This window comes from Vibrio sp. 970, from assembly GCF_033339075.1.
Genome location: NZ_JAWOTW010000004.1, coordinates 1 through 57,671, shown reverse-complemented (window position 1 = coordinate 57,671; position 57,671 = coordinate 1). Strand labels below are relative to the sequence as shown.

The following is a 57,671-nucleotide window of genomic DNA, read 5'->3' as shown; positions in this document are numbered from 1 at the left end:
AATGACAATGCAGCTTCGTGAAGAGATCGCAGAGCAACACCGTGCTCTAGGTCAAATCAAAGAAATGGCTGCAAAATACGGTTGTGATATTTCTCGTCCTGCTGAAACTGCGCAAGAAGCTATTCAGTGGACTTACTTCGGTTACCTAGCTGCTGTTAAATCTCAAAACGGTGCGGCTATGTCTCTAGGTCGTACTTCTACGTTCCTAGACATCTTCATCGAACGTGATATCGCGGCTGGTAAGCTAACTGAAGAACAAGCTCAGGAAATGATCGACCACTTCGTAATGAAACTACGTATGGTTCGTTTCCTACGTACTCCTGAGTACGATGATCTATTCTCTGGCGACCCTATCTGGGCAACTGAGTCTATGGGTGGTATGGGTCTTGACGGTCGTACGCTAGTTACTCGTACAAACTTCCGTTTCCTAAACTCACTATACACTATGGGTCCTTCTCCAGAGCCAAACATCACTGTTCTTTGGTCTGAGCAACTACCTGAAGGCTTCAAGAAGTTCTGTGCGAAAGTATCTATCGATACTTCTTCTATTCAGTACGAAAATGACGACCTAATGCGTCCAGACATGAACTCTGACGACTACGCGATCGCATGTTGTGTATCTCCAATGGTTGTTGGTAAGCAAATGCAGTTCTTCGGTGCTCGTGCGAACCTTGCAAAAACAATGCTTTACACCATCAACGGTGGTGTGGATGAGAAGCTAAAAATCCAAGTTGGCCCGCAAATGCCTAAGATCGAAGGCGATGTTCTTAACTACGATGAACTGTGGGAGAAAATGGACCACTTCATGGATTGGCTAGCGAAACAATATGTGACTGCACTAAACGCTATCCACTTCATGCACGATAAGTACAGCTACGAAGCGGCACTAATGGCTCTACACGACCGTGACGTTAAACGTACTATGGCTTGTGGTATTGCTGGTCTATCTGTTGCAGCTGACTCACTATCTGCAATTAAATACGCAAAAGTTAAGCCAATTCGTGACGAAGACGGTCTAGCAATCGACTTCGAAATCGAAGGCGATTACCCTAAATTCGGTAACAACGACCCACGCGTTGATGACATTGCATGTGAACTTGTTTCTGTATTTATGGGCAAAATCCGTAAGCTTAAGACTTACCGTGACGCAATCCCTACTCAGTCAATTCTTACTATCACTTCAAACGTGGTTTACGGTAAGAAAACTGGTAACACGCCTGATGGTCGTCGTGCTGGTGCTCCATTTGCTCCAGGTGCAAACCCAATGCACGGTCGTGACGAGAAAGGTGCTGTAGCATCACTAACTTCAGTTGCTAAACTGCCGTTTGCTGACGCACAAGATGGTATCTCTTACACATTCTCTATCGTACCTAACGCACTAGGTAAAGATGAGGGTTCACAACGCGCTAACCTTGCTGGTCTGATGGATGGTTACTTCCACCACGAAGCGGGTATCGAAGGTGGCCAACACCTAAACGTGAACGTTCTTAACCGTGAAACTCTAGAAGACGCAGTTAAGCACCCAGAGAAATACCCTCAGCTAACAATCCGTGTATCTGGTTACGCTGTTCGCTTCAACTCTCTAACTGCAGAGCAACAAGCTGACGTAATCGCACGTACATTCACTGAGTCTCTATAAGACTATAGCGAAATAACGTTCTAGTAATACAACAAAGGCTGATGCTAAGTAGCATCAGCCTTTTTTTATTTCTTGAATGAAAGTTGTGATATCGCGAAAGACTTTTGCCCGCATTCTTACGTATGATGCGAAAAAAGTTAGCAAATAAAGTCTATGAGATTTAGTAAATTAATTATTCTTACCCTTCTTTCTCCAGTTGCAATAGCATCCACTAAGTCTACGGTTTCTTTTACCATCGACAACGATGGTATTTTTGGCGTCGATCAAGACTATACGAATGGTGTTTTCCTTTCGTACGCGACAGACCAACTGATACAAGAAAGCCAATGGAAATGGCTGAGTCTAGCTAACTCAGAGCACGCCAATATCGATAAAATAGAGTTGGTTCTTGGCCACAAAATGTGGACTCCAAGCGACATTGAAGCCGATTATCCACTAATCAATGATCGCCCATATGCCGGTTACCTACACACCGAAATCAACTACCTTTCCCTAACGAGTGACAAAGCTGTACGGTACAATTTCACCATAGGAGCTACGGGTGAAAGTTCGCTATCAGAAAAGGCGCAAGAAATCGTTCACGGCATAACAGGATCGACGGACCCTCAAGGTTGGGATTACCAGATTGAAGATAAAGTTGCGTTCAGCCTTGGTTACCGCGTATTTAACAAATTGATGCGCAGCGAAGAACAAAAAACACAATGGGAGATCACCAACATTAACGACATCAATGCGGGTAACTTCCGTAGTGATGTCTCTCAAGGCGTCATGTTTCGTTGGGGTACAAACCTAGCGAATAGCATCGGAGCCGCCAATATCAGTGTCGAAAGCCCTTTTTCAGCAAGTATGATCGCTCAGAACACGTCGAGTTGGTTCTTGTTCACCGGGTTTGAAGGTCGTTACCGCTTTAATGACATGACTATCGAAGGAGATCGTCCTGGCATTCCTGAACCGTCAGCGCCATACGACGTCACACTGCAAAATTGGCAAGCAAGTGCCGTCGCGGGAGTATCTTGGTACAACCAAAATTACGGTGCAAGCATCACCTTTACAATTAAAACACCGGATTATGAAGAAGCCCAAACCGATGTTTATGGGACAGGCTCGTTCTCCGTGTTCGCCTTTTTCTAAAAACTGGATTATCCCAGCATCGAAGTCAATCTAGATACACGGCAAGTTCTCGGGGTAGGTATTAACCACCTCGTGTTCAAGCGTTTATGCAGATTGGCTCCATCTATTTTCTTTCTTCAAATAACCTTGCCTTTAGTACCGACAAAGCTGTTTTAACCCTGCTTTTTGTAATAAAATAACAGCTAGAATTTACTAGTAATGAGAGCAAAAGATGTCAACAGCTGGTCGTATTCACTCATTTGAGTCATGTGGTACCGTAGACGGACCTGGTATTCGATTTATCGTCTTCTTGCAAGGTTGTTTAATGCGCTGTAAGTATTGCCATAACCGCGATACTTGGGACACGCATGATGGCAAAGAAGTCACGGTTGAAGAAATCATTTCCGAAGCGAAAAGTTACCGCCACTTCATGAATGCATCAGGTGGTGGCGTTACTTGTTCTGGCGGCGAAGCGATGCTTCAACCGGAATTCGTACGTGATTTTTTCCGCGCAGCTAAAACCGAAGGCATTCATACATGTCTAGATACTAACGGTTATGTTCGTAAGCACACTGATGTTATCGATGAAGTACTGGATGCAACAGACTTAGTCATGCTTGACATCAAACACATGAAAGACGAAGTGCACCAAGATCTCATCGGTGTATCCAACCGACGCACATTGGACTTTGCTCGTTACTTGCAAAAAATCGGAAAGAAAACATGGATTCGCTATGTCGTCGTGCCTGGTTACACAGATGACCCAGAAGCAGCACACATGCTTGGTGAATTTATTAAAGACATGGATAACATCGAAAAGGTCGAGTTACTTCCTTACCACAAATTAGGGGCTCATAAGTGGGAAGCGTTAGGCTTAGAATACCCACTCGAAGGCGTAAACCCGCCACCGAAAGAAACCATGGATGAAATTCAATCCATTCTTGCTCAATACAACGATAACGTAAAATACTAAGTGAACCGCAAGACTAACCTCTTTAAAATACCAGCTTATTGCTGGTATTTTTTTGATTATATCTAAGCCTTATCAGTGAGTTTCTCTGCGGTCATTTAGGTATAAAAAGAACGATAGAAATGATTGCGTCATGTTCGCATAGGAAGGAAGTAACATGGATTTGTTTAACTTAGGCTCTCTTGTTGTCTCAATTTGGATAGTAGTAGTCTACTGCCTACCAGATTGGAAAAAAGTCGTTTGGCCCAAACTGGAAAAAGAAAAAGGATTTCAGCACCTCGTTTTTGCAACGCTCTTCTTTTTCAGTATTTTATGGGCCGCTCAAGCAGGTGTAAAAGAAGGATTACAGATTCATTTTCTTGCACTAACAACGCTGACGATGATGTATGGTTGGCGCATGGCATTTATACTCAGCATTCCCGCTATGTTGGTCAACCACCTACTACATGATGTGTCCTTGCTACTCTTACCCACGTCGTTAGTTCTATCTGCCCTAATTCCGATTTTCATTAGTTACTTAGTGTTTCTTCTGAGTTACCACTACTTGCCACGAAACATTTTTGTTTTCATCTTCGTTGCTGGATTTTTCAATGGCGCGATAACAGGAAGTCTGCACCTCATCATTAACTCTTTTTATCACCTATCAGTTGGTCACTACGATTGGGAAACCATTCAACATAACTACTTTGTTTTTGTGCCGTTGCTCGCCTTTCCAGAAGGTCTATTAAATGGTATGGCACTGGCGGTTTTAACCGTATTCAAGCCAGAGTGGCTGAGAGTATTTTCAGACCGAGACTACATATACAATCATTACCATAAATAAGTGTTTTCAAACTGGTCAAAAGTGACAGTTCTTGCCATTTTTTAGTATTAAATATGTGTTGAGATCATGTTTCACTCATGTCTTAAGCGTTAACCTAAGCACATTAAAAATGTATTAGATATCTAGTGAGGTCACCATGGAAATGTCAAACGCTCAACGTTTGATTCTATCAAACCAATACAACCTTATGTCTCAACTTGATCCAAGTAATGCGGCCAAATACAAACGCTTACAAACGATCGTTGAACGTGGTTATGAACTACAAATGCGAGAGTTGAACAAAGATTTCGGCTGCCTCTCAGAAGCAGAATGTCGTGAGATCATCGACGTTATGGAGATGTATCATGCGATGCAAGAATCTTACAACATGCTAGACGATGAAGACCGCAGCAACGTAGATCAGCGCCGCTTGAAGTTCTTGGGATTTGATATCGCTTCAGAAGCGCAACAAGTATATTACGTACGTTTTCTCATCGATTCTGAAGGTTTGTACCCTCAGTTTGACAAGGCAGATCATCACTTTAACAGCCAAATGCCGATGCTAGATAAATACCGCCGTATGCTGCAAACTTGGCGTAACTGCCCTCGTCAGTATCATTTATGTGAAAACGAACTAGCGCAAATCTTCAGCGCATAAAATGGTCGTCTAAGAATGAGGAGAGCGCCCGCTCTCCTTGTTATTTACCCTGTCACAAACTTATCTAAGACTTTGCTCTCTTCCTACCTCTTTCACTTACCTTGCTCAATGTAGAACAACGAATCACTGAGACTCTTCTGTCTTTGCCAAATATTTGATTTCTATTGCACCTATTCACGACATAAATTCGTCCTTAATAAAAGAGTGATTCAAATGTCACTTTTACAATAAATTCATAATTGTTAAGCAAAATTGCAAATCCCCGACTAGGCTTAAGTAGAGAAAGGCTGTGATTGAAAAATTCATATCCACCGCTCACCGTTGTAACGAAAAAACCGTCCATAAAGCAAAGTCTTTGGTGTCGCCAATCTTACATTCTGTACGAACCAAATGTGATAACAGGACGTATATTCAAACAACAACGAGCATAACTGTTGGTGGAAAGCCTGAATCAACGTTCGTCGGTAGACTGACTATTAAAGGGGAAAGCGACATGAGTATTTTCGACCACTATCAATCAAGATATGAAGCTGCAAAAGATGAAGAGATGTCGTTACAGGAGTTTTTAGCCCTGTGTAAAGATGACAAAAGCGCTTATGCTAATGCAGCAGAACGCCTACTGATGGCGATTGGTGAACCAGAGATAATCGATACGGCAAAGGATCCGAGACTAAGCCGAATCTTCTCGAATCGTGTTATCTCTCGTTATGAAACCTTTAAAGACTTTTATGGCATGGAAGATGCCATAGAACAAATTGTGTCTTACCTAAAACATGCGGCGCAAGGCCTAGAAGAGCGTAAGCAGATTCTTTACTTACTCGGCCCTGTAGGTGGCGGTAAGTCTTCGCTTGCAGAAAAGCTTAAGGCTCTGATGGAACAGATGCCTATTTATGTTCTTACTGCTAACGGCGAACGCAGCCCAGTGAATGACCATCCATTCTGCCTATTCAAAGCCACAGAAGATGGCGATATTTTGAAAAAAGAATATGGCATCGAGCACCGTTATCTTCGCTCGATCATGTCTCCTTGGGCCGCTAAACGTCTTCACGAGTTTGGTGGTGATATCACCAAATTTAAAGTAGTGAAAGTACGCCCTTCTATCCTTGACCAAATCGGTATTGCCAAAACTGAACCAGGCGATGAAAACAACCAAGATATCTCATCATTGGTTGGTAAAGTCGATATTCGTAAGCTTGAACACTATTCGCAAGACGATCCAGACGCTTACAGCTACTCCGGTGCGCTGTGTAAAGCAAACCAAGGTTTAATGGAATTCGTTGAGATGTTCAAAGCACCAATCAAAGTGCTTCACCCGCTGTTAACAGCAACGCAAGAAGGCAACTTCAACGGTACAGAAGGCCTTTCTGCGATTCCATTCGACGGTATGATTCTGGCTCACTCAAACGAATCTGAGTGGCAGACCTTCCGTAACAACAAGAACAATGAAGCGTTCTTGGACCGTGTTTATATTGTGAAAGTACCTTACTGTCTACGTGTTTCAGAAGAAGTCAAAATCTACCAAAAACTTCTCGAAAACAGTGAGTTGTCTCAAGCCCCTTGTTCACCAAGCACGCTCGAGACTCTGGCACAATTCAGTATTCTTTCTCGACTTAAAGAGCCTGAAAACTCGTCCATCTTCTCTAAGATGCGCGTATACGACGGTGAAACGCTGAAAGATACGGATCCAAAGGCAAAAAGCTATCAAGAGTATCGTGATTATGCTGGTGTCGATGAAGGCATGAACGGTCTCTCAACACGTTTTGCCTTTAAGATTTTGTCACGCGTATTTAACTTCGACCAAACCGAAGTGGCAGCCAACCCTGTACATCTATTCTATGTGATTGAACAACAGGTTGAGCGCGAACAGTTCCCTGCTGAAACAGCAGAGAAATATCTCGAGTTCTTGAAAGGCTACCTAGTACCTCGATACGTTGAATTTATCGGTAAAGAGATTCAGACCGCTTATCTTGAGTCTTACTCTGAATACGGCCAAAACATCTTCGACCGATATGTCACCTATGCAGACTTCTGGATTCAAGACCAAGAGTACCGAGATCCAGAAACTGGTCAGCTATTTGATCGCTCTTCACTGAATGCTGAGCTAGAGAAGATCGAAAAAACAGCTGGTATTTCTAACCCGAAAGATTTCCGAAACGAAATCGTTAACTTTGTGCTTCGTGCGAAAGCGAATAACAATGGTCAAAACCCGGTTTGGACCAGCTACGAAAAACTGCGCACAGTAATCGAGAAGAAAATGTTCTCCAATACCGAAGAGCTACTTCCGGTTATCTCATTTAATGCGAAAACCTCTTCTGAAGATCAGAAGAAGCATGACGACTTTGTCGCTCGCATGATGGAAAAAGGCTATACCGAGAAACAGGTTCGCCTACTTTCTGAGTGGTACCTACGAGTACGTAAGTCATCCTAACCCAGTATTGAGTTAGGTCGCTTGTGAAACATGAAGAGGGCTATTTCATGGCGCAATTTATAGACCGAAGGCTCAATGGCAAGAACAAGAGCGCTGTTAATCGACAGCGCTTCTTGAAGCGCCACAAAGAGCAAATAAAAGAGTCGGTAGCAGACGCAGTGAATCGACGCTCGATTACGAATACGGAAACGGGCGAAGACGTCTCTATCCCTCACAAAGACATCAATGAGCCTATATTTCATCAAGGCAAAGGTGGTGTTCGCGAACGAGTTCATCCCGGTAACGATCAATTTATTACTGGTGATAAAATTGAGCGTCCCAAAGGTGGCGGTCAGGGTAGCGGCTCAGGAGAAGGGAACGCCAGTCCAGATGGAGAAGGCCAAGACGAATTTGTATTCCAAATATCAAAAGATGAGTACCTCGATATTTTGTTCGAAGATCTCGAGCTGCCTAATCTAGAAAAAAACCAAATTGCCAAAATCACTGAATGGAAAACACACCGTGCAGGCTTTCAAACTGCCGGTATCCCTTCCAATATCGCCGTAGTACGTTCTCTGCAACAATCTCTTGCGCGCCGTACTGCAATGACTGCCGGTAAAAAACGACTTCTTAAAGAGTTAGAAGACGAACTTGCTCGCATCAAAAATATTGAACCTGCTCAGCAGTTTGAAGAGAACCGCTTGAAGGCTGAAATTGAAGAACTGCGCAAGAAAATCGAAAGCGTGCCGTTCATCGATACCTTCGACTTACGCTTCAAGAACTATGAGAAACGCCCGGTACCATCGAGCCAAGCGGTCATGTTCTGTCTAATGGACGTATCCGGTTCGATGGATCAGGCAACGAAAGACATCGCAAAACGCTTCTATGTTCTTTTGTACTTGTTCTTAACTCGTACCTACGAGAATGTCGAAGTCGTCTTTATCCGCCACCATACCCAAGCGAAGGAAGTGGACGAGCACGAATTTTTCTACTCACAAGAAACCGGGGGCACCATTGTATCTAGCGCACTCAAGTTAATGGATGAAATAGTAAAAGAGCGATACCCGATTGGTCAGTGGAACATATATGCAGCTCAAGCATCCGACGGTGACAACTGGGCAGATGATTCGCCAAGGTGCCGGGATCTATTAGTGAACAAATTACTTCCAAACTGTCAGTACTACTCTTACATAGAGATCACACGGCGCTCGCACCAAACTCTATGGCATGAGTACGAAAAACTCACTGAAGAGTTTCCTAATTTCGCAATGAAAAACATTCGCTCTGTGGAGGATATTTTCCCAGTCTTTCGTGAACTATTCCAAAAAGAAACGGCGTAAGGAGGCTAGCGATGAATACCGCAACGAGAAACCTCTCAGGAGAGGCGCCTAAGAAGCGTAACAGTAAAGTGTTGCCAGATGGACCAGATTGGACATTTGAGCTGTTAGAGCGATACCACAAAGAAATTAAGCGTGTCGCGGAGCATTATCGCCTAGACACTTACCCTAACCAAATAGAAGTGATTACTTCAGAACAGATGATGGATGCCTACTCAAGTATCGGCATGCCAATCAATTACAATCACTGGTCATTTGGTAAAAAATTCATCCAAACAGAGCAGAACTATAAACATGGTCAAATGGGGCTAGCCTACGAGATTGTGATTAACTCCGACCCTTGTATTGCTTATTTGATGGAAGAAAATACGGTAACAATGCAAGCACTCGTTATAGCGCACGCGTGTTACGGCCATAACTCTTTTTTCAAAGGTAATTACCTATTCCAAACGTGGACTGACGCCAGTTCTATTATCGACTATCTGCTGTTCGCCAAAAAGTACTTAGCCGAATGTGAAGAACGATATGGCGTAAAAGAAGTGGAAAAGCTGCTCGACTCTTGTCACGCGTTAATGAACTTTGGTGTAGACCGCTACAAGCGTCCAGAGAAAATCTCAATTACAGAGGAAAAAGCAAGACAAGAAGAACGCGAAGCATACCTACAATCTCAAGTTAATGAGCTTTGGCGCACGGTACCGACAGCCAAGACGAAAGAGGAAGACATTAAAGAGCGATTCCCAAGCGAGCCTCAGGAAAACTTGCTCTACTTCTTCGAAAAACATGCGCCGTTGCTAGAGCCGTGGCAACGTGAAGTTGTTCGGATCGTCCGTAAGATCAGTCAGTATTTTTATCCGCAAAAACAAACGCAAGTTATGAATGAGGGCTGGGCAACGTTCTGGCACTACACCATACTCAACCATCTTTATGATGAGGGCTTGGTGTCTGAAAAATTCATTCTAGAGTTCTTACATAGCCACACCAGTGTCGTGGCTCAGCCGCCTTATAACAGTCCTTACTTTAATGGCATTAACCCCTACGCGTTAGGCTTTGCCATGTTCCGAGATATTAAGCGTATCTGTGAAGAACCAACTGATGAGGACAAAGAGTGGTTTCCAGACCTAGCAGGAACCGACTGGTTAGATGCAGTGCATTTCGCGATGCATAATTTCAAAGATGAAAGCTTTATTAGCCAATACCTTTCTCCGAAATTAATGCGTGATTTCAAGCTGTTTGCGATCAACGATGATGATCATAAGAACTTTATTGAAGTCGCTGCGATACACGATGAGATGGGTTATAAACGCATTAGAGAAACCTTAGCTGCTCAGTATAACTTATCTAATCTTGAGCCAAACATTCAGGTGTTTAATGTCGATGTCCGTGGTGATAGATCGCTTACGTTGCAGTACGTTCCTCACAACCGCATCCCACTTGATGATAGTTACGAAGAAGTTCTAAAGCACGTGTACCGATTATGGGGCTTTGATGTCATTCTCCAAGAAGTGAAAGACACCGGTCACCGAGAAGTGTTAGCAACCTGCCCTAAACGGAACCAATACGACACTAATATTTAACTAATACCGCGATACAAGTAAAACAAAAAGGCTCCTAATTCAGGAGCCTTGTTTATTCTTAAATCTATATGAGCATTTGTTACGCTTGCTTTGCAACAATCGCGCGCACGGCTTCTAGGTCTTCGGGCGTATCAACCCCTGCCGCTGGTGCCTCTTTCGCTACCGCCACATGAATTTTTTCACCGTACCAAAGCACTCGCAGTTGCTCAAGACACTCAATCTGCTCTAATGCACTTGGTGCCCAGTTGACATACGTATTAATGAAACCAGCTCGATAAGCATAAATACCAATATGACGCATTAATGGGTTGGCAATAGTTTTGTCTTGTTTAGCAAAGCTATCGCGATCCCAAGGGATGGTTGCTCGACTAAAGTACAACGCATAGCCTTGCTCATCTGCGACAACTTTAACAGCGTTCGGGTTGAACACTTCCTCTTCCGAGTCTATTTCTACAGCTAACGTCGCCATCGGGGCTTCACACCCAGATAAGTTATCAGCAACCTGACGAATGATGGACGGCGGAATCAAAGGCTCATCCCCTTGCACATTAACAATAATGTGGTCTGACGGAATAGCCATCTTTTCAACAACTTCGGCAAGACGCTCCGTACCTGATTCGTGGTGGGGAGAGGTCATACAAACTTTACCACCAAATGACGAAACCGCTTTCGCAACACGCTCGTCATCAGTTGCAACGATGACATCTTCCGCACCCGCTTGTAGCGCTTGTTCATAAACCCACTGAACCATAGGCTTACCACCAATATCCGCTAGCGGTTTACCAGGCAAACGGCTCGATGCGTAGCGCGAAGGGATGACAACCGTAAAAGACATTAGCGTCCCTCATCCATGCTCATAGTGCGAGCTTCAGGCTCTAGCAGAACTGGAATACCCTCTTTGATCGGGTAAGCAAGGCGATCCAATTTGCAGATCAACTCTTGATTATCTTTATCGTACGTCAGCTTACCTTTGCAAACAGGGCAAGCTACAATCTCAAGTAGACGGTGATCCATAAGCCGCTTTAACCTCTTTTATTCTATTTAAAATTTGCTCTGCATCGTTTGATTCAAACTGGGCAGATACAGGCAGATACCACCAATTATCTTGCGCATAATGGCTGCACTTGACGGCATCTTTCTCGGTCATAATCACATTGGTCCCTTGTTGAGCCAATGCTTCTAATTCTTGTTGATCAAAGTCTTGATGGTCAGCAAAACCTTTTGTGACTTTAACATCTGCGTCCATCGAGTTTAGTGTATGAAAAAAACGCGGAGGATGCCCAATGCCCGCAAATGCGACGAGATCTTTCAACTCCGAGACATCCACATGTTGCGTAGTCTTAAGATTAATAGCTTTAGAGGGTGCTAAAGCCATTGCGATTTCGCCCGTATGCGCTTGACCGCCATTGGTGATGATAAAGTCGACTTCTTTAAGTCGCTCAATACCTTCACGTAAAGGACCTAATGGAATCAGGCTTTCATTCCCAAACCGGCGATTCCCATCCACAATCACTAACTCAATATCACGGCCTAACGCATAATGTTGTAATCCATCATCCGTAATTATGATATCCACATCCAAATCTAGCAGTGCTTTCACTGCATTTGAACGCACAGGATCTACCGCAACAGGTGCTCCTGTACGGCGATGAATCAACTTAGGTTCATCGCCACAATGCTTCGCTGGCGTATCTTCTTTTAGCACTAACGGATAGGCAGGAGCCTTTGCCCCATAACCACGAGAAACAACCCCCGGCTTAAAGCCCATTTGCTGTAGTTGCTCAACAAGCCACACAACAACTGGTGTTTTACCATTGCCACCAGCAGTGATATTGCCAACCACAACAACAGGTATAGGCGCATTATAAGCTTGCTTGCGGCCAGTTTGGTATTGCTTTCGCTTTGACTTGCTTATCGCTCCAAATAATAAACTCAGTGGCCACAAAAGCGGCCACAAGAGGTATTTTATTGGATGGTTTTCAAACCAGATTTTTTCAATCACCGCGCTTATTCACCAAACTGAATACGGTGCAATTGTGCATACGCACCATTTTTCTCAATAAGCTCAGCGTGGTTGCCACGTTCAATGATGGCACCATCATCAACCACAAGAATTTCATCGGCTTTCTCGATTGTGGATAAGCGGTGCGCTATTACAAGTACCGTTTTGTCTTTTTGCAGCTCATCAAGTGCAGCTTGAATAGCTCGCTCGGATTCGGTATCCAAAGCCGAAGTTGCCTCATCAAGAATCAGCACTGGAGCATCACGCAATAGAGCTCGCGCAATCGCAACACGTTGGCGTTGACCACCAGACAAGCTAGCACCATTTTCACCAATCATGGTATCAAGTCCATCATCCATTTTGCCGATGAACTCCATCGCATGCGCGAGTGTTGCCGCTTTCTCGATATCACTGCGCTCGTATTGGCCATCCGTTGCGTACGCAATATTGTTTGCTATCGTGTCATTAAACAAATGAACATTTTGCGATACTAGTGCAAATTGCTGACGTAAATTCTTTAGCTCGTAATCACGAATATCATGCCCATCTAATGTGATAGATCCACTGTCAACATCATAGAAGCGGTTGAACAAGTTCGCGATGGTACTTTTACCTGAGCCAGAACGGCCAACTAGCGCCACCGTTTTTCCTCTTGGAATATCGAAGCTGACATTTTCCAATGCTGGTTTTTCTGCACCAGTGTAAGTAAAGCTTACGTTTTTAACTGAAACATCGCCATTTGCGCGTTCAACTGTCAACTTACCTTCGTTTTTCTCAGGCTCGAGGTCAATTAACGCGAAGAGCGTTTGGCTCGCGGCCATACCACGTTGGAACTGAGAAGTAACGTTAGTCAGCGCTTTAAGTGGGCGCATCAGACCAAACATTGCAGAGAACACAACAGTAAATGTACCTGGAGTCAGTTGCTCTTTAATCGAATCAATACTTGCTAAATAAAGAACGGCAACAATTGCAAGTGATGCAATCATTTGGATGATAGGGTTAGCCGCCGCTTGAGCCGTCACCAACTTCATGCTTTGTTGACGCATTTGGTTGCTGACTTTTTCAAATCGTTTACGTTCGATGTCTTGGCCGCCATAGCTCAACACAACTTTATGGCCTTTCAGCATCTGCTCTGCTGATGCAGTTACGTTACCCATCATGGTCTGCATATTTTTGGATATTTTTCTAAAACGTTTAGAAACAACACCAATACCCCATGCTACAACGGGAGCAACAGCAAACAGCACTAGCGACAATTGCCAGCTGTTGTAAAACATCAAAACTAACAGACCAATGATACTTGCGCCTTCACGCACAATGCTCACCAACGCTTGGCTAGTTGCCGCTGATACTTGCTCTGAGTCGTAGGTTATACGCGACAATAAGTTGCCCGTCTTTTCCTTATCAAAATAAGATACTGGCATATGCATAAAGTGATTGAACACCATGCGACGGACTTGCATAACTACGTTGCCAGATACCCAGCTCAAACAATAGGTGGAGACAAATCCACTTATGCCACGGATGAACATCATGGCAAAAATAATCAATGGAAGCGTGCGTAAAAAATCAGATTCAGCGTTCCCAAAACCTTCATCGAGTAGTGGTTTTAGCAGGGAAATCATATAGGTATCTGATATGGCATTAATAACTAATGCAATGACTGCAACGACAAGACCTGACTTATAAAGGCGAATAAATTGCCATAGACGCTTAAACGTCTGCCAAGTCGTTTCATCAGTATTTATCGACATAGAAGTGCTTTATTTTCTTACATTAAGACTCTCATTCTACTCCCTTACGCAGCATCTGCCTATACCAAGGCTCAAATGTATCGCTACGTTTGGTTTCTGAGCGCCAATTATCACGGTGAATAAAGAAGCTTACCTGACCACCCTCACCAGTATCAAGCCAAGTAATGCCAAGTTTTCGGTATGAAGCAACGACATTTTCCGCTGGCATTCCCCATCGATTGTTTTTTGCTAAAGAAGCAACCGCCACACTCGGGCTCACCGCCTCAATAAATCGAGGATTCGATGAACTTTTACTCCCGTGGTGAGGGACTAGCATCACATCACTTTGTAACTTTCCGGGTTCTCTAAGCAAAATCCACTCGCTAATGGCCTCAATATCACCAGTAAAAAGCATACTAAAGTTAGAAATAGGGTCAGTAAGTCGTAATACACAGGAGTGCGGATTATACGCACGTTGAACAAGTGCAGGAGGCCAGAGTACTTCCATCTTTAATCCTTGCCATTTCCATTGGTCGCCTCTAGTGCAAGGCTCATATCCGATAAAGAATTGACTACTAAGTTTACGCTGTGGAGAAAAGGCATCTTCAATGAAAAAGCGGCCGCCTGCGTGATCATTATCGGAATGGCTTAGAATCAGTGTATCTATGCTTTCATAACCTCGTTGATGCAAAACCGGAGTGACGACCTGCTCTGCGATACTGCCGCTTTGCCATGCTTTACCAGTGTCATACAGCAACACCTTGTCGTCTTTTTCTACAACCACTGCAAGGCCATGACCTACATCTAATACATCGATACGCCAATGCGGTTCATACTCCGATGCAAGCTTGATACTAATAACGATGCCGAGTAACAAATACCACGCGTACTGAGACATGAACCGTTGAAATATTAAGCAAACCACTATCGCCATAACCAGCATTGTCATTTCCATGCTAATAGGTTGCCAAGAACCTATTGCGTACTGTATTGACGTGCTCAATGGCTGTAATGACCAGTCCACCAAATGCCACAGAGGCTTCGCTATCATTTCAAGAAACAAAGATGAGAACAGGGCTAGAAACATCAAAGGTACAACGATAAATCCGAACCAAGGAATAAATACCAAGTTGTAGGCTATTGAGGACAAACTAAAACCGGAGAAGAAATGGCCACTAACAGGTACGATTAAAGCGCTCAACATCAATTGAGTAAGCAATAACGCTTTTAATCGCGCTTTCCAACCTCCCCTTTGATGTCGAATCAAATTAATTGCGAACAATACCGCACAAGCGGAGAGGTATGATAACCAAAAGCTCATACTGTAGGATGCAAAAGGTTGGACAAGCAGTTGTAGAGATACTGCAAGCAAAAGAACTCGCCAAGAAGTCCAGTGCACTAGAGTATACTTCAGGAGAACGTAAACAACGCATACCGACACTGCTCGCGTAGTAGGCAGAGAGAAATCCGCTAACCAAGCGTAGGCAACAGCGAAGATCAGCCCATATAAGCTAGGTAACAACTGGTATTGGGGTAATAGATAACGAACGGTACCGCCCACGACTAGCCCAAAAGTAAACGCCATACCAATATGTAAACCAGAAATGGAGACCAAATGCAGTAAACCACTGTCCCTGAGCGCTTGCCAATCTTCCTTAGACAACCAAGAACGGTCAGCAAAAACTAACGCACTTATTAACGAGAAATGATGAAGGGAAGACACATCATCAGCGACATCGGCAATAATGGATTGACGCAGAGATACATTAGAACGAACAATCCACTTAGCGTCTTTGTTAACAACCGCTCGGGCGATAGTATTTTTACCCATCGCGTGCTTTTCAGCATCAAAGCCAGCTTCGTTGCGTAGACCTGTAATCGGCTTTAACGAGATGGATGTCGTAAACTCACTGTTAACATCGAGTGGAAAAGGCGTAATAAGACGGATTTTAGGTTTAAGAAAAGGTAACAGAGTTTGAGAATTTACCGCTTCTATAGCGACAATACCTTCATAACCGTGACTTATTTGCGTAAAAGGGCTGTCAACTTTACCAATTATGGTAATATTCTCCCCTGCTTGAAAAAGGGCTTGTCTCTGAGACTCCAATACATTGCCGTGGACGATGACAACCATAAAGCCCGCAATTGCGCCTATGCTAATTAAGCCACGACGTAATTTGATTATTGAGCCAGTGGTTATTATTCCCAGCAGCAACCAACGCCAATCTGGTATTGTCGGCCACCAAGCCGACGAGATTACGCTCGCTACAAATAACGCCAAGGTCCAACTTTTTTCTGAGAGAGTCATGCTGTCCTATGCCTAGAAAGCTGATAAAACGCTTCATGCCAGATCATGAATTGATCAAACGCCAAAAAGCATTGAAGGTCTTCGGCAATGTGTTGTACAACCCGAACTTGTGGTGCTTAAACCGCCGCTCGGCATCAGGGGCTTTTGCTGTCGGGTTATTTATGGCTTTTGTTCCGCTGCCGAGCCAAATGATCATGGCCGCTGGCTTGGCCATTATGTTGGGTGTCAATCTGCCCCTCTCCGTCGCTTTAGTATGGATCAGCAACCCTATCACTATGCCTGTGCTATTTTACTTTGCGTACAAGCTAGGTGCTCTAGTGATGCGTCTTCCCCCGCAACCTTTTCACTTTGAACTATCGTGGGAATTCATCATGCAGCAAATGAGCACCATTGGACCTCCATTTCTATTGGGCTGCGCAATTTGTGGGGTTGTATCCGCGATTATTGGCTACTTCGGAATTCGAGGGCTTTGGCGCTACTCAGTGGTACGGAGCTGGCAAAAACGCAAAATAAGATAAGACCTTACTGCGTAAAAATCAGCATTTGAGCTATCAGTTGAGGGGCATCTAACAGTTAGAATGAAACGCGATGTTACTCAAGTCGGATAAATACAAAAAAGGACCGAATTCGGTCCTTTTTTTGTTTTTCGCATATTGTAAAACAATCAGCTATTTAGAACTCAGTACAGCCGCCGGATTCAACCTTGCGGCACGAGAAGCAGGATACCACGTCGCAAGTAAACTAAGCACTATCGCCGTCACTGACACCAATGCCACATCTGGCCAGTGTAGTTGTGATGGTAAGAAGTCGACGAAGTAAATATCGCCCGATAAAAACTGATGACCAATTAAGCTCTCTAACCCTTTAATTAACGGAGTCAGGTTTAACGCCACTAAGACACCGATAACACTGCCGACGAGACTGCCAAATACACCAGAGAATACACCTTGCCAAACAAAGATCCGTTTGATTAGGCTATCTTTTGCTCCCATTGTTCGCAAAATTGCGATTTCCGCCGCTCGGTCTTTCACTGCCATCATCAACGTAGACACAATATTAAAACATGCCACGCCAATCACCAGTACCATCACCAAGTACATAATGGTGCGCACGAGCTGAATATCGCGATACAAAAAACCAAACTTTTGCTGCCAGCTTTTCAAATACACATAAACATCAACCATGCTACCAACCTCGCGAACGATCGTAGGTGCATTGAGAACATCGTCCGTTTTTAGTGAAATGCCAGTGACCCCTTCCCCTAATCTCGCGTATTGCTGAGCATCCGCTAATGGTACTAACGCTAGAGAGTGGTCGATTTGGCCATTCAACGTTAAGAATCCTGACACCTTCACGCGCACACGCTTAGGAGCCTGCACTTTATTTGCGCCGCCTGCTTGCGGAATCATCAACGTAACGTAATCCCCCACGGCGACATTTAGCTCGTTTGCTACACCTCGGCCTAAGATCACTTGCTGCTGACCGGCATAAAAGTTTTGCCAAGCTTCTTGGTCAATAAAATTCGATAAGCTCGACACCGCTTGCTCGAAAGTAGGCTCTACGCCACGAACTTCTATCGCTTTTAGCTTACTACCTTTTTCTGCCAAACCCGTAAAACGAACGTACGGTGCTGCCGCAACAACATGTTCATGTTTTAGAGCTTGATTCATCGTTTTGGTGTAGTTATGAAGTGGTCCATTAACACCTTCTAACTCGCCGTGTGGAATCACAGACAACACACGCGACTGCAGCTCGCGCTCAAAGCCATTCATTGCAGACAAACCGATAATAATCACGGCAACGCCAACCGCAATACCAATAGTCGAAGAAAGCGATATAAAAGACACCATCTTGTTGCGCTTTTTCGCTCGACTGAAGCGACCACCAATCATCAAAGCTAAAGAGGTAAACAAAACTAGCCCTCCGCAGATGCTGTATCAGTCACAAAACGATCTACGAGCAAACCATCTTGCATGTGCATTTGACGATCCATTTTTGCTGCCAGCTCTTTGTCATGCGTGACAACCAAAAATGCAATGTTTGACTCTTTATTGAGCTCGCGCATCAAATCATAGATAGACAGTGCCGTATTGTGATCTAAGTTCCCCGTAGGTTCATCAGCCAAGACCAGATCAGGTTTATTCACCAATGCACGCGCAATCGCAACACGCTGACGCTCACCGCCCGATAACTCGGAGGGTCTATGTTGTATCCGATGACTCAAACCAACTTTATCTAACAGCGCTTTAGCCGCCTGTTTTGCATCCGCTACTTTAGCACCGCCAATCATCAGTGGCATCGCCACATTTTCAAGCGCAGTAAAGTCAGCCAACAAGTGATGAAACTGGTATACAAAACCAAGGTGCTTGTTGCGTAATGCCGCCTGTTTGTTCGAGCTCAAAGCTGATAGGTTTTGCCCTAGAAAATCAACTTCACCATGAGTTGCGTCATCTAACGCACCTAAAATATGCAATAAGGTACTTTTTCCCGAACCAGAAGAGCCAACAATAGAAACCAACTCCCCTTTGTCGATATCGAAACTTACGCCTTTCAACACTTCCGTATCTAACGAACCCTCTCGGTAGACTTTACGAATATCACGACATTCTAATAGCTTATTCATAGCGAAGTGCCTCAGCAGGTTTAACAGAAGATGCTCGATAAGAAGGATAAAGCGTAGCAGCAAGGCTAAGAGCAATCGCCAATACCACCACTAAAAGAATTTGCAGTGAATCAATCAAGATGGGTAGATGACCACCAAAGCTGAATAGCGCCACACCAGCAGATTCAAGAATCGCATTTAGATTAAGTGACAAGATCACGCCCGCAGCGCCACCAACAATCGCGCCAATTACACCACTGCTTGCACCTTGCACCATGAAAATGGTCATCACTTGAGATTGAGTCATGCCTTGAGTTTTCAATATTGCGACTTCTGATTGCTTCTCCATTACCACCATGATTAAAGCGGAGATAATATTGAATGCAGCGACACCCACAATTAGACCTAGCATAAGTCCCATCATGTTCTTTTCCATTTTCACCGCTTGGAAAAGCTCACCACGCTGTTCGCGCCAATCACTCCATTCCCATCCATCAGGCATGGGTTGGTCAGCAAAATCCGTCACCATAAATGGGTCAGAGAAAAAGACACGCCAACCAGAAACCGTGTCTTTAGGGAAACGCATCAGCTTAGATGCATCCGTCATGTTCACAATCATTAATTGACCATCAACGTCCGATCCCGTATTGAAAATGCCTGAGACAGTGAAGTTTCGCTGGCTAGGAATACGACCAAGTGGGGTAAACTGCGTCGCGTTGGTCACCATCAAGCGTACTTTATCCCCGATTGAGACCTTTAGTGAACGTGCCAAACTGTGACCCAAAAATACATTGTAGTCACCTGCTTGAAGTGACGATAATCGTCCGGCAATCAAATGGTTGCTAATCGGATCGCCTTTCTTAGGTTCAATACCGATGAGGTAACCAGCCGTCAGCTGTGCAGAACTCTGAATAACAGCCTCTCCTCTAACGATAGGCTCCGGCTGGGATTCACTCGACATCGCTTGAACAAATGGAGGAGCAGACTCGGTCATAGGCGTTTTTCCATCGTGTTGCGAAACAACGGCATGAGGTAGCACACCTAAAATGCGTTCTTTTAACTGCGATTCAAACCCGTTCATCACAGAAAGAACCGTCACCAACGCCATTACACCGATCGTAATACCCGCCGTCGACATATAAGAAACAAATCGGCTGAACCTATCTCCAGAGCGTCCCCGAAGATACCTTAAGCCAATAAACAATGAGATAGGATGATACATATAAGACAAACCAACTGGTTGTTTTGATATAAAGCTTTAGCGGATTATCTTACCTTACTCTTCTCATTAAGAAGACAAGAGAATCGCTAAATTTGTCAACGACATGCAATAAGTCTGTATTTAGGGCAAAAAGTTCAAGGACAAATCAGCTAAACTTGATAACTTCATTCAGTTAGCGATAATCAGTGCCCTATTTCTCTTTGTTTGTTGAGTGAACAGGGAGCGCTCACTGGCAAAAGGATCGACTATATGACAGAGCAAGAATACTTTACCGTCCATCATAACCTCACCATCAACGTCGAAACGTTGAGTGCGGACTTTGCTTTGCCAGATGAAGAAACATTTGCCTCCGAAATTCCAGCACCATTTATTGTCGCCAGTGAATTTAGTCACTTAGATATGTTGGCAGACAACGCGCGTCTAGAGCTGAAAAACAAAGAGTTAAAGCATGTGATCAACTTGCTTGATACGCAAAACGCGAAACTTAACCTCTTGTTGAGCTTTATGCTTTCACAACAAGATGACGCCTCCATTCGATATCAAACGACGCAGTTTGGTGCTAGTCAACTCAGTTTCCGCTCAGATACAGCGTTAACTACTCAACAACTCGTTCGTGTTAAACTGTTCCTCGATCACCCTGCTGCGGCGATTTACTGTTACGCTCAAGTAGAAGAATGTGATGCTTCAGAGCAAGATTTCATTATCACGCTTAGATACAAGATGCTCCGAGAATCTGATCAAGATTTACTGATAAAGGCGGCACTGTATCAACAACAAAAACTTTTACGTCAGCGCTCGATGGAGCGAGATAAAAAATAATTCCTATGACAAAAGCAACGATTCTTTCCGTCACCAACCCTTCAGAGCGTGGCGACAAAAAACAGCTAGGTAATTTGCCGGGCGCAGCTCTACCTCTAGCCATTGCAGAGCTAGCCAAGCAGCATTCGAGTCACTCGCTACTCGTTGTGCCTGACCCGCAAATCGCTTTAAAGCTTCAGGCAGAGATTGAGCAATTCACCGACCAAACGGTAAGCCTGTTCCCCGACTGGGAAACGCTGCCTTACGATAACTTTTCTCCGCATCAAGAAATCATCTCTGAACGTATCGCACGCCTATACCAACTGCCAAGTCAACGTGATGGCATAACCATCGTCCCGGTCAGTACAGTATTGCAACGCCAATCGCCACGTGATTTTCTGTTGCAACACACTTTAATGGTGAAAACTGGTGATCGGCTCTCGCTAGAGAAGTTACGTGTACAACTTGAAAATTCTGGCTACCGCCATGTAGATCAAGTATTTGGACCAGGTGAATATGCAAGTCGTGGGTCTATTCTGGATCTCTTTCCTATGGGCAGCAATGACCCGTACCGCATCGACTTCTTTGATGATGAAATAGATACCATTCGCACGTTTGATCCAGAGAACCAACGCTCTATCGACGATATTCAGCAAATCCAATTGCTGCCTGCACATGAGTTCCCAACCACTAAAGAAGCGATTGAAGATTTCCGTACACGTTGGCGCACCCAGTTCGACGCACGCCGCGAGCCTGAATCAATCTACATGCAAGTGACCAAAGGCACGTGGCCCGCTGGTATTGAGTATTGGCAGCCGTTGTTTTTTGACCATACCGAGACTTTATTTGAATATTTGCCAGAAGACTCTCAAGTCATCACATATGGTGATATCGAATCTGCGGTCGATACTTTCTTAACCGATGTCGAATATCGATACGACCAGAAAAAAGTTGATCCGTTGCGTCCTCTTTTGACTCCTGAACAGCTTTGGTTGAAAAAAGACGAACTTTTCAGTCAACTAAAACAGCTCCCTATCGCTCAATTGGGCCTAGATAAAGTGGTTAAGCGTGCCGGTCGTCAAAACCTACCCGTACAATCGTTAGCCGAGCTTGGCGTTCAGCAACAAAATAAAGAGCCGCTCTCGCGCCTTCGTCAGTTTAGTGAGCAATTCAGCGGAAAAATCGTTTTCTCGGTAGAGTCAGAAGGTCGTCGTGAAGCACTAACGGAGCTGTTGCAAGGCATCAAAGTTCGGCCAGTCGTACATGGCTCACTTTACCAAGCTCTAGACTCGGGTGATCGATTCAGCTTGATCTTAGGCGCAGCAGAGCATGGTTTCATTCACGAAGAGCTGAACTTCGCTCTGATCTGCGAAAGTGATCTACTCGGTGACCGTGTTATCCAGCGACGCCGCAAAGATAAAAAAGCTGTCAACAGTGACACCGTTATTCGCCATCTTGCGGAACTAAAACCCGGTCAACCTGTGGTTCATATTGATCACGGTATTGGCCGCTACATCGGTTTACAAACACTTGAAGCCGGTGGTATGAAAACGGAATACGTCACTCTTGAGTATCAAAACGATGCCAAGCTCTACGTGCCAGTTTCATCACTGAATCTTATCAGCCGTTATTCTGGCGGCGCTGAAGAGAGTGCGCCACTGCATAAATTAGGTGGTGAAGCGTGGGCAAAAGCACGTCGTAAAGCGGCAGAAAAAGTGCGTGATGTCGCGGCAGAATTGCTGGATGTGTATGCTAAACGAGAATTAAAACCTGGCTTCAAATTTGAGCTAGATCGTGGGCAATACGCAACATTTAAAGCAACATTCCCGTTTGAAGAAACAGATGACCAAGCGATGGCCATCAATGCCGTCTTGTCAGACATGTGCCAGGCAAAAGCGATGGATCGCTTAGTGTGTGGTGACGTGGGCTTTGGTAAAACGGAAGTCGCTATGCGCGCAGCATTTGTCGCAACGGATAACAGTAAACAGGTCGCCGTACTCGTACCAACAACCTTGCTTGCTCAGCAGCATTTCGAAAACTTCCGTGACCGTTTTGCCAACTTACCAATCCGAGTTGAAGTACTGTCTCGTTTTAAATCTGCCAAAGAACAAAAAGTCATTCTGCAAGACGTTGCCGATGGTAAAGTCGATATTGTCGTTGGTACGCATAAGCTGCTTTCGAGCGACATTAAATTCAAAGATTTAGGTTTGTTGATCGTTGATGAGGAACACCGCTTTGGGGTTCGTCAAAAAGAAAAAGTCAAAGCAATGCGTGCGGATGTGGACATTCTTACCCTCACCGCAACACCAATTCCACGCACACTGAATATGGCAATGAGTGGCATGCGAGACCTGTCGATCATCGCGACACCTCCTGCACGCCGTTTAGCCATTAAAACCTTTGTTCGACAAAAAGAAGAGCCAGTGGTCCGTGAAGCGGTACTGCGTGAAATTATGCGTGGTGGTCAGGTTTACTTCCTGCACAATCAGGTTGAAACCATTGAAAAAACGGCAGAAGACTTACAGAAACTCATCCCAGAGGCACGCATTACCGTGGCTCATGGTCAAATGCGCGAGCGCGAACTTGAGCGAATCATGAATGACTTCTACCATCAGCGCTTTAATGTGTTGGTGTGTACAACCATCATCGAAACCGGTATCGACGTACCAACGGCGAATACCATAATCATGGATCGTGCGGACAATCTTGGCTTGGCGCAGTTGCATCAATTACGTGGCCGTGTTGGACGTTCGCACCATCAAGCCTATGCTTACTTATTAACGCCACATCCAAAAGCCATGACCAAAGATGCCATCAAGCGTCTTGATGCGATTGCTTCACTGGAAGACTTAGGTGCTGGCTTTACGTTAGCAACCCACGATTTAGAAATCCGTGGTGCTGGTGAGCTGCTTGGTGATGAGCAAAGTGGGCAAATTCAATCCGTTGGTTTTACACTTTATATGGAAATGCTGGAACAAGCAGTGCAAGCATTAAAAGAAGGCAAGGAGCCATCTTTGGATGAGCTGCTTCGTGAGCAAACTGAAGTGGAAATGCGAATCCCAGCGCTCTTACCAGATGATTACATTCCGGATGTAAACACACGACTGTCGATGTACAAACGCATTGCGAGTGTCACAAGCAGTGATGAACTATCAGAGCTAAAAGTGGAACTGATTGATCGCTTTGGTCTGCTTCCAGACGCAACAAAGAACTTACTTGCCGTCTCAGAATTGAAAATTTCGGCTGGTAGTTTAAAAGCGAAAAAGATAGAAGCCCATGATAAAGGTGGATTTATCGAGTTTTACCCTGATGCTGACATAAATCCAGCGTATTTAGTTAAACTGCTGCAATCACAGCCGCAAAAATTTGCAATGGAAGGTCCAACTAAGTTCAAGTTTAGCGTACCATTGGTGGACCGACGTAAACGCATTCAGTTTGTTCAAGACTTACTGAATGATTTTAAACAGAATTTATTACCAACGAGCTAATAGTCGAATGAGAATACTGATCCCGTTATTGCTTCTATGTGTCTCAATGCCCTCTTGGGCACAGCGCCAATTTGATATTGAAGTGATCATTTTCAAGCGAGCAGTCGACGCTGAAAGCACAACAGAATCTTGGCCGAATCAACTGCCAAAAATCGATATGGAAAATGTCGGTAGCCTAGAGAGTGAATCCTACCGCCGCTCTAAAGGCGTGACGCTTTTGCCAAGTTCTTCTTTCCGTCTCAACGCGCAAGAAGCGGCACTAAATAATCATGCCGGCTTTAAAGTGCTTAAACACGTAGCCTGGCGTCAAGGTGACCGAGGTAAATCTAGCGCCCCAATTTTCCGCATCGTTGGCGGGCGAGATTTCTCTGATTCTTATCAAGCAGATGGCCGCCCAATCAATGGCAATCAAACATTTTCCAGCGACGGTTACAGTGAAGAGACGGTCAATGGTCCTTTATATGAACTAGATGGTCGATTCCAAATATACGTACAGCATTTCCTCTTCGCCGAAACAACACTAGATCTGCGCGAACCAAGTGTTAGAGAGGTGCGTTTTGAACCAACCTCAACAGAGCAATTGGCGGATGACTTAGGTGAAGTAGATGGTAACGTCCAAGTCGGTAACTTGGCAGAAATATCGCCGACAGTAACCGAAGAGAAATTCCTGAAGAGTTATCGAATGGATCAAAAACGTCGTATGCGTAGCAGCGAGACTCATTACCTAGATAACCCGTTGATGGGTATGATCATTCAAGTTCGTCGGGTTCGATAAGCACGAGCAGTTCGACAAAGCGCAGCAAAGCTGCGCTTTGTTTTTATCTGCTATACCTCAGTTATTCCTAACCAACGCAGAGCAAGGAAAATAGCTGCGTTCAAGTATAAATAGACAGCTTTCAATTTACTTACACTCAACATGGAAGTCGTATTAGTTCATGAGTCCAGACTTTGAAATCATTGCGCCCCGCTTAGCGCTCAAGCTCATCCCTGCTGAAGAAGCACATTCACTACAACGATTACTTGCAGAATCCCCTTCGCTGCACCAATGGCTTGACTGGTGTGATAAAAACGTCACATTGAAAACCGCGCAGGACTTTCTGTTAGCAACCCGTCTTAACTGGGTCAAAACTGAGGCTTTTGGTTTCGGTATCTATGAGCGGCAAAGTAACACTTTGGTTGGAATGGCAGCGGTTAATGAGTTATATCATACGTTTAATATGGCGGGTATTGGTTACTGGGTTGCCGACCGCTATCAACGGCAAGGCTATGCCCAAGAAGCCGTTAAAGCCTTAGCAGAATTCTGCTTCGCAAAGCTAAGTTTAACTCGACTAGAGATTGTTTGTGACCCCGACAACGAAGCTAGCCAAGCCTTAATTGAGTCCGTCGGTGCACAAAAAGAAGCCATCGCCAGAAACCGGTTTATTTTTCATGGTAAGCCTAAAGATGGCGTTGTGTACTCACTTTTACCGACAGATCTAACATAAACAAAAAGCCACCGACTTGTGGTGGCTTCTGCATTTTTTAAGATACAACACATCCACACAGAGTGGATTTAAAACCTTAGTGCAGCTTAAGGTTTGGACGCAGCACGCGATTAATGCGGCCGACGAGCATCATCAGACCGGTTTTGAATACACCGTGCAACGCCATTAGGTGCATGCGATACAATGAGATGTAAACGACACGAGCAATACGGCCTTCTACCATCATCGACCCTTTAGTTAGGTTCCCCATCAGACTACCAACGGTTGAGAAGCGACTTAGAGACACTAATGAACCGTGATCTTTATATACATAGTCTTTCAACTCGCGCCCGTTGATCTTCGCGACGATGTTACTAAATGCCTGGCTTGCCATTTGGTGTGCAGCTTGAGCGCGTGGCGGCACGAACGAACCGTCAGACTGGGTGCATTGTGCTAAGTCACCAATAACAAAGATGTCATCATCTCGTGTTGTCTGTAGTGTGTTTTTCACTACAAGCTGATTGATACGGTTCGTTTCTAAGCCAGCGATATCTTTAATAAAGTCTGGAGCTTTGATACCCGCAGCCCAAACCATGATTTGAGCTGGGATCTTCTCACCATCTTTTGTAGTAAGGCCATCTTTTTCAGCTTTAGTCACCATAGTGGCGGTGCGCACGTTTACGCCCAACTTCACCAACTCTTGATGAGCAGCAGAAGAAATACGTGGAGGTAACGCTGGTAAAATACGCTCACCTGCTTCAATCAGATTGACGTTCAACTTGCTAGAATCAAGATCACCGAAGCCATAAGTGCGCAGCTCTTTAACAGCATTATGTAACTCAGCTGATAGTTCAACGCCAGTTGCACCAGCACCAACAATCGCAATATCGACCGTACCGTTACCGTTTTTCGCGTGCAGCTTTAGGAACTCGTTGTTCATTTCTGTACGGAAACGGTGTGCTTGCTCAGGGCTGTCTAGGAAAATACAGTTTTCACGAACGCCAGGCGTGTTGAAGTCGTTTGATGTCGAGCCAATCGCCATCACTAGAATGTCGTATTCTAGCTCACGGCTTGGCATAAGAAGTTCACCGTGTTCGTCTTTAAGCTCACTTAAGATGATCACTTTACGTTCACGGTCGATGTCTTGAAGACTACCCATTTGGAAGTCGAAGCTGTGGTTTTTTGCATGAGCTCGATAGCTCAGTGCATCTACTCCTTCGTCCAAAGAACCTGTAGCAACCTCATGCAATAATGGCTTCCACAAGTGGCTCGCTTTTCGATCGACTAGCGTAATTCGCGCACGGTTTTTGCGACCTAGAGTTCGACCAAGCTTAGTTGCCAACTCAAGACCACCTGCACCGCCGCCTACAACGATAATGCGTGTCACAATGATTTTCCTCTACAAAAATGAATATATGGGGTTCAGCTCGATGCATGACTCACAAACATTTGTGGCATCCATCCAACCGATGAATTCTTGGTTCTTAGAGGTGTCTCAATTACTTGGATTAAAAAACTACCACCCACTTTGATTCTTTATCTATCAATGACTTGTCAGGGTTTGGCATGTTTATCTGGTACGCATACGACGCCAGAAGTTTTTGGGCAAGTTTATTACTCGCTCTCAATTTTTTTTGATATTTATCAAATTATTTTAGTCCGGTTCATTATATAGAGACCAACTTTGAAGGCAACCAAAATCCGTGTAACGAGTACGGATTGACTACTTTTCGACTACTCTACAACAAGGTGTTCGTGCTACATAGGAGGGAAGTAAGAAAACGGTAAGGAGAACACAATATTCAAAGCGTTAAACCAAGAAAATGTGCCTTTCAAAGAGACAGTGGCTCGGCATACTCAAGAGAAGGAATCGCAGCAAAGCAGCCGATAAAAACGCCGCTTTACTGTCTACACTCAACATTAATAAGTATTTTTAAATGCCTTTATCGCTTGTAAATGATGAGAGATTTTTTTGAACTTATGAGACTGAGTTTCATCCCAAATGATTTGATAGTGTTTTTCTAACTCAGCTGCCGTTTTCGAATTGTCATGCACTTCATCATCTTTTGAGAGAATCACTAAGCAGTGCGCTTGATTTTTCTCTCGGAACTGATCAACACATTTTGTTGCGATATCTTCGTACTCTTCTGGGCGATCGATTCGACCAGCCATCGTTTTTTCTGGGTGCAAGTTCGGGTTGAACATCACTTGCTTGATACCGCATAGAAAACCAATTCGCTCAGACCAGTAACCACCTAAACCAACCCCACAGATTAACGGGTTTGGGTCATCAGATTGATCGATAACTTTAGACACTTCTTTTAACAAGTGTTGCATGTCGTGCTTTGGGTGAAGGGTGCTGTAATTGATAAAACGAACGTCGTCGTCGATAAATTGCAGTTGAAGAACTTTTTCGTGGTTACCCGGGCTTGTACTGTCAAAACCGTGTAAGTAAATAATCATGTGTACCTCTCCCTGTGTGTATCTGGTACTTTTATTAAAACTACCACTATTTCCTTACTGTTAAAGGGGAAAATATCACGAGTTCTCAAAACAGTGATCTTCCATACACAATGAGCCTTTCAACTCATACGCACTGTTTAAGTATTGTTCATCTCCCCACAATTTATAGGCAAGTAGATACCAGAGCATCGCCATCACCAAGGTTCTTGGTTGCCAAGCGTGTACACCTCTCAGCCAAAGAGACACATCTTCGATACCGCGAATTTGGCAATACTGCTTCACCGCTTCTTCCACAGGCGCATTCGCGACCTGAATAGTTAAGGTCAAATCAAGCCTAGGGTCAGCAATCCCGGCATACTCCCAATCAATGACTTTCACCCCATTCTCCCCTCGCACTAGGTTGTAACACCCCAGATCGAAGTGACATAGGGCAAGCGGAACAGGTGCAACGTTCGGTTCCGTGCGCCACTTCATGTACAAAGCCTCAAACTCCGTACCCACATACTGACCATCAAGCTCAAGCCAATAATGATCGATGCGAGAAATATATGAAAATGGAACCAAAGGAATTGCGCTTATCGGATATTGATGAATCTTCGCCGCAATGGATAATAAATTGCTTAGTGCTAAGCCTGATTCCGTCAGTGCCTCTCCTTCTATCCATTCCACCAGCAACCCTTGCTCATGAATAAAAACTGGCTTGGGGCCAATTTCCAATGAAGAGACTGCATTCAGCACTTGATATTCACTGTGACGAGAAATTGAAAAAGCCTTGCAGACATGACTGGTCGGTCGCCAGATGTATGTAAGGCCTTGAGAAGATTCCAACCGCCAACAGCGGTTGGTTAGCCCCCCGGTAACAGTTTGTACTTTTACCGGAGGCTCCGTAAAGAAGCCATCGAGAGCATTAAGACTCGGATCTAACTGTTTTGCTTGTTGCCAAGAAAACCATGCCATTGATGACTTCTCCACCCTGTTCGATTAAAGACCGAATAGGCTCTTAGATTGCGCTTTACGAATTTCAGTTTCATCCGCCCACTCAATCAAACCTGTTTCTAGGTCCATTAGGCGCATGGTCATCTTGTAGTATACATCTTTATCGCTACCTGCATTTTTCACAATGCTAGATAGGTTGCCGTAAAGCATGTATTGAGCACCAACCATTTTACCAAATTGGATAGCTGTGCTTTGGTTAACAAGCTCATCCGTGTTTTGGAAGTTAAGTTGTTCACGCACAGACTCAACACGATCCATATCAACAAAACGGAACTTACCTGAGTTCAACATCTTAGTAGAGATCGTGTCAGTAATGGATTCAGTGTCAATATGTTCACTGGTTTTGTTCTTAATTCGCTCAACAAAAACGATAGGACGTTGGTCACGAGTAATTGCTGCTACAGAGCCCGACATCATCATGCTATCCACCATTTCAGCCGCGATTTTTTGTAAATCTGTTGAGCCAAAATCGATAGTCGTGGTTTCTGTTGCTTGCGCATCGCCGTAAGAGACTTTGTTAGAACAGCCACCTAAAATGACGGCAAGACCTAAAAGAGCAATAATACTTTTTTTCATGAGAGTTCCTTAGTTTTTCAATACCAGCGCATCGTTAGCGCGGCAGCTTCGGCAGAGCCGTTAAGATTAATCGTCTTGTGCTTCTCTAATTTGCACACGGAATTTTGTGCCATTTGGATTCACAGTAACTTCAGATAACGTGACTTGCTCAAATCCTCGCACAATCATTTTTCGCCACGGACCAGGTTTGGTATTCACTTCTAAACCATTGTTGTCATACCAATAAAATCGGTAAAGAATGTGCTGATCACCTTTGTAATTGCTACTCAGCTGCACGACTCCTCGTGGGCGATCATCAACGTAAGTGGTGGTGATGTTGTCAACTAATAAGCGACTACCTAAAACGTTATCATTAAAAAATACTTTTTGCGTTTGGCCATCAATTCGAATACCAGCCGTGTTTTCGGCGCATCCAACTAAACCAATAGCCATTGCTAAACAAACAAGCCATGCTTTCATTACAGTCTCCCTAGCTGTTTATGCCACACGGTTGAGTGTGCTCCCTGACGAGATACCCATACCAATGTAGTCTGCTGTGCAGGCACTTCAAACTGATAGGTTTGATCACCCAAGTTTAAACTTTGTGTTCCCGGTTTCACGATTTTTGAAGCCGTTTTCACTTGCGCTGGCAATGTTTGCCAACTTCTTGTATCTGGCTGTTCGGTCAATGTGTTCCATACATTGAAAAGTATGTTGCCCACATCATCGCCTTTTTTCGCCGCCTCTTTTCGGATTCGATCTTTTGCCCAAACACGAAGAGCTTGACGGATCACTATTGTAGTAAGACGTTCATTAAGATCGTTTTGCGCCATCGCATTAACATCAGTCAGCGTACTGGAAGGCAATACCTGACCATTTAAAACAACATCGCTAAAACGTTGAGCACCTCGGTTCTGATAATAAGGAAGCGCCAACGAATAAATCGCGCCATTATCGCGACTGTCGTAAATCGGTAAATCAATACGCCACCCTTTCATCGCCTCAACAACACCCTGCTCATCAATAACGATGACTCGCCCTTGTGACTGAGTTAATCCAGAAGGTGCTTTGCCATACCGCTTCTCTAGCATGCGCAAGTCTTCACGCATGCCCAGCTTCTTAGCAGCGTATAAGGTGCTTTCCACAACTTGCTTGTTGTCTGGCATTACAGCGAGTGCTCGTCGGTAATCAACATAAGCACTGTTTAAGTCTCGCGACGCTTCATATAACAAGCCAGAAAGATAGAACAGATAACCATTTTGTACCGCGCTTAGTTTTTTACCAGCATCAGGGTAGTTCGCTAACACACTGCCTAAATTGGCAGACATGCCTTGCTTGTTAAGGTCTTTCTCTGCTGCTTTTAGCTCTTTTTCACGCGCCTTTCTTGCTGCTTCCTGAACTTGATTAGCTCGACGCACTTCAACTAGTGCCCCTTCTAAATCGTTTTTCTGTAAGTAATTTAGTCCTAGATACAGGTGCAAAAAGCCAAGTTCGTAATCGGCGGGATGATAATCTTGGAGATTGTCGTTCACTGCGAGAGAGCCGACGCTCGTTGCCGTGTCTGACACAGATATCGTCGCTCGATCTTGTTGGACACGTACGGCACGATCGCTGCTTTCTAGCGCATTCAAACTTGTCGGGTAATCTTCAGCAAGAAAAGAGATACGACCTTTTTCAAAATTGCCAAGTATCTCGCCACCCACTTCACTTGATTGAAGTTGTTTTGCTTTGGCATATTCCCCTGCAACAACGGCTTGATAAACTTCTTGATTCTGGTTGCTGTAATGGCTAAACAGATTGCCCGCAGATAAATTCGCGCAGCCAGAGGCCATTAAAGCCCAGCTCATCAGCCCTAACAGCTTTACACCTAGTTTCACATTTATCTCCACAAATGTGTCATTCGACAGGAAAAAGAAGCGGGTGAATCGCCACCCACTTTTAAAAGCTTAGCTCAATACCATTGGACCTAGAGGGCGGCCGCCTAGTAGGTGCATGTGAATATGGTAAACCTCTTGGCCACCATGTGGATTACAATTAACGATCAGGCGATAGCCGTCTTCAGCAATACCTTCTTCTTTCGCTAACTTTCTAGCAACAGTGAACAAACGCCCCATCATTGCTTCATCTTCAGCTTCTACATCATTCGTTGTTGGGATCAGTTTATTCGGAATAATGAGAATATGGCTTGGTGTGCGAGGGTTAATGTCGCGAAACGCAGTCACCAAATCATCTTGATAAAGGATATCGGCAGGGATTTCCTTGCGAATAATTTTACTAAAGATCGTTTCTTCCGCCATGAGGACTCCATTTTATAAACGTAATTAGACCCCAATTAGTATGCTCCAACCAAAAGCGGAGCTCAATAAAAACAGTGTTCACTTAACATTATTAATCAAATGCTAATTAACGAAGCTTTTTTTGTCGTGTGTGTCATAAAATGCGCATCACAAACTGAATACAATCCAATGAATTTTGTTACTTTTTTAAGACAATTATTATTTTTATACCCAAGTAAATTCAAAAATACTTGGGTAGCTTGTCTATTTTTGGGAGAGGAAGCTCACTTATGCGAGGTTCAGTTATTAAAAGGATGTATGCCGGCTTTGCACTGATCATCATCCTATTTGCCGTCACAATTGCCATTATGATGGGAGGAATGAGTGATATTCACGGAAAATTTGGCACGGTTTCTAAATCATCCCTACCGTTGGTATCGTTATCTAATCAAACCAGTGTTGAGCTGCTTTCTGCCGACAAATCATTTAAAGACTTCCTGACGACAGAGAATAAACAACGCATGGATGAAATGCGTCAGGAATTTGCTAGATCTCAACAGCGCTTCGAATCCACATTGGCTCAACTGAAAACCGCAAGCCAAATCTACCCTTCTCTTGCCGAACCGTTTTCACAGTTAAAAACGTTAGAGCAGAGCTATTTTACAGAAGCTCTAGAGGCCATGGACAACTACGAAGCAATGTTTGCGGCTCAAGAAGAAGTGCAAAAATCCTCACGCCGCTTCCAAAAACTGAATACCGAACTTTCGGTTGGTCTTAAAGAATATGTGGCAGATCAAACCAGCATTTCTGTCAAAGTCATGGCAAAGAGCTACTTTATCAAGTTAAAAGATGCCGAAGTAATTACCTCTGATGCCCTCGCCAGTTCCAACCCTGAGTTTGTTACGCAAGCCGTAGCTAAAAACCGCAAAGCAGTAACGCACTTGAATTACGCATTCCGCGGGTTGGTGACTCAGCTTCCTGAGCTAGAAAAAGCTTTTGGCGAATCTGTAGAGCAATTTACTCGTGACGTTGGTATGCGTGGCGGTGTGCTAGACCAACATAATAATTACCTCAATGCCCGCGCCGCTTTGTATAACAATATCGCCAACCTAGCAAATAAAGTGGATTCAACCATGGCGATTCTTGAGCAATTCACGACAACCGCAACAGATAAGCTCAATGAATCATTGGCAGACGCAGGTGACATATATTCGGCGGGTGTAACGAAAGCCATCATCATTGGCGTTATTGTCGTTTTACTCGCGACAGCTATTGGCTACCACATCGCACAAAGCGTTCGCGAACCGTTGACTCGTATTCTAAAAGTGTTAGAAAGCCTGACTGAAGGTGATATGACACAGCGTATCGACATTCGCTATAACAACGAATTCAGCCGTGTGAGTGGACACATTAACTCACTCGCCGACAACCTTCACGAGATCTTGGTGAAACTCAACGAAGCGTCAGAAAACCTATCGTCAACCGCGACAACCAACGAACGCACCTCTTCGCAAGCACAAATTAAATTGAGCTCTCAACGCGAACAAACGGCAAACGTCGCTACCGCGATGACAGAAATGTCTCATTCAGTGCAGGAAGTCGCGCAAAGTGCGCAAGGCTCGCTAGAAATGGTGCAACGCGTCGAATCTGCCTCTGAAGAAGGCAGAAATGTTATGAGCAGTAACATCTCAACCATTAATCAACTAGAAACACGTTTGAACGAATCGGTCTCCGCAGTTTCTGAGCTACAAAAAATGAGTGGTCAAATTGGGTCTATCCTTGATGTGATCCGCAACATTGCGGAGCAAACCAACCTACTGGCATTGAACGCGGCAATTGAAGCGGCTCGCGCTGGTGAACAAGGTCGCGGCTTCGCGGTAGTGGCAGATGAAGTACGAGTACTCGCATCAAGAACGACTCAATCAACCACTGAAATTGAATCCATGATCAGTAATCTGCAATCTAGCTCGCAATCGGCGAACCAAGTCATACAAAGCTGTATGAGCGATATGGAGATGTCGGTTGAGCAAGCGTCAAAAGCGAACAGCTCAATGGAAGAGATCCAGGCGCTAATTATTGAGATCAGCCAAATGAGTACGCACATTTCACAAGCAGCAGCAGAGCAAAGTGAAACATCAACAGACATTGCTCGCAGTATTGAAGATATCAACAGCATCGCCGATGAAAGTTTCCAAGCCATGTCGAGTATCGCACAAACCAGTGAATCACTGACCCACTTGGCTCATCAGCAAAATGAATTGGTCCACCGCTTTAAGTTATAAATACTTTATAATTAAGAGTATTAATTAGTGCAATTAACTGTATAAGGGCGACTTTTTGTTAAGTCGCCCTTGTTTTTTGTCGGCCATGTCTACATATGATTAATAAGGCCAGCTCATCCCCTTGCACAACTCTTTTCGAGCGGCCTCATAAAAAGGAAAATCTATGGCTGTTCATGTTGGTATTATCGACCAAGACCCAGTGAGATTGGTCACTCCTCTATTAGATAATCGTACGCTAAGCACACATATCGTCTTCATCGGAGACAAGAGCCAGTTAGATATATTTGACCGACTGAGTGCCGTTTTAGATCAACGAGAAATTACTTCTGAATTTTTTGAAATTCCATCCGCTGTTAATACATCTCTGATCAAACAAGCAATTCAAAAACTGGCAAAAGATCTCCATGAACGCGGCGAAGATGTAAAATTGAACGCGAGCTGTGGTCTTCGTCATCGCTTGTTGTCGGTGTACGAAGTTTTCCGTACCTATCGCTGGCCAATTTTTGTGGTTGAGCCTAGTAGCGATAAGCTTTGTTGGTTATACCCTGATGGCAAAGAAGATACCCAAGTCGAAGATCACATTACGATTGCAGATTACCTCACTATCTTTGGTGCACGCGGCGAGTTTCACCACGTTGATTTACCACCTCTTCTTGATAAAAAATTGTATGAACTTGGTGAACGATGGGCCTCAAATGCGCTTGAGCTTGGGCCAGGTCTAGCAACACTTAACTACCTTGCAACCACATGCCGCAAAGAACAAAAGCTTGATGTCGAGCTCTCCGAAAAACAGCAGGGCTACCGTGAGCTCAACATGTTGCTTTCAGATTTAGTAGAAGCAGAAATCGCCACCTATGAGAATGGCGTTTTAACGTTTGCAGATGAAGATGCTCGACGCTTTTCAAACGGTGAGTGGTTAGAAACTTTGGTTCACAGCACCGTGAAGCAAATCCAAGACACCATGCCGACGATCCAAGATCGATCGTTAAATGTTCAGGTTTATCGCAAACTTGGTGAAAGTGAAGTACGCAATGAGTTAGATGTCGCAACAGTTGTAAACAACAAGTTGCACATCATCGAGTGCAAAACCAAAGGCATGAGAGATGACGGCGACGATACTTTATATAAGTTAGAATCGCTTCGCGATCTATTAGGTGGCTTACAAGCGCGCGCAATGTTGGTGAGCTTCCGTCCTCTTCGTCACAATGACATTACTCGTGCTGAAGACTTAGGGCTAGCCCTGATTGGCCCTGATGAGCTTAAAGATTTAAGAACGCACTTAACTGCTTGGTTTAAAGACGCGGGCGGTTCAGACGAGATATAGTGCCATTAAGAAAAGCTAAAATTCACAACGATAAAAAGCAGCATTAATGCTGCTTTTTTTATACCTAAATTTTAGCTGTACGCATTTCTATAACTAGAAAAAAACCAGAGGTTAGCCTCTGGTTTTTTCTGTTTGTTTAAATGCCAACTATAGGGGCTTAAAGCATTTTACGCGCTGCTTCTACAACCACTTTAATTGAACGCGCTTCCGTTTCTTTCAGAGTTGAATGATCTGGAATCTCTTTTTGTGTACGGTTGATGATAACACCTGCCACACAACCCGCTTTTAAACCAGAGCTCGCACACATTGTTAGCAGTGTTGCAGACTCCATCTCGAAGTTAAGTACGCCCATGTCTTGCCATTCTTGCATAGAGCCTTGGAAACGCTTAACAACACGACCAGAGAACGTATCGTAACGTTCTTGACCAGGGTAGAACGTGTCGCTTGATGCAGTCACACCCATGTGAACTGTAGCGCCAGACTCTTCTACCGCTGCTTTCATTGCGGTTGCTACTTCAAAGTCAGCAACTGCTGGGAATTCCATAGGAGCAAAGTGTAGGCTCGCACCGTCAAGACGAACTGACCCCGTCGTTACGATCATGTCACCCACGTTTACATGCGGTTGAATTGCACCCGTTGTACCAACACGTAGGAAAGTACGAACACCAAGCTGTGCCAATTCCTCAACTGCGATAGAGGTAGAAGGACCACCAATACCTGTAGAACAAACCACAACAGGTTTACCGTCTAGCTCTGCACGGTATAGCGTGTATTCACGATGGCTTGCTAGAAATACTGGATTTTCCATTTGTTCTGCGATTTTTTGAACACGCGCTGGGTCACCAGGAATGATCGCTAGAGTCGCACCATTAAGATCAGCTTCAGTAACACCTAAATGGAATACAGCTTGAGACATAAGTCGCTCCTTATTGTGGCTTATTTTATGAACAATAAGCTCATTAATCAGTTATTGGGTACAGATGCACTGTAGCGAACCTTTCACCAACATAGAGTGATCACAATCACAATGACAAAATGTAATGAAAATGAAATTTCAAACAAAACTGGTATTGATCACACTTTAAGGGGCGTTAGATCATTTTGTTGCATAGCAATGCGTGATTTCAAGGACAAGAAAAACGTCTGATCGCATCAGGTTAATACGGTTAAAAAAAGCCCGATACACGAATGCCTCGGGCTATTAATGAGTGGGATCATTGGTTAGGTCAGTTATTTGATCTGTTTGGACTCAAAACGAAGTAATCTCAACGCATTCAATGTCACCAGTGCTGTTGCACCACTGTCAGCTAATACTGCAACCCACAACCCAGTAACCCCAAGTAAACTTGTCACTAAGAATACACCTTTCAAACCTAGCGCTAACGCGACATTCTGACGAATGTTACTTAGCGTCGCACGCGACAGTTCTATCATGGCAGGTAGCTCAATCAACCGGTTGTGTGTTAACGCCGCATCAGCAGTCTCGAGCGCAACATCCGTACCGCCTCCCATCGCAATACCAATGCTCGAAGCTTTCATGGCTGGAGCATCATTGATACCGTCTCCCACCATCGCAACGGTATGTTGTTGTGATAGTTTCTCGACGTAATGCACCTTGTCTGCAGGTAACAAACTCGCTTTATAATCCAAGCCTATTCTATTTGCCATTGCTTCTGCACTTCTCGGGTTGTCACCCGTTAGCATCACCGACGTGACCCCAAGTTCCTTCAACATTGCGATAGCTTGCTGGGCATCTGAGCGCAATGTATCTTGCCATGCGATCACGCCAATGACCTCGTCATCGAAACGCACAATGACAACCGTTTTACCTTGTTGTTCCAACGTAACCACTTGCTCTTTGGCTTCTTGAGAAAGTGGAAAGTCTGCCTTTGAAGGCGTGACCACTTGGACCATTTTTCCATCGACGTAACCTGTGACACCAGAGCCTACTTGCGCGGTTTTATCCAACGCTTCAGGAATAGTAAGCCCCTGCTCTTGCACTTTGGTAACTAAAGAAACCGCTAGAGGATGACTTGAACCAACCTCGATTGACGCAGTTAGGCTAAGTAACTTGTCTTCATCCATATCAAAAGCAAAGACGTCAGTCACTTCTGGTTTACCTTGCGTCAGTGTCCCAGTTTTATCAAATGCGACAGACTCAACCTTGCCAAGCAACTCAAGCGCCGCACCACCTTTGATCAATGCGCCCCGCTTAGCAGCTGCCGCCAAGCCAGAAGTGATCGCCGCAGGCGTTGAAATGACTAATGCACATGGACAAGCAATCAACAGCAGGGCGAGTCCTCGATAGATCCACGTTTCCCACGGTTGGGCAAATAGTAATGGCGGCGTAACGATAACCATCAGAGACACCAGCATCATTAGCGGCGTATACCAACGGCTAAATTTATCAAGAAAGCGTTCTAATGGTGCCTTACGAGATTCGGCTTCTTCAATCAAATGAAGAATTCGGTCTATCGCATTCTCGCCCTGACGGGAAGTCACCTGTAAGCGAACCACTTTATCGACAACCACAGCCCCGGCCATCACTTTGCCACCGGTTTGATGTTCAACGGGAACAGATTCTCCCGTTAACGCACTTTCGTCAAAACTCGCAAGCGCATCTTGCAAAACACCGTCGGCAGGCAAACGACCTCCGGGTGCGACTTCTATGATATCCCCTGGTTTAAGCTGAGCAGCTGGTACTTCTTTACGCTCTCCATCAATAATTAAAATTGAATTTTCTGGGACTAAGTCCATTAACGCCTGGACACCGCTTCGCGCGCGAGATGATGCATATGCTTCTAACTTTTCACCAATAAGGAAAAGCAATAACACCATTGCGGCTTCGGCGGTTTCACCTAAATATAAAGCGCCGAGCGCCGCTACACTCATTAACGTTTCAATCGCAAAAGGCGTACCGCTACGCGCCAACTTAAATGCTTTGAGCGCGATTGGGTATAAACCAAGTAAACACGTCAAAGTGAATAACCAAGCGCTTATTTGAGGGTCGATCTTAGAAATTACTGCCGCAGTAGCCATTGCACCAGCAATCGAGAGAATTTGGATGTTGTCTCTTATGACGCCAAGCCAGCCTTTCTTTGTAGTGCTTGGTTTTGGAGCATCAAGTGAAGAGAGCGGGAAACCCGTTTTTTGGGCTGTCTGCTCTATCGTAGCTATCAGCTCTAGACCATCAAAATCGACGACCAGTTTTTCTGTTGCAAACAAAACCTTGGCTTGGCTGACGCCTTGTAAAGACGTAATGGCTTTCTCAAGCTTTTGCGCACAAGATGGGCAATCCATACCTGACACAAGCCAAGCGTTCCGAACGGAGGAATTACTCTCCCTTGTGGGATCGTCTTCCTCGCCTGTGTCAACGCTGCAGCCTCCTCCACTACAGCAAGAGCTTTCAGAAACATCAACACTGGCCTGAGAGATATTGAGCGAAGATTTTACTGGCGCACAGCATGACTCGCTTGCACCAAGCGGCACCGCAGTTTTGATTTTGCTAGATTGGCAACCTTGATGTTTTGTACACATAATTTTTTCCTTATTGGTATCGGTGATTTACCTATTGCTAAGGATAAACCTTAGAGTAAGCTCCAAGGTCAAGATAAATTTGTACAGTTCGGCGATAGAAAATAAAAAAGACGCCGAAGCGTCTTTCCAAACCAGTTTAAAAGCAATATTCCGTAAAGTTTAAACAGAGAGGTTAAACGGGATGCTTAAAACACTCATTTAATGTCATTCCTATGGCACGCAGCACGTCTCTTCTTGTGATAACACCAACCAACTTACCTTTGCCATCCACCACTGGATACATTTTCGGCTTTCCAACTTTCATCATGTCAGCCAGTTCAATTACTGACATTTCTGGAGAAACAGATAAGACATCATCATGCATACACTCTTGTACCGTATGTGTATCTTGGCAGTGATAACTTGCTTTCACCAACTTATCTAATAAGTCTTGCTCCGATAAAAACCCAACCACTTTTTCATTTTCATCAATGACAGGGCCACCTAGTGTGACACTTTGCATTACTTTGTTTAAAGCTGCCGAAAGTGACATATCTTTCGTGAAAGTCACCGCTTGCAACGTCATGTAATCTTTTACTTTTAATGAATGCATTCTTATCTCCTTAAGGGCATTTTATTGCGGCCTTTAGATAAGTGTCGCCTAATTTCCTGATTTTACTAAATGGAAAGGAGTAATTTTATTTATAGGCACAGCCTATTGAACTAAAACAAAATTAACTCACCGAACAACATTCACTGTATTTCGTTAAACGCAAGATTCAGCCAGGCTGATTTTTCTAGGCAAAATACAACAAAGCCAGTCAAATAGACTGGCTTTGTTATTAAGTAATTGTTGCATTAGCTATGTTGGCGGCGCATGTTGTCTAAAATAATGCCAGTCGCCATCGCGACATTCAGTGATTCGGCACCGCCAAACGCCGGAATCGTGATCTTATCTGTCACGAATTTTGCTGCGGCTTCGCGCACACCATGAGATTCGCTGCCCATCAACAAAATACCTTCAGCAGCGAAATCCGTTTTATGAACGCTCTCTCCTTCCAAAAACGCGCCATATACTGGCAATTTGGCGTGTTCCAAGTAACTTGGCAAATCCACCAAACTCACTTGTACGCGGCCAAAGCTGCCCATGGTCGCACTGATCGTTTTAGGATTATAAGGATCAGCACAATCTGTACTCGCAATAATGTGCTTGATGCCATACCAGTCTGCAACACGAATAATCGTACCTAGATTACCAGGGTCGGATACACCATCTAGCGCAATCATCAAGCCTTTCGCTTGAGGCTCTTTTACACTCGGAATTTCAACCACAGCAATGGCCGCATTATTGCTCACAAGCGTGCTCGCTTTGGTCAATTCATCAAGCGATGCTTCAACACAATCAAAACGATTTAGCGTACCAGCATTTTGTTCGAGAAATGCCGCTGTTGCAAAAACCTGCTTCACCTTCAATGAACTACTTGCTAGCTCTAGTACGTTCTTTTCACCCTGAACTAGGAATAAGCCATGCGCTTTACGCTGTTTCTTTTGACCTAAAGCACGAAGCAGTTTTAATTGGTTTTTTGAAATCATTAAAGTATCCCAGGTGAAAATGGTTATTCGGCGAGTGTACCCTAAACAATCTTCACGAAAGTTCGGTATCGAGCGGATGAGATTATAAATTATACCTAAATAACCTCAAGAAGCTTGATCATCAGAAGACGTTGAACACCAAGCGTAGCCAAAATAAAAGAAAGCTCAAAAACGAAAAAAGCCCTGCGATAACGCAGGGCTTTCAAAGGGTGGGACCCCAGCCACATCCCGGCACACAAGTCACACGCTGCGGCTGCTTCCTTCCGGACCTGACCGAGTTCACGAGCTATTGTTGCGAGAGGACCAGAGCCCCATAATTCTTTTCGAGAGGTCTTGCCTCAATCGATGGGGCGATTATTCAGTATCAGCTCTCATAATGCAAGAGCAAAAACCTTGAATTTCATCATTTCATTACCGTTTGAACAAAACTCGATCAATTCATTCCTTTATGATGAAACCGTGCAGTCACGATAAGAGGAGTCGTGCCGTGAGGACTGCTTACTCATGTACATGTCTTCATCAGCCAAATGCATCGCTTGCTCTAAGCTCATGTGCCGTTCCCTTTTTGCAGAGAAACCAATAGAGATACTTATAGACTCCAAATCACTACATAATTTGCCTTTCACGTCGATTCTACTGAGCTCTCTCATTGCTCTAGTTAACTCGGCTTGCGTTGGATAACCCAGCAATATGAACTCATCCCCTCCAATTCGATAACATCTTCCCGACCAGACATAATGAATTTTTAGTGCCAGTAGTTGTAAAACTTCGTCCCCAGCGCGATGCCCATAAGTGTCATTGATTCGTTTGAAATGATTAATGTCTAAGTAAAGTATGGATAGATCTTTGTTTACTCCTTTTCGATACTTTACTTGCAACGCACGACGATTCCTTAACCCTGTTAAGTTGTCAGTGTTCGATTGACGGTAAAGATAAAGCGAAACACAAATAGCAAACAATAATACAAAGATAAACACAGCTTGTGTTTGCGTCGCTAATCGAATCTCATATTCAAGTGCGGTACGCCAATCTGGGCGTACATCGTACTGAGCAATGATCTTATCAACTTCTAACATCGCTATCGCTCGACTGAAGAAAGGCGCAAGCATGGCTCCTTTTTCATTCGCGACCAATCCAACAGAGAGTTGAGACTCATAAAACTCGCCAATAGCGGTATCCTGCTCTATCGGAACCAGTTCACTGAGACGTAAAAAATGATTGAGCATCGCCGTATCCATCGGAATGTAATCGACTTCTTCATTTAATAGCCCCTGAATGAGTTCTTGTTGGGTACGATAACGTTTGAGTTCTTTTAGCGGTAACAGTTGCGTCATCATTTGATCGAAAAAGTCATCCTTAACTACGCCAATCCGCTCAGATATCAACTGTGAAACATGAGAGTATGTGCTCGGTTTGTAACCTAAACGCTTGACCATCACCGATGCTGGCGCGTAATGGGACTTTGGAAAGTAGCTAAATGCGCGCCGCTCACGGCTGACCGTTAACGGCGCCAAAATTTCGAAATTACCTTGGATAAACTCATGGTACATAGAACCCCAGCTTTCACCAGGCTCACTAATGATCAAGCAGTTTAAAGCCAAGATCTCACAACTTCTCAGGACTACATCAGCCGTCATCCCTTCGACACTACCATCTGCGTTGTATACAACATATGGAAAGATAGATTCGAGCTTAATCCGTATTGGTTCATTAAAATCAAGGGGTAATAAACGAATAGAATCACGCAACGCTGCTCGCCTTAATTCAAATTGATACTGGGAAATTTCTTCGCGAAGCTGCTTTTGCACCGCTTCCCCGTGAATAAACGTAGCGAACGTGTCCAACTCCTCAAGATGATGATCTTTTTTACTGATGATGGATACGGGCTTTATCGAAATCTGATCATTGAGCATCTTGGCGTCAAACCCCTCCATCAGCATCGGCTTGAGCTGGTTAATGGCATCGACAACGCCGTCCACAGCACCTGAACGTAGCAGTGTTACTGCTTGTTCATGACCTTGATAAGAGATCTGTTCTAGCTCAGGGTAGTGTTGTTTAAGTAATTGGGCATAAACTGTATCTTTGGGGATGCCAACACGCGAAATGTCACTCAACGTCGAATCTTTTAAACCAAAGAGGTAGGTATATTCGATATTTGTTGGGCGGGAATAACTAAAACGTTGAGCACGTTCTTGTGTGTAAGTGATATTCGCAGCAAAGTCCGCTTCCCCATTCGCTACTGAATTTAGAATGGCATCAAAGCTGGAGTAGTTCACGTATTGAACGGTAAAGCCAAACTCCTTTGAAGCAGCATTGAAAAGAACACGAGTGACGACATCATCCGCTTCAGTCGCGACTTTATAATGAGCAATTAAAGGGGCTTCGGCTTTTACATTCAAACTCAAGAGGCAACATGCAAAAAGCAACAGTGTTCGAGCAAAAGTTGTCATGACAAACTTATCTTAAATCAACCACTTATATTGTGGTTATTATTATTGGAAGTGTAGTAAATATGAAATGAAGAACATATACTAATCTCCATTTTGTTCCACAACCAATTCGATACTCTGCCGCACATGTCACTTTTTACCTGACTAAAAATTCATAATTCAGCCTGTTCATCGCTACTACGTAAAATATAGTCAGTCATCCAAGCCGTCCCTAACAAACAGATCCAAACCACGAAAACAGGGTTTGGCACATCCGTGGTCGGGCTGACGACTAAAGCGGCAAAACCCACAGTCGGCAATGTCCAACATAATAATTTGCTCCAACGAATGGTATGTTGAAGCTTCGCAAGTGCTTCCATTGACGCTAACATTCCCGTCAAACTTAACGCCATAAGAACGGCGTACGGTAGGCCTGCAATCCACAATGGGAGCAACAAAAACAACGGCCACCAGCTGTGTTTATTGGATGGCGTCCAATGCGCAGCCGACCACCACATCGCCATAACCGCAATGGTTTGAACCACTGTAACCCAAGCAAAACCATCCAGCTTACCGCCTTGCTGTGTGACCATAAGACCAACTTGCAGTGTAAGTACAATAAGACCAGCGGTGAGCAACACACCTAAAGAGCTTCTACGAGAAAATACCACCATTAAAAGTGGGAAAAGGATCAAAACACCAACCGACAAAGCAATTGGCTGCATTGAGAGTGTCGCACCAAAAGCCATCATCGCGCCCAGTAATACTAGGCCAGCGAACCCACCTTGTGGCAGAACCCACAGCGCGGGGATCATAAGTGCAAGAACGGGAATGTCACCCTCGCTCAAACTCATCGCCCGAACGCAGACAACAGCGAGTAAGGTCGTAACGAAAAATTGAAGTGTCGATAAAATCATAGCGCCTCCTGGCTTCCCCACCTACTTGGTAACTCAACGGCAAAAACTGGGATTGAAAGTCGTTGAGAGGGTCTAGATTCAAGCTTAGCTTGCGTTTGCTTCATGCTGTTTAAGGCTCATCAACCAACGACACTAAAGAACAGAAAATGTAATTCTTCAAAGTGAGTCGCTGACAACACAAGGGTTAAGAACCGTTAGCAATATACAAGTCCAATGGTTTACCATTCCTTAGTAATCCAAAATAGACACTTTTGAGTATGGACCAATTTTTAGCGCAAATCTTTGCTGTAATTCACCAAATTCCAAAAGGAAAAGTCTCCACCTATGGGGAAATTGCAAAAATGGCCGGTTATCCGGGCTATGCGAGACATGTTGGTAAAGCACTGGGTAACCTACCAGAAGGCAGCAAACTCCCCTGGTTTAGAGTGGTAAATAGCCAAGGAAAAATATCTTTAAAAGGCAGAGACTTAGAGCGACAAAAAAAGAAATTAGAAGCAGAAGGGATTGAAGTATCGGAAGTTGGCAAAACTTCACTTAAAAAATACAAATGGCAGCCTTAAGCTGCCATTTTTTGTTCTCAGTACGTCGTATTAACGTGTTCCAACTAGACGAATATCTAATTGGTGAGTTTGTGCTTCATCTGTAATAACACCGTTATGTGTGTCGCTGATAAAACGCAGCTTTCCATCTACCTCAATGCGAGCACGAACGCTGTAACGATGGTTTGGTTTGATTTCATTGCTGTCGTAACTCAACTCAAAAGAAAGAGGAACTTGCTTACCTTCTGTTTCGAATGTCTGTTTCGCCAACACTTTTGCTGGCGCATCCGCCAAGGACACATCTTCTAACGCAATAGTAACCACTGCGTTTGGTGGCAAGGCAATCCGCTCGCGATAAGCCACTGTACCTGTAATCGTCTTCATTGACGCTTCTGTAGATTCCATTTCTGTATTTTGAGAAGTTTGGCAACCCACTAACGCAGCCCCAAAGAGTAGAGAAGTAACAAGTAGTAGTGTTTTTTTCATATATTCCTCGAAAAGAGCATTAAACCGAAGCAATTATAGGTCTGGAATATAAAACTGTCTGCTTCCTGTCACTTTATTTGACAATAGTTTGACTGAGTTAGAATTTATCAAACAATTGATTTTGTTTCATAATTGGAACAATACTATTTCTAAGTTACTCAATAGTTCTTAACTATGCCACTTCACAAGAGTGAGGCTGTTGAGGTAACTTGGAATGAAAGACAACGGTGAGGAGACACAATGAGTAAACCACTACGAGAATTGCTCAGCCTACTACAACTCGAAAAATTAGAAGAAGGCTTGTTTCGTGGCCAAAGTGAAAACCTAGGTTTGCCTCAAGTTTATGGCGGTCAAGTAATTGGGCAAGCGCTTTCTGCTGCGCGCTACACCGTTGAAGAAACACGCACGGTACACTCCTTCCATAGCTATTTTTTGTACCCTGGCGATCCAGAAAAACCTATTATTTATGATGTAGAAAATCTGAGAGATGGCCGTAGCTTTAGCACTAGACGCGTAAAAGCAATTCAAAATGGACGCCCTATTTTTTACCTAACCGCATCCTACCATGGCGATCAACCTGGGTTTGATCATCAAAAAGAAATGCCAGATATCCCTGGTCCAGAAAACTTTGCCTCAGAGAGTGAGCTCGCAAGCCATATTGCAGAATTTCTACCCAAACGCTTACGCAAAACATTTTGCGGGGAAAAGCCAATCGAAACTCGCCCCGTTACGGTTATCAACCCTTTGAAGCCCAAAAAAGCAGAACCCAAACAGTACCTTTGGATTCGTGCTAATGGTGAAATGCCAGAGAATCAGCTAATTCACCAGTACCTTCTGGCCTACGCATCCGATTGGGGATTCCTTGTGACAGCAATGCATCCACATGAAGTCTCATTAATGACGCCTAACTTTCAAGTGGCCACCATTGACCACTCTATCTGGTTCCATCGTCCGTTTAAGATGGATGAATGGCTTCTATATGCGATAGAGAGCCCAACGGCGAGCAATACTCGTGGGTTGGTCCGTGGCGAAATATACAACCAGCAAGGTCACTTAGTGGCGACCGCCGTGCAAGAAGGGGTGATGCGCTACACGAAATAGCTCGTGTTCGCCAGACGAAAAAAGGAGTGCTGTTCCGCACTCCTTTTTTAAGGGGTATCAAACGATGATTAATTTGGTTGATACTTCATGTTAATAACCGACCATTCGTAAAGTGATTTCGGGTAACCATATTCGCTTTTCCCGTAAATGACATTTGGGTCGGCATAGAATCCACCTTTATTCGTTGCTAAAAATTCACGAACCCCACGACGGTAAGTAATCACAGGTGCTACTAACTCATACTCTACCTTTTCCATCTTCGAGTCATCAATTATTAAGAACCGAGTCATACGAATCGTGCTGCCGTTGGTGCAGTACCCTGGGTCATCATAGTCAATTGCTTCAAAAGGCTTGAGATCATCTTCGAACAGCTCTGATGTACATCCATCAAATCGAGCTAAGTGTACCCACGCTCCTTTTATTAGAGTTTGGTCATCGTTACCCACCGGCTTGAATGCAAGTAGTGCAATCTTACCTTTGCCGTATAATTTCAATTCTTCGTCCGTTGGCTCACGCACTGAACGAACGTTCATCAAACCAAACTCACTTTCTTCTAAGTTAGAAAACTCACGTGCATTTAGCGTGCTAAACAATACTGTTTGTTCAGTTTCAAGCAATGTATATTGATCCGCAACACCTTCATCTGCAAAGCTTAGATACAGCTGGACTTTCTTACTTTCCAGCGCTTTGTAATCTCGAGATTCTCCTTCCGAAACGTCGAGAGAAATCCAACGTCTTTTTACTGGTGGGAGGTCAAGTAACGTCAGCTCTTCCTTATCAACATCTAATGAAGCGACTCCTTTAATTGTTGAGCTGGATATTTGATAGCTGCGGTTTCCTATTGGTGTACCAAAGTCTAGCTTAACCTTTTTAAATGGTTCAAATTCCACCTTCATTGTAGAAGCACTTAAACCAGGGTGATTCGCTTTGTTAATAGTGCCATTTACGACGATTGTTTTAGCTTTGTAGTTGCGTCCAGTAAGAGTAACCTCTACTTGGTACTCGCCTGCGTGCAAAATCTTCAAACGCCCCGTATCAGGGGAAACTAGCTCGACCACAGGATCTTTTTGGTTAATAAGACGGTAACTTGCCTTCGCAGTCCCACCACTCATCACTGGTGAGATAACACTACCAGCGGAGAATTCTACCGTTGGGTAAGTAACCGATACAGGGTTTGTGCCTTGTTTAATCGTGACCGAGAAGCTACTTTCACCCGGATCCACTTTGTCGTCCCCCGCATCCGAAACAATAATTTTTGTGCTACCCGCGTTAAGAATTTGCATGGCACCCGTTTGGCTGTTTAAGGAAACTACATCTGTTGCTGCGTTGTCTGCAAATCGGTACGTAACTTCCCCAACCGTACCAGAGATTTTCGGCGCAACAAATGTTTGGCCAACCTTCCAAATCTCTTCCACATCGGATTGAACTTCAATTCGGCTCGGCGCACTCAAAATTGTCACGTAGACTTTTTGATCAGGACCAACAGTATAATTCGCGCTCTCTTTTCTGCGCACAGTTAGCGTCGCTTTACCCGCTTTATACACATGGAGACGTCCTTCACTAAAACCACCGACAACATCTGGTGCGGTGTTATCTACAATCTCAATTTGCTCGTCAGCACTCAAACCAAAATCACGATGAAGATCAAAACTGTATTTGTTGCTGTATACAACGTCATAATCGTGCGTTGCCATGGGTTGGCCTTCAGCCTTTGCAACTTTAATGACGACATTAAATTGAATAGGTTGGTAGAACTCCCCACCATCGTCTTCAAACTTAAGGTCGTACTCACCCGCAGTCACTACCTCCAACTTGCCGTCAGTCATTCGTAAGCCATTAGGTAAGCTGCTAACTAGATTTACGTTACCTTTTTGCCCTTTAAACGCCAGAGGGATTGAAAGATTTGGTTGATAGGTAAGCGGCATTTCAATGTCTTTTATAACGGGATGAGGCGCGCGATTAACTTCAAGATCAAAACGAGTTTTGCTTGCAGGATAATTACGCATGTCATGCTCGTAAATTTCCACTTCAGCAGCACCAACACCTTTGATCAGTAATGCTTCACCATTTTCAGTTTTAGCGACAACGTCTTCACCACGAATGATTCTCAGCTCATAGTCACCGTAGGCGTTCGTCACCTTAGGGAAAATTCGTCCACCTTCCTCATAAGTTGTGACAATATCCGCTGCGCTGATTTCTTGACGCTTGCCTTGTTTTATATCCACAAAAAATTGCGCTGTTTGCTGTTTATCTAGAAACGCGTCGCTGTAAGTTGCAGTCGCTTCAACCGTTAATCGCCCAACATTATGAACAAGAAGCAAACCCGTTTCAGGGTCTAGCAACTCGGCCACCTTGCTGTCTGGTACGCTATTTATGATTTTGTAAGAAATACGTTGCGTTTGAGCTTTATCTAAACGCACTGGTTCTAACGTCAACCCTTCTCGATACTCGTCTTCAAGCAAAGCGAACTGTAATTGCCCCGGAGCTACTGCATGCAGTTTAACCGTAGCGCGAACTTGTTTCGGCAAGTAAAAGTCGTTACCTGAATCGGTAATCAGCACCGATGCCTGACCAACTGAACCTAATGAATATACCGAACCGTTCTCATCAACACGAATCAAGTTATGACCACTTTCTACCTCATAACTCAGTTCGCCTTTTTGGCCACGGACGATCAACGCTTTTCCTTCTGACTCAATCGCATTGAAATTCAGATCACTCACTGAAAGTTCAGTATTGATGCCTCGCTCTACAGTGACAGAAAATCTTGCTTCAGAAGATTCATAAGCAGAGCTACTATCTGTAGCAAGAATAGTCGCCGTTCCTGGGCGCAGAATTTGTAGTATTCCTGAGTCATTAATTTTCACGACATTTGGCGGATTAGAGTCAATGACTTGGTAAGATACCGACCCATGTACATTGCTCAGTTTTGCTTCAGTAACCGTTCCCACTCCTTCAAACTTCAACACCGTGTCTTCCACTTTTAATTGCGGACGGTTCTGCTTTGTTACCGTAGTTGGTGTCTTCGTATTGTTCGGCTTAGAGTCTCCCCCACCGCCACAGCCAGCGAGTAAAGCTGCGAGAAAAAGCAAATAGTAATTTCTGTTCATTTTTAGTAATACTTTGTTACATACAAGATGGGGCGATAATAATACGATGTTTTATTAATCACTATCCCCATTTTTGAGTACTTTATTACTTAAGTAATTGCTACTGTATTAATCCTAAAAACAAATACTCAAAAATAGCGACCAAATTACATGAAAACACAAAAAGCAAACGTTTAAATCAAACTCTTCCATTAATTTAGTAAAAATTAATATTCAATAAAATAAAACATGAAAAAGAAAGAGAAAAAATTGCGTTATTTTTTCTTTCATTATGATATATGGGACTAATGGACTGCAAAAACAAATGGTTAATGAAAAATAGAAGAGAGAATAAATATCGTTTATATTTATGAAAATCTGATAGGAAATAGTTTTAAAAGCATAATCAAACTACCTTTTAACATTTAAAATACTAAAAGGTAGAATTAACATTAGATAGAATTCTTATAGGGCGAGTTATTTTAGGATTGGTAACTCTGTTGTGTATTTAATGGACTCCATAGCAAATGTTGAAGTCACATTAGATAGCCCTTTTACGCTATTAACTAACCGCTTATAGAATTCGTCAAAACACTTCATATCTTTGACTAGTACTTTCATCATGTAGTCATACTCGCCAGCCATACGATAAAACTCCATTACCTCAGGAAAGTCACTCACAGTTGTAACAAAATGGTGATACCAACCTTCGGAATGATCAATCGTTTTTAACTGAACAAATGCAATGAAAGATAGCTCGAGCTTTTCTGCACTTAACAACGCCACGCGTTTTTCGATGTAGCCCTCTTCTTCCAACCTTTTCAAGCGCTTCCAGCATGGTGTTGTAGTAAGATTGACTCGCTCAGCCACGTCATTTAATGACGAGGTGCTGTCGGTTTGTAGTAAAGCAAGCAGCTGCTTATCTATTCGATCTAAACTCATTTCTATAAACCCATAAAATGTAGAAAATTTTTCTACAAAAATCTTTATTAAGAGTAACAATAGCAAAGTTTTTCTCGAAAATTATAGATAAATTATCCCTATCTAATACTTATCTATCGATTTCCCAAGGAGAGACGCCATGTGTACTGACCACAATTGGATCAACAATGCAGTGCGTAAAATTGAAGCAGACTTCCAACGTTCTGCTGATACTCATTTATTTAAACTTGAACTGCCTTCTCTTGATGGTATCGATATCTACCTAAAAGATGAGAGCACGCATCCAACAGGCTCTCTGAAACACCGATTGGCACGCTCGTTGTTTCTTTATGCGATTTGTAACGGATGGATTGGTCCTGAAACCACAGTGATTGAAGCGTCCTCAGGCAGCACTGCCGTTTCGGAAGCGTATTTTGCTCGCTTGCTTGGCTTACCGTTCATTGCTGTTATGCCGAAAACCACCGCACGTAAAAAGATTGAACAAATTGAGTTTTATGGTGGTAAAGCGCATCTTGTAGAGCGCTCAGATCAGATTTATGACGAGTCTCGACGCTTGGCTCAAGAGTTAAATGGTCACTACATGGACCAGTTTACTTATGCTGAACGCGCTACTGACTGGCGCGGTAACAACAACATCGCGAACTCTATCTTTAGCCAAATGGAGTTAGAAGATCACCCGATTCCTAGCTGGGTAGTGATGAGTCCTGGAACAGGCGGCACATCAGCAACCATTGGCCGTTTTATTCGTTACCAAAAATACGACACTAAGCTTTGCGTGGTAGACCCTGAAAACTCAGTGTTTTACGATGCTTTTCAGTCAGGTAATCACTCATTAAAAGGTGAGACCGGCAGCAAAATTGAAGGCATCGGTCGACCACGTGTCGAGCCAAGCTTTATTGCAGGTGTTATTGACGAGATGCGCAAAATTCCAGACGCTGCCAGTGTGGCAACCGCCCATTGGGTATCTCAGCTGATTGGGCGTAAAGTCGGCGCATCAACAGGCACCAATCTTTACGGTGTGCTGCAATTGGCTTGTGAGATGAAACAACGCGGTGAGAAGGGTTCTATCGTGACGCTTCTATGTGATTCTGGAGAGCGTTACCTAGATACGTATTATGACTTAACATGGGTAAAAGAGAACATCGGCGATATTCAACCTTACTTAGCTCAACTCGAAGTCATTCAAGCAAAAGGTTGCGTTGAGCCAGCTTGTTGCGGCTCAACTAACGCTTAACGTGCAAACTGGACTTTAAAAAACAGCCCAACTTCATGTGGGCTGTTTTTATCGCTGGGTTTTACTTTTTCTGGCGCGCTTCAAACGCAGCCAATTGTTCTGGCGTTGCCGCTGGTTGATGATTTTGTTTCCATTCATCGTAAGTCATGCCGTAAACACGTTCGCGAGCGTCATCAATATCTAAATCCAAACCGAGATTTTCAGCCTCAGATTTATACCATTTGCTAAAGCAGTTGCGACAGAAGCCCGCAAGGATCATCAGGTCGATGTTTTGTACGTCTTTGTTAGCATCTAAATGCGCCAATAAACGGCGAAATGTCGCCGCGTCTAACTTATCTTGTTCTTCTTGAGTCAAGTTTTTGTATTTGAATTCAGCCACTTTCCTTTCCTTCTCTCTTATTTAGCTAGCTTTCGTCACCATATCTAGTTAGTCGGTAGTCATGAGTAAGAAGTATGCTTTAGCGCAACAATTCCCATTCTAAAATCACTACCTTTGATAAAAGCTGATATGATAATTACCATCCATCCTATTGATTAAATTAACATTTAAACAAATCATTACAACGGTCTTTTACCAAGGTTATCGTCTAGTTATGAAAAACGCCATTCTATTATTGTCTGCCTTGACCATTAGCGTGCCAACTTTAGCTGCTCAAGAACAAGCTCATCAATCTTATTTTTATCTGGGTACTGGTAACGTTGGTTTTGATACACCGTATTTCGGCTCGGATAGAGACAATGAGTGGTCAACACCACATATCACAGTTGGCTGGGGTTACCATATAAACCAATACCTCGCGTTTGAAGGGGTTCTGCGCTATTCACAAAATGAACTTAAGAACGATGCTCTAAAAACTGACTTAGATCTTCACTATTACCAAGCAGGTATGTCTGCTGTTGTAACAAGTGATAACTTAGGCGATACGCCGCTGTCACTGTTTGGTCGCGTAACTGCGCTTGGCACTCAAGCTGAAATGTATGTTCCAAACGAACAAAAAGTCACAGATGATTCAGGCGCGCTATTCAACATCGGTGCTGGTGTCCATTGGGATATGAGCAAAGATATCTGGTTACGCGCAGAGTACATTTATAATGTCGCGGATATGGGTTTTGAAGATTTTTACGACAGCTACGAAGGTGTACAAATCAGCCTAGGGAAACGCTTCTAATCGAACGCTTCCGAGCTAACTTTAAACCGATAAAGAGAAGCCGAGGTTATTACCTCGGCTTTTATGTTTTAACGTTTGATTTAAGGGTGCGCTATACGGCCCTTCGTATCATGGCTAATTGCTTTGTTTAACTCTGCTTCTACATGACCTGGTGCTTGTGTTTTCGCCGAAATCAATCGGTACATTGCCGGGATAACAAACAAGGTCACCAATGTCGCAAACCCCATCCCGAAAAAGATTACCGTACCCACGGCAATACGGCTCTCATAACCCGCCCCTGTCGATACGATCAACGGAATTGCGCCAGCAAGTGTGGTAAACGCAGTCATCAAGATTGGACGTAGACGTCGCGCAGCTGCATCAATGATCGCTTTTTCAAACCCAACGCCACGATCACGTAGCTGATTGGCAAATTCTACGATCAAAATACCGTTTTTCGTCACCATACCAATCAACATGATCATGCCGATCTGGCTATAAATGTTCATACCTTGGCCCATAATAACTAAACCAAGGAAGCCACCAAATACACCCATCGGCACCGTAAACATGACCACTAACGGGTTTACGAAGCTTTCAAACTGAGCCGCCAACACGAGATACGCCACTAGCAGTGCCAATGCAAACACAACAGCAACACTCGCTTGGTTCTCTTTAAAGTCTTTCGACTCCCCCGAATAACTCACCGAAATGTCACCCGGTAAGTTGTCGATGGCTTCCTGGTCTAGGTAATCCAGCGCATCTCCTAATGTATAACCTTCCGACAGGTTGGCAGTAATAGTGATGGACTTCTGTTTGTTGTAGTGAGAAAGACGAATAGAGGCCGCCACTTCTTCAATTTTTGTGACCGCATCTAACGTCACTAGCTGACCGCTATTCGTGCGCAGATAAATCTGACTTAAATCTGCAGCATTATTAAAGCTATTTTCATCACCGCGAAGATACACATCGTACTCTTCGCCACGCTCAACATAAGTCGTTTCGCTTTTACCACCGAGCATGATTTCTAGGGTGTCAGAAATGTCTTGAACACTGACTCCTAGCTCTGCGGCACGCTGTCGGTCAACTGTAACCAATAACTCAGGCGTTTTTTCCGAGTAATCTATCTCTGCTCCTTCCATCATTGGTGATTCTTCTGCTTTGTTCTTTAGCATTTCAGCCCAAACAACGAGCTCATCGTAATCAGAGCCGCCTAATACGAACTGAACTGGCTCACTCGAACCACCTTGGAAACCTGGCATAAATGGGAACACTCGAACATCTGGGATACCTGCCAATTCTTTCCGTACTTTGTTAAGGGCTTGCTGAGCCGTGATATCACGTTCGTTCCAATCTTCTAGAATCATGATCACAAAGCCTGTCTGGTCTCCTGCCTGGCCACCAAACGCTGGCGTTTGGATACTGAATGACTTCAGATAACCTTGCCCTAGTAATGGCATCAATCGGTCTTCGACAATATCCATATTGGCTGACATACGATTGTATGACGTAGCATCTGCACCGCGCACAAACGCGAATATCACACCGCGATCTTCTTGTGGGGTCAGCTGGGCCGGTACCTGATTCATCAAGAAATAGCTACCGCCCAAACAAGCTAGAATCACCAGCGGAGCAGCCCAACGTACTTTCAATGCGCCTTTCAATAATGCGCGATAACCACTCTCAAGCTTGCTAAACAAGCGATCAACCGCTTCATTGAATCGATTTGGTTTTACATTCGCTTTCAAAATCTGACTACCTAATACAGGAGTCAGCGTCAGGGCAATCAAAGAGGAGAATATGACCGACATAGCCAGCAATACAGAAAACTCTGTAAATAGTAGACCTACCATGCCATCCATAAAGGAGATCGGTAAGAACACCATCACCAGCACTAATGTTGTTGCTATAACAGCAAAACCAACCTCTCTTGTGCCTTTATATGCGGCGAGTAATGGCGATTCACCGCGTTCAATATGGTGGAAGATATTCTCTACAACCACAATTGCGTCATCCACCACCAAACCAATCGATAATATCAACGCCATCAAGGTGATCAAGTTGATAGAAAACCCAAAGTAGTACGCGGCAATGAACGAAGAAATCAGAGAAACAGGAACCGTAACCGCAGGAATTAAGGTTGCACGAGCTTGGCCGATGAAAATGTACAACACCAAAATCACCAAGCCGCCTGTGATAAATAGCGTGCTGTACACCTCTTCGATTGAACGCTCGATAAATACTGTCGCGTCGTAATCTATCGCAAGGCGTGTACCTTCTGGTAAGAACTTCTGGATGTTATCGACTTCAGAACGAACCAGCTTAGCAACCTCTAACGGGTTTGCGTCTGACTGCGATACCACACCAAGACTGATGTTTACTACACCATCACTTTTGAAGGTTGAATTTTCGTTTTCTGCACCAATGAAGACATCTGCTACATCTTTTAAATAGATAGGTGTATTGTCGCTTGCGCGTTTAATGACAAGATATTGAAAATCTTCAGGCGTGTTATAAGTACGAGCCGTACGCACGGACATTACTGTTGAGTCGTTGCGAACTTCACCACCTGGGCTTTCTAGGTTCTCACTTCGCAAAGCTGATGTAATGTCCGAAGCTGTAACTGAACGTCCAGCCATTAGTTCTGGCTTAAGCTTCACGTACATGACCTTGTACAAACCACCGGAGAGATCAATGGAGCTAACCCCAGAGATCAGGCTAAAGCGATCCATCAATACACGTTCGGCATAATCGGTTAATTGAGTACGGTCCATCTCTGCAGAACTGAGATTGATGTAGAGCGACGCCTCTCCCGAGCCATTGTTCTTATAAACAATAGGGTCATCCGCTTCATCAGGTAGCGAGCGCTGAGCACGAGCCACTGCATCACGCACGTCGCTCACACCTGTGTTGAGATCGTAACCTAACTCAAACGTGATCGTGATACGCGACATGCTGTTACGAGTAGTGGAGCTAATTTCATCAACTCCACTGATCCCAGAAAGCTGGTCTTCCAAAACGGAGGTAATTTGGCTTTCAATAATAGTCGCCGATGCACCCTCATAACGCGTACTGATAGAAACGACTGGGCTTTCTATATCAGGCATTTCACGAACGGCTAATTTGGTGAATGACACAAAGCCAAACACACACAACAGCATGCTCAGAACCAACGCCGCGACAGGGCGTTTAACTGAAACGTCGGACAGTAACATTAGTTTTCTTCCTCATCCGATTCACTGTCATTGCGTGTCACATCCGTGGTGTTCGCTTTTAGTGGCGCGACAATTTCTTTCACTTCGACACCATCACGCATGTTAACAATGCCTTGAACCACAATCTTGTCACCAATCTCAACACCAGATTCGATCACCACCTCGTTGCCAACACGAGCACCTAGCGACACTTCTTGACGAGTAGCTTTGTTATTTTCATCAATTACATATACAAAACGTTTAGTTCCGGAGTATTCAAGTGCTTGAACAGGAATGATTGGCGCCTTAATAGCAGGAAATGCTAGTGAAGCGTTCATCAACATGCCCGGCTTCAATTGATTTTCTGGGTTATCAAACTCAATACGCACGCGAAGATTCAGTGTTTCGGCACTGATCCGCGTATCAATACCTGTGACTTGACCAGTAAAGGTCTGGCTACCCCATGCACTGGTTTTAGCGATGACTTCCATACCAATAGAAAGCATCGATAAATAGCGCTCCGGTACTTGTAAATCCAGTTCCATGACGGAAAGATCATCCAACGTCAAAAGTTCAGTACCCGCACTGACCATTTTGCCGCGGCTAAAATCGATAAAACCAACAGTGCCAGAAAATGGGGCAGTAATATGGAGGTCAGCTAAATTGGCTTGAGCAGCATCAAGCCTCGCTTGTGCTATTTCAACACTGGCTTTTTGTGCATCGATTTCAGTTTGAGTAATCGCATTCCGCTTAACCAAACGTTGGAACTCTTTTAACTTACGCTGTTCATCTTTTAGATACGCCTTTGCCTCAATCAAAGCGGCTTGAGCCTTATCGTCATCTAACTTAATTAATAGCTGGTCTTGCTGGACATTTTGATTCGCTTTAACAGCGATTTGATTCACTTTGCCAGCGACTTCCGATGCGACAACCACAGACTCCGCTGCCTTTAATTTGCCGATAAGAGTTAAGGATTGATTGATCTCATGCGTTTCTACTTGTTCAGTCACAACAGTAACCGCTGAGCCTCCTCGCATCGCAGCGCAAACCGATGGAGAACTCAGTAATATAGAAAGCGTTAAAACAGATAACGATAACGTGGCTTTCATGCTCATGATATTGACTTCTAAACGAATAAACTTATGTCATTAAACTGCTTACAGTTTATCAGTAGATACGGTGTTTAACGTCAAGTAGTGTAAATTCAAGTAAAAAGCGCGCCTCTCTTCTGTTCAAAGGACAAACAAAACGCTGACTTTCTACCATCTTTGCCCAAAAAGACAGCATTCAACGTAAAAACGTAAGAAAAACGCTTTACAGCCTGAGCGAGTTTGCTATGATTCGCTCCGCACTTGGGAGATGAGTTGGGAAAACATCTTACTAAGTATAAAAATCCTCTGGAGGGGTTCCCGAGTGGCCAAAGGGAGCAGACTGTAAATCTGCCGGCACTGCCTTCGATGGTTCGAATCCGTCC

General features: G+C 44.1%; 46 protein-coding genes, 1 tRNA gene and 1 other RNA gene (1 of these 48 running past the window's edge). 20 read left to right on the top strand and 28 right to left on the bottom strand.

The window, feature by feature from the left end; all coding sequences use genetic code 11:
- The 8 genes from pflB to R7Q11_RS07260 all read left to right on the top strand — a co-directional run.
- Positions 1 to 1,639: the 3' portion of a formate C-acetyltransferase gene (gene pflB, locus R7Q11_RS07295; protein WP_005378442.1), read on the top strand. The gene continues 638 nt to the left of window position 1, outside the view; only the last 1,639 of its 2,277 coding nucleotides appear in the window; its start codon lies beyond the left edge, outside the window; it ends in the stop codon at positions 1,637 to 1,639.
- Positions 1,640 to 1,792: 153 nt separating this feature from the next.
- Positions 1,793 to 2,770 carry a lipid A deacylase LpxR family protein gene (locus R7Q11_RS07290; protein WP_053303245.1) on the top strand — a complete coding sequence of 326 codons (978 nt, stop codon included), beginning with the start codon at positions 1,793 to 1,795 and terminating at the stop codon, positions 2,768 to 2,770.
- Positions 2,771 to 2,981: 211 nt separating this feature from the next.
- The gene (gene pflA, locus R7Q11_RS07285) at positions 2,982 to 3,722 is read left to right on the top strand and encodes a pyruvate formate lyase 1-activating protein (protein WP_005387854.1); all 741 of its coding nucleotides are present in this window, start codon (positions 2,982 to 2,984) and stop codon (positions 3,720 to 3,722) included.
- 154 nt (positions 3,723 to 3,876) lie between these two features.
- On the top strand, positions 3,877 to 4,542 hold the full coding sequence (locus tag R7Q11_RS07280) for an energy-coupling factor ABC transporter permease (protein ID WP_104978939.1): 666 nt from the start codon (positions 3,877 to 3,879) through the stop codon (positions 4,540 to 4,542).
- 136 nt (positions 4,543 to 4,678) lie between these two features.
- Positions 4,679 to 5,179, top strand: a complete 501-nt coding sequence (locus R7Q11_RS07275; RefSeq protein WP_170893721.1) for a YfbU family protein — start codon at positions 4,679 to 4,681, stop codon at positions 5,177 to 5,179.
- A 493-nt stretch (positions 5,180 to 5,672) separates the two neighbouring features.
- Positions 5,673 to 7,607, top strand: coding sequence for a PrkA family serine protein kinase (locus R7Q11_RS07270; protein ID WP_005378447.1), 1,935 nt, complete (start codon positions 5,673 to 5,675; stop codon positions 7,605 to 7,607).
- A 47-nt stretch (positions 7,608 to 7,654) separates the two neighbouring features.
- Positions 7,655 to 8,926, top strand: a complete 1,272-nt coding sequence (locus R7Q11_RS07265; RefSeq protein ID WP_005378448.1) for a YeaH/YhbH family protein — start codon at positions 7,655 to 7,657, stop codon at positions 8,924 to 8,926.
- A gap of 11 nt (positions 8,927 to 8,937) precedes the next feature.
- Complete coding sequence (locus R7Q11_RS07260) at positions 8,938 to 10,497, top strand: SpoVR family protein (RefSeq protein ID WP_005378449.1); 1,560 nt, start codon at positions 8,938 to 8,940, stop codon at positions 10,495 to 10,497.
- A 79-nt stretch (positions 10,498 to 10,576) separates the two neighbouring features.
- Here the strand turns inward: R7Q11_RS07260 and kdsB are convergent, their stop codons facing one another.
- From kdsB to R7Q11_RS07235, 5 genes are read right to left on the bottom strand one after another with little or no spacing between them, the layout of a single operon-like run.
- Positions 10,577 to 11,332: a 3-deoxy-manno-octulosonate cytidylyltransferase gene (kdsB, locus tag R7Q11_RS07255; RefSeq protein ID WP_054575460.1), complete on the bottom strand. Its 756-nt coding sequence runs from the start codon at positions 11,330 to 11,332 to the stop codon at positions 10,577 to 10,579.
- The gene (locus tag R7Q11_RS07250) at positions 11,332 to 11,511 is read right to left on the bottom strand and encodes a Trm112 family protein (RefSeq protein WP_005378451.1); all 180 of its coding nucleotides are present in this window, start codon (positions 11,509 to 11,511) and stop codon (positions 11,332 to 11,334) included. The genes kdsB and R7Q11_RS07250 overlap by 1 nt, the downstream gene beginning before the upstream one ends.
- Complete coding sequence (lpxK, locus tag R7Q11_RS07245) at positions 11,492 to 12,499, bottom strand: tetraacyldisaccharide 4'-kinase (protein ID WP_225466333.1); 1,008 nt, start codon at positions 12,497 to 12,499, stop codon at positions 11,492 to 11,494. Before lpxK ends, R7Q11_RS07250 begins: the two co-directional genes overlap by 20 nt.
- 5 nt (positions 12,500 to 12,504) lie before the next feature.
- The gene (gene msbA, locus R7Q11_RS07240; protein ID WP_042522131.1) at positions 12,505 to 14,253 is read right to left on the bottom strand and encodes a lipid A ABC transporter ATP-binding protein/permease MsbA; all 1,749 of its coding nucleotides are present in this window, start codon (positions 14,251 to 14,253) and stop codon (positions 12,505 to 12,507) included.
- Between the two features lie 31 nt (positions 14,254 to 14,284).
- The gene (locus tag R7Q11_RS07235) at positions 14,285 to 16,540 is read right to left on the bottom strand and encodes a DNA internalization-related competence protein ComEC/Rec2 (RefSeq protein ID WP_225466332.1); all 2,256 of its coding nucleotides are present in this window, start codon (positions 16,538 to 16,540) and stop codon (positions 14,285 to 14,287) included.
- Positions 16,541 to 16,548: 8 nt separating this feature from the next.
- On the opposite strand from R7Q11_RS07235, the gene R7Q11_RS07230 reads away from it, so the two are divergent.
- Complete coding sequence (locus tag R7Q11_RS07230; RefSeq protein ID WP_005387834.1) at positions 16,549 to 17,058, top strand: DUF2062 domain-containing protein; 510 nt, start codon at positions 16,549 to 16,551, stop codon at positions 17,056 to 17,058.
- Between the two features lie 150 nt (positions 17,059 to 17,208).
- On the opposite strand, the gene lolE is transcribed toward R7Q11_RS07230, so the two are convergent.
- The 3 genes from lolE to lolC are packed head-to-tail and all read right to left on the bottom strand — an operon-like array spanning position 17,209 to position 20,364.
- Positions 17,209 to 18,453, bottom strand: coding sequence for a lipoprotein-releasing ABC transporter permease subunit LolE (gene lolE, locus R7Q11_RS07225; protein WP_213886258.1), 1,245 nt, complete (start codon positions 18,451 to 18,453; stop codon positions 17,209 to 17,211).
- Between the two features lie 2 nt (positions 18,454 to 18,455).
- Positions 18,456 to 19,163 (bottom strand): lipoprotein-releasing ABC transporter ATP-binding protein LolD, encoded by a 708-nt coding sequence (gene lolD, locus R7Q11_RS07220; RefSeq protein WP_025766931.1) that lies wholly within the window; start codon positions 19,161 to 19,163, stop codon positions 18,456 to 18,458.
- Complete coding sequence (lolC, locus tag R7Q11_RS07215) at positions 19,156 to 20,364, bottom strand: lipoprotein-releasing ABC transporter permease subunit LolC (protein ID WP_031778997.1); 1,209 nt, start codon at positions 20,362 to 20,364, stop codon at positions 19,156 to 19,158. Before lolC ends, lolD begins: the two co-directional genes overlap by 8 nt.
- 249 nt (positions 20,365 to 20,613) lie before the next feature.
- Between lolC and R7Q11_RS07210 the strand changes: the two genes are divergently transcribed.
- The 4 genes from R7Q11_RS07210 (at position 20,614) to R7Q11_RS07195 (ending at position 26,134) form a co-directional block, all read left to right on the top strand.
- Positions 20,614 to 21,183 (top strand): hypothetical protein, encoded by a 570-nt coding sequence (locus R7Q11_RS07210; RefSeq protein ID WP_017634743.1) that lies wholly within the window; start codon positions 20,614 to 20,616, stop codon positions 21,181 to 21,183.
- Between the two features lie 5 nt (positions 21,184 to 21,188).
- A complete protein-coding gene (gene mfd / locus R7Q11_RS07205) occupies positions 21,189 to 24,650 on the top strand; it encodes a transcription-repair coupling factor (RefSeq protein WP_225466331.1) in 3,462 nt (1,153 codons plus the stop codon).
- Positions 24,651 to 24,657: 7 nt separating this feature from the next.
- The gene (locus R7Q11_RS07200; RefSeq protein ID WP_225466330.1) at positions 24,658 to 25,425 is read left to right on the top strand and encodes a peptidoglycan binding protein CsiV; all 768 of its coding nucleotides are present in this window, start codon (positions 24,658 to 24,660) and stop codon (positions 25,423 to 25,425) included.
- Positions 25,426 to 25,585: 160 nt separating this feature from the next.
- A complete protein-coding gene (locus tag R7Q11_RS07195; RefSeq protein ID WP_213964253.1) occupies positions 25,586 to 26,134 on the top strand; it encodes a GNAT family N-acetyltransferase in 549 nt (182 codons plus the stop codon).
- A gap of 76 nt (positions 26,135 to 26,210) precedes the next feature.
- Here R7Q11_RS07195 and R7Q11_RS07190 read toward each other — a convergent pair whose 3' ends face one another.
- From R7Q11_RS07190 to hinT, 7 genes are all read right to left on the bottom strand, one after another.
- A complete protein-coding gene (locus tag R7Q11_RS07190) occupies positions 26,211 to 27,500 on the bottom strand; it encodes an NAD(P)/FAD-dependent oxidoreductase (RefSeq protein WP_025766937.1) in 1,290 nt (429 codons plus the stop codon).
- Between the two features lie 533 nt (positions 27,501 to 28,033).
- Positions 28,034 to 28,576, bottom strand: a complete 543-nt coding sequence (gene ycfP, locus R7Q11_RS07185) for an alpha/beta hydrolase YcfP (protein ID WP_213891595.1) — start codon at positions 28,574 to 28,576, stop codon at positions 28,034 to 28,036.
- A gap of 75 nt (positions 28,577 to 28,651) precedes the next feature.
- Positions 28,652 to 29,533 carry a thiamine kinase gene (gene thiK / locus R7Q11_RS07180; RefSeq protein WP_213891594.1) on the bottom strand — a complete coding sequence of 294 codons (882 nt, stop codon included), beginning with the start codon at positions 29,531 to 29,533 and terminating at the stop codon, positions 28,652 to 28,654.
- Between the two features lie 24 nt (positions 29,534 to 29,557).
- Positions 29,558 to 30,148: a penicillin-binding protein activator LpoB gene (gene lpoB, locus R7Q11_RS07175; RefSeq protein ID WP_005378467.1), complete on the bottom strand. Its 591-nt coding sequence runs from the start codon at positions 30,146 to 30,148 to the stop codon at positions 29,558 to 29,560.
- 66 nt (positions 30,149 to 30,214) lie between these two features.
- Entirely contained in the window at positions 30,215 to 30,607 is a 393-nt protein-coding gene (locus R7Q11_RS07170; RefSeq protein WP_005378469.1) for a YcfL family protein, read from the bottom strand.
- Positions 30,607 to 32,004, bottom strand: a complete 1,398-nt coding sequence (locus tag R7Q11_RS07165; protein ID WP_025766940.1) for a COG3014 family protein — start codon at positions 32,002 to 32,004, stop codon at positions 30,607 to 30,609. The genes R7Q11_RS07170 and R7Q11_RS07165 overlap by 1 nt, the downstream gene beginning before the upstream one ends.
- A gap of 69 nt (positions 32,005 to 32,073) precedes the next feature.
- Positions 32,074 to 32,424 (bottom strand): purine nucleoside phosphoramidase, encoded by a 351-nt coding sequence (hinT, locus tag R7Q11_RS07160; RefSeq protein WP_005378473.1) that lies wholly within the window; start codon positions 32,422 to 32,424, stop codon positions 32,074 to 32,076.
- 269 nt (positions 32,425 to 32,693) lie between these two features.
- Between hinT and R7Q11_RS07155 the strand changes: the two genes are divergently transcribed.
- Positions 32,694 to 34,685, top strand: coding sequence for a methyl-accepting chemotaxis protein (locus R7Q11_RS07155; RefSeq protein ID WP_005378474.1), 1,992 nt, complete (start codon positions 32,694 to 32,696; stop codon positions 34,683 to 34,685).
- 163 nt (positions 34,686 to 34,848) lie between these two features.
- Positions 34,849 to 36,009 carry a DUF1887 family protein gene (locus tag R7Q11_RS07150; RefSeq protein WP_005378476.1) on the top strand — a complete coding sequence of 387 codons (1,161 nt, stop codon included), beginning with the start codon at positions 34,849 to 34,851 and terminating at the stop codon, positions 36,007 to 36,009.
- Between the two features lie 157 nt (positions 36,010 to 36,166).
- Here R7Q11_RS07150 and udp read toward each other — a convergent pair whose 3' ends face one another.
- From udp to R7Q11_RS07115, 7 genes are all read right to left on the bottom strand, one after another.
- Positions 36,167 to 36,925, bottom strand: a complete 759-nt coding sequence (gene udp / locus R7Q11_RS07145; protein ID WP_005378479.1) for a uridine phosphorylase — start codon at positions 36,923 to 36,925, stop codon at positions 36,167 to 36,169.
- A 314-nt stretch (positions 36,926 to 37,239) separates the two neighbouring features.
- Positions 37,240 to 39,546 carry a zinc/cadmium/mercury/lead-transporting ATPase gene (locus R7Q11_RS07140; RefSeq protein ID WP_186584403.1) on the bottom strand — a complete coding sequence of 769 codons (2,307 nt, stop codon included), beginning with the start codon at positions 39,544 to 39,546 and terminating at the stop codon, positions 37,240 to 37,242.
- Between the two features lie 172 nt (positions 39,547 to 39,718).
- The gene (locus R7Q11_RS07135; protein ID WP_005378483.1) at positions 39,719 to 40,138 is read right to left on the bottom strand and encodes a CBS domain-containing protein; all 420 of its coding nucleotides are present in this window, start codon (positions 40,136 to 40,138) and stop codon (positions 39,719 to 39,721) included.
- 245 nt (positions 40,139 to 40,383) lie between these two features.
- Positions 40,384 to 41,118 (bottom strand): RNA methyltransferase, encoded by a 735-nt coding sequence (locus R7Q11_RS07130; protein ID WP_005378485.1) that lies wholly within the window; start codon positions 41,116 to 41,118, stop codon positions 40,384 to 40,386.
- 212 nt (positions 41,119 to 41,330) lie between these two features.
- Positions 41,331 to 41,427, bottom strand: an RNA gene (gene ffs, locus R7Q11_RS07125) — signal recognition particle sRNA small type.
- Between the two features lie 137 nt (positions 41,428 to 41,564).
- Positions 41,565 to 43,568, bottom strand: coding sequence for a GGDEF domain-containing protein (locus R7Q11_RS07120; protein ID WP_017820005.1), 2,004 nt, complete (start codon positions 43,566 to 43,568; stop codon positions 41,565 to 41,567).
- Between the two features lie 152 nt (positions 43,569 to 43,720).
- Positions 43,721 to 44,464 carry a hypothetical protein gene (locus tag R7Q11_RS07115; protein WP_005378568.1) on the bottom strand — a complete coding sequence of 248 codons (744 nt, stop codon included), beginning with the start codon at positions 44,462 to 44,464 and terminating at the stop codon, positions 43,721 to 43,723.
- Positions 44,465 to 44,721: 257 nt separating this feature from the next.
- Between R7Q11_RS07115 and R7Q11_RS07110 the strand changes: the two genes are divergently transcribed.
- Positions 44,722 to 45,024, top strand: a complete 303-nt coding sequence (locus tag R7Q11_RS07110; RefSeq protein WP_005378570.1) for a DNA base-flipping protein — start codon at positions 44,722 to 44,724, stop codon at positions 45,022 to 45,024.
- Positions 45,025 to 45,054: 30 nt separating this feature from the next.
- On the opposite strand, the gene R7Q11_RS07105 is transcribed toward R7Q11_RS07110, so the two are convergent.
- A complete protein-coding gene (locus tag R7Q11_RS07105) occupies positions 45,055 to 45,489 on the bottom strand; it encodes a YbaY family lipoprotein (RefSeq protein WP_005378572.1) in 435 nt (144 codons plus the stop codon).
- Between the two features lie 240 nt (positions 45,490 to 45,729).
- Here R7Q11_RS07105 and tesB point away from each other — a divergent pair, with 240 nt between their 5' ends.
- A complete protein-coding gene (gene tesB / locus R7Q11_RS07100) occupies positions 45,730 to 46,590 on the top strand; it encodes an acyl-CoA thioesterase II (RefSeq protein ID WP_005378575.1) in 861 nt (286 codons plus the stop codon).
- Positions 46,591 to 46,658: 68 nt separating this feature from the next.
- Here the strand turns inward: tesB and R7Q11_RS07095 are convergent, their stop codons facing one another.
- Together R7Q11_RS07095 and R7Q11_RS07090 are read right to left on the bottom strand one after the other, a co-directional pair.
- On the bottom strand, positions 46,659 to 49,700 hold the full coding sequence (locus R7Q11_RS07095; protein WP_005378577.1) for a hypothetical protein: 3,042 nt from the start codon (positions 49,698 to 49,700) through the stop codon (positions 46,659 to 46,661).
- 456 nt (positions 49,701 to 50,156) lie between these two features.
- On the bottom strand, positions 50,157 to 50,621 hold the full coding sequence (locus R7Q11_RS07090; RefSeq protein WP_005378579.1) for an Lrp/AsnC family transcriptional regulator: 465 nt from the start codon (positions 50,619 to 50,621) through the stop codon (positions 50,157 to 50,159).
- 139 nt (positions 50,622 to 50,760) lie between these two features.
- On the opposite strand from R7Q11_RS07090, the gene R7Q11_RS07085 reads away from it, so the two are divergent.
- Entirely contained in the window at positions 50,761 to 51,855 is a 1,095-nt protein-coding gene (locus tag R7Q11_RS07085; protein WP_169628355.1) for a PLP-dependent cysteine synthase family protein, read from the top strand.
- Between the two features lie 61 nt (positions 51,856 to 51,916).
- Here the strand turns inward: R7Q11_RS07085 and R7Q11_RS07080 are convergent, their stop codons facing one another.
- Positions 51,917 to 52,234, bottom strand: coding sequence for a DUF1244 domain-containing protein (locus tag R7Q11_RS07080; protein ID WP_005378586.1), 318 nt, complete (start codon positions 52,232 to 52,234; stop codon positions 51,917 to 51,919).
- 214 nt (positions 52,235 to 52,448) lie between these two features.
- On the opposite strand from R7Q11_RS07080, the gene R7Q11_RS07075 reads away from it, so the two are divergent.
- On the top strand, positions 52,449 to 53,024 hold the full coding sequence (locus R7Q11_RS07075; RefSeq protein ID WP_053307492.1) for a porin family protein: 576 nt from the start codon (positions 52,449 to 52,451) through the stop codon (positions 53,022 to 53,024).
- Positions 53,025 to 53,104: 80 nt separating this feature from the next.
- Here R7Q11_RS07075 and vmeF read toward each other — a convergent pair whose 3' ends face one another.
- Together vmeF and R7Q11_RS07065 are read right to left on the bottom strand one after the other, a co-directional pair.
- Positions 53,105 to 56,218, bottom strand: a complete 3,114-nt coding sequence (gene vmeF / locus R7Q11_RS07070; RefSeq protein WP_054576347.1) for a multidrug efflux RND transporter permease subunit VmeF — start codon at positions 56,216 to 56,218, stop codon at positions 53,105 to 53,107.
- Positions 56,218 to 57,312: an efflux RND transporter periplasmic adaptor subunit gene (locus tag R7Q11_RS07065; RefSeq protein WP_005378593.1), complete on the bottom strand. Its 1,095-nt coding sequence runs from the start codon at positions 57,310 to 57,312 to the stop codon at positions 56,218 to 56,220. The genes vmeF and R7Q11_RS07065 overlap by 1 nt, the downstream gene beginning before the upstream one ends.
- 292 nt (positions 57,313 to 57,604) lie before the next feature.
- On the opposite strand from R7Q11_RS07065, the gene R7Q11_RS07060 reads away from it, so the two are divergent.
- A tRNA-Tyr gene (locus tag R7Q11_RS07060) sits at positions 57,605 to 57,671 on the top strand.

Bases quoted from the DNA above. Each gene is read 5' to 3' on its own strand.
- R7Q11_RS07290 (WP_053303245.1), top strand. From the start codon at position 1,793: ATGAGATTTAGTAAATTAATTATTCTTACCCTTCTTTCTCCAGTTGCA.
- pflA (WP_005387854.1), top strand. From the start codon at position 2,982: ATGTCAACAGCTGGTCGTATTCACTCATTTGAGTCATGTGGTACCGTA.
- R7Q11_RS07280 (WP_104978939.1), top strand. From the start codon at position 3,877: ATGGATTTGTTTAACTTAGGCTCTCTTGTTGTCTCAATTTGGATAGTA.
- R7Q11_RS07275 (WP_170893721.1), top strand. From the start codon at position 4,679: ATGGAAATGTCAAACGCTCAACGTTTGATTCTATCAAACCAATACAAC.
- R7Q11_RS07270 (WP_005378447.1), top strand. From the start codon at position 5,673: ATGAGTATTTTCGACCACTATCAATCAAGATATGAAGCTGCAAAAGAT.
- R7Q11_RS07265 (WP_005378448.1), top strand. From the start codon at position 7,655: ATGGCGCAATTTATAGACCGAAGGCTCAATGGCAAGAACAAGAGCGCT.
- R7Q11_RS07260 (WP_005378449.1), top strand. From the start codon at position 8,938: ATGAATACCGCAACGAGAAACCTCTCAGGAGAGGCGCCTAAGAAGCGT.
- kdsB (WP_054575460.1), bottom strand. From the start codon at position 11,332: ATGTCTTTTACGGTTGTCATCCCTTCGCGCTACGCATCGAGCCGTTTG.
- R7Q11_RS07250 (WP_005378451.1), bottom strand. From the start codon at position 11,511: ATGGATCACCGTCTACTTGAGATTGTAGCTTGCCCTGTTTGCAAAGGT.
- msbA (WP_042522131.1), bottom strand. From the start codon at position 14,253: ATGTCGATAAATACTGATGAAACGACTTGGCAGACGTTTAAGCGTCTA.
- R7Q11_RS07235 (WP_225466332.1), bottom strand. From the start codon at position 16,540: ATGACTCTCTCAGAAAAAAGTTGGACCTTGGCGTTATTTGTAGCGAGC.
- R7Q11_RS07230 (WP_005387834.1), top strand. From the start codon at position 16,549: ATGCCTAGAAAGCTGATAAAACGCTTCATGCCAGATCATGAATTGATC.
- lolD (WP_025766931.1), bottom strand. From the start codon at position 19,163: ATGAATAAGCTATTAGAATGTCGTGATATTCGTAAAGTCTACCGAGAG.
- lolC (WP_031778997.1), bottom strand. From the start codon at position 20,364: ATGTATCATCCTATCTCATTGTTTATTGGCTTAAGGTATCTTCGGGGA.
- R7Q11_RS07210 (WP_017634743.1), top strand. From the start codon at position 20,614: ATGACAGAGCAAGAATACTTTACCGTCCATCATAACCTCACCATCAAC.
- mfd (WP_225466331.1), top strand. From the start codon at position 21,189: ATGACAAAAGCAACGATTCTTTCCGTCACCAACCCTTCAGAGCGTGGC.
- R7Q11_RS07200 (WP_225466330.1), top strand. From the start codon at position 24,658: ATGAGAATACTGATCCCGTTATTGCTTCTATGTGTCTCAATGCCCTCT.
- R7Q11_RS07195 (WP_213964253.1), top strand. From the start codon at position 25,586: ATGAGTCCAGACTTTGAAATCATTGCGCCCCGCTTAGCGCTCAAGCTC.
- ycfP (WP_213891595.1), bottom strand. From the start codon at position 28,576: ATGATTATTTACTTACACGGTTTTGACAGTACAAGCCCGGGTAACCAC.
- thiK (WP_213891594.1), bottom strand. From the start codon at position 29,533: ATGGCATGGTTTTCTTGGCAACAAGCAAAACAGTTAGATCCGAGTCTT.
- lpoB (WP_005378467.1), bottom strand. From the start codon at position 30,148: ATGAAAAAAAGTATTATTGCTCTTTTAGGTCTTGCCGTCATTTTAGGT.
- R7Q11_RS07170 (WP_005378469.1), bottom strand. From the start codon at position 30,607: ATGAAAGCATGGCTTGTTTGTTTAGCAATGGCTATTGGTTTAGTTGGA.
- hinT (WP_005378473.1), bottom strand. From the start codon at position 32,424: ATGGCGGAAGAAACGATCTTTAGTAAAATTATTCGCAAGGAAATCCCT.
- R7Q11_RS07155 (WP_005378474.1), top strand. From the start codon at position 32,694: ATGCGAGGTTCAGTTATTAAAAGGATGTATGCCGGCTTTGCACTGATC.
- R7Q11_RS07150 (WP_005378476.1), top strand. From the start codon at position 34,849: ATGGCTGTTCATGTTGGTATTATCGACCAAGACCCAGTGAGATTGGTC.
- udp (WP_005378479.1), bottom strand. From the start codon at position 36,925: ATGTCTCAAGCTGTATTCCATTTAGGTGTTACTGAAGCTGATCTTAAT.
- R7Q11_RS07140 (WP_186584403.1), bottom strand. From the start codon at position 39,546: ATGTGTACAAAACATCAAGGTTGCCAATCTAGCAAAATCAAAACTGCG.
- R7Q11_RS07135 (WP_005378483.1), bottom strand. From the start codon at position 40,138: ATGCATTCATTAAAAGTAAAAGATTACATGACGTTGCAAGCGGTGACT.
- R7Q11_RS07130 (WP_005378485.1), bottom strand. From the start codon at position 41,118: ATGATTTCAAAAAACCAATTAAAACTGCTTCGTGCTTTAGGTCAAAAG.
- R7Q11_RS07120 (WP_017820005.1), bottom strand. From the start codon at position 43,568: ATGACAACTTTTGCTCGAACACTGTTGCTTTTTGCATGTTGCCTCTTG.
- R7Q11_RS07115 (WP_005378568.1), bottom strand. From the start codon at position 44,464: ATGATTTTATCGACACTTCAATTTTTCGTTACGACCTTACTCGCTGTT.
- R7Q11_RS07110 (WP_005378570.1), top strand. From the start codon at position 44,722: ATGGACCAATTTTTAGCGCAAATCTTTGCTGTAATTCACCAAATTCCA.
- R7Q11_RS07105 (WP_005378572.1), bottom strand. From the start codon at position 45,489: ATGAAAAAAACACTACTACTTGTTACTTCTCTACTCTTTGGGGCTGCG.
- tesB (WP_005378575.1), top strand. From the start codon at position 45,730: ATGAGTAAACCACTACGAGAATTGCTCAGCCTACTACAACTCGAAAAA.
- R7Q11_RS07095 (WP_005378577.1), bottom strand. From the start codon at position 49,700: ATGAACAGAAATTACTATTTGCTTTTTCTCGCAGCTTTACTCGCTGGC.
- R7Q11_RS07090 (WP_005378579.1), bottom strand. From the start codon at position 50,621: ATGAGTTTAGATCGAATAGATAAGCAGCTGCTTGCTTTACTACAAACC.
- R7Q11_RS07085 (WP_169628355.1), top strand. From the start codon at position 50,761: ATGTGTACTGACCACAATTGGATCAACAATGCAGTGCGTAAAATTGAA.
- R7Q11_RS07075 (WP_053307492.1), top strand. From the start codon at position 52,449: ATGAAAAACGCCATTCTATTATTGTCTGCCTTGACCATTAGCGTGCCA.
- vmeF (WP_054576347.1), bottom strand. From the start codon at position 56,218: ATGTTACTGTCCGACGTTTCAGTTAAACGCCCTGTCGCGGCGTTGGTT.
- R7Q11_RS07065 (WP_005378593.1), bottom strand. From the start codon at position 57,312: ATGAGCATGAAAGCCACGTTATCGTTATCTGTTTTAACGCTTTCTATA.